The sequence below is a fragment of the Bradyrhizobium sp. Pha-3 genome (genome assembly GCF_042258615.1).
Classification (GTDB): Bacteria; Pseudomonadota; Alphaproteobacteria; order Rhizobiales; family Xanthobacteraceae; genus Bradyrhizobium.
Genome location: NZ_CP170152.1, coordinates 6,925,005 through 6,982,675 on the forward strand (window position 1 = coordinate 6,925,005; position 57,671 = coordinate 6,982,675).

52 protein-coding genes and 1 tRNA gene (1 of these 53 only partly in view) are annotated in these 57,671 nt (G+C 60.6%); 18 read left to right on the top strand and 35 right to left on the bottom strand.

Translation table 11 applies throughout. The features are described 5' to 3' along the window. The 18 genes from ACE10Z_RS32515 to ACE10Z_RS32600 form a co-directional block, all read right to left on the bottom strand. Positions 1-78, bottom strand: the beginning of a protein-coding gene (locus ACE10Z_RS32515) for a porin (RefSeq protein ID WP_375784428.1). 1,497 nt of this gene lie to the left of the window's left edge; the window shows 78 of its 1,575 coding nt (coding positions 1-78); its start codon is at positions 76-78; the stop codon falls past the left edge of the window. Between the two features lie 831 nt (positions 79-909). After that, on the bottom strand, positions 910-4,014 hold the full coding sequence (locus ACE10Z_RS32520) for a DEAD/DEAH box helicase (RefSeq protein WP_375789974.1): 3,105 nt from the start codon (positions 4,012-4,014) through the stop codon (positions 910-912). A gap of 335 nt (positions 4,015-4,349) precedes the next feature. Next, positions 4,350-4,523 carry a hypothetical protein gene (locus ACE10Z_RS32525; RefSeq protein ID WP_375784429.1) on the bottom strand — a complete coding sequence of 58 codons (174 nt, stop codon included), beginning with the start codon at positions 4,521-4,523 and terminating at the stop codon, positions 4,350-4,352. Positions 4,524-5,175: 652 nt separating this feature from the next. Next, positions 5,176-5,961, bottom strand: coding sequence for an enoyl-CoA hydratase/isomerase family protein (locus tag ACE10Z_RS32530; protein WP_375784430.1), 786 nt, complete (start codon positions 5,959-5,961; stop codon positions 5,176-5,178). 117 nt (positions 5,962-6,078) lie between these two features. Then, entirely contained in the window at positions 6,079-6,756 is a 678-nt protein-coding gene (locus ACE10Z_RS32535) for a dienelactone hydrolase family protein (RefSeq protein WP_375784431.1), read from the bottom strand. Between the two features lie 89 nt (positions 6,757-6,845). Further along, a complete protein-coding gene (locus ACE10Z_RS32540; protein WP_375784432.1) occupies positions 6,846-7,544 on the bottom strand; it encodes a dienelactone hydrolase family protein in 699 nt (232 codons plus the stop codon). Positions 7,545-7,605: 61 nt separating this feature from the next. Further along, a complete protein-coding gene (locus tag ACE10Z_RS32545; RefSeq protein WP_375784433.1) occupies positions 7,606-8,163 on the bottom strand; it encodes a nuclear transport factor 2 family protein in 558 nt (185 codons plus the stop codon). A gap of 16 nt (positions 8,164-8,179) precedes the next feature. Beyond that, a complete protein-coding gene (locus ACE10Z_RS32550) occupies positions 8,180-9,043 on the bottom strand; it encodes a fumarylacetoacetate hydrolase family protein (protein ID WP_375784434.1) in 864 nt (287 codons plus the stop codon). A 49-nt stretch (positions 9,044-9,092) separates the two neighbouring features. Continuing rightward, positions 9,093-9,947, bottom strand: a complete 855-nt coding sequence (locus ACE10Z_RS32555; RefSeq protein WP_375784435.1) for an SDR family oxidoreductase — start codon at positions 9,945-9,947, stop codon at positions 9,093-9,095. A gap of 32 nt (positions 9,948-9,979) precedes the next feature. Next, a complete protein-coding gene (locus ACE10Z_RS32560) occupies positions 9,980-10,891 on the bottom strand; it encodes an HpcH/HpaI aldolase/citrate lyase family protein (protein WP_375784437.1) in 912 nt (303 codons plus the stop codon). A 21-nt stretch (positions 10,892-10,912) separates the two neighbouring features. Further along, positions 10,913-12,139, bottom strand: coding sequence for a CaiB/BaiF CoA transferase family protein (locus tag ACE10Z_RS32565; RefSeq protein ID WP_375784438.1), 1,227 nt, complete (start codon positions 12,137-12,139; stop codon positions 10,913-10,915). Beyond that, positions 12,139-12,615: a MaoC family dehydratase gene (locus ACE10Z_RS32570; RefSeq protein ID WP_375784439.1), complete on the bottom strand. Its 477-nt coding sequence runs from the start codon at positions 12,613-12,615 to the stop codon at positions 12,139-12,141. Before ACE10Z_RS32570 ends, ACE10Z_RS32565 begins: the two co-directional genes overlap by 1 nt. After that, on the bottom strand, positions 12,612-13,772 hold the full coding sequence (locus ACE10Z_RS32575) for an acyl-CoA dehydrogenase family protein (RefSeq protein ID WP_375784440.1): 1,161 nt from the start codon (positions 13,770-13,772) through the stop codon (positions 12,612-12,614). The genes ACE10Z_RS32570 and ACE10Z_RS32575 overlap by 4 nt, the downstream gene beginning before the upstream one ends. Before the next feature lie 2 nt (positions 13,773-13,774). Continuing rightward, positions 13,775-14,269, bottom strand: a complete 495-nt coding sequence (locus ACE10Z_RS32580; RefSeq protein ID WP_375784441.1) for a MaoC family dehydratase — start codon at positions 14,267-14,269, stop codon at positions 13,775-13,777. A 12-nt stretch (positions 14,270-14,281) separates the two neighbouring features. Continuing rightward, entirely contained in the window at positions 14,282-15,661 is a 1,380-nt protein-coding gene (locus ACE10Z_RS32585; protein ID WP_375784442.1) for an MmgE/PrpD family protein, read from the bottom strand. Between the two features lie 16 nt (positions 15,662-15,677). After that, positions 15,678-16,748, bottom strand: a complete 1,071-nt coding sequence (locus ACE10Z_RS32590) for an NAD(P)H-dependent flavin oxidoreductase (protein ID WP_375784443.1) — start codon at positions 16,746-16,748, stop codon at positions 15,678-15,680. A gap of 23 nt (positions 16,749-16,771) precedes the next feature. After that, on the bottom strand, positions 16,772-17,941 hold the full coding sequence (locus ACE10Z_RS32595; RefSeq protein WP_375784444.1) for a CaiB/BaiF CoA transferase family protein: 1,170 nt from the start codon (positions 17,939-17,941) through the stop codon (positions 16,772-16,774). Beyond that, positions 17,938-19,074, bottom strand: a complete 1,137-nt coding sequence (locus tag ACE10Z_RS32600) for a CoA transferase (protein ID WP_375784445.1) — start codon at positions 19,072-19,074, stop codon at positions 17,938-17,940. Before ACE10Z_RS32600 ends, ACE10Z_RS32595 begins: the two co-directional genes overlap by 4 nt. Positions 19,075-19,311: 237 nt before the next feature. On the opposite strand from ACE10Z_RS32600, the gene ACE10Z_RS32605 reads away from it, so the two are divergent. Further along, positions 19,312-20,073: an IclR family transcriptional regulator gene (locus ACE10Z_RS32605; protein ID WP_375784446.1), complete on the top strand. Its 762-nt coding sequence runs from the start codon at positions 19,312-19,314 to the stop codon at positions 20,071-20,073. Between the two features lie 48 nt (positions 20,074-20,121). Here ACE10Z_RS32605 and ACE10Z_RS32610 read toward each other — a convergent pair whose 3' ends face one another. After that, complete coding sequence (locus ACE10Z_RS32610) at positions 20,122-21,096, bottom strand: D-2-hydroxyacid dehydrogenase family protein (RefSeq protein ID WP_375784447.1); 975 nt, start codon at positions 21,094-21,096, stop codon at positions 20,122-20,124. A gap of 195 nt (positions 21,097-21,291) precedes the next feature. Here ACE10Z_RS32610 and ACE10Z_RS32615 point away from each other — a divergent pair, with 195 nt between their 5' ends. The 12 genes from ACE10Z_RS32615 to ACE10Z_RS32670 all read left to right on the top strand — a co-directional run bounded on the left by ACE10Z_RS32615 (position 21,292) and on the right by ACE10Z_RS32670 (position 37,414). Further along, positions 21,292-22,527 (top strand): ABC transporter substrate-binding protein, encoded by a 1,236-nt coding sequence (locus ACE10Z_RS32615; protein WP_375784448.1) that lies wholly within the window; start codon positions 21,292-21,294, stop codon positions 22,525-22,527. 284 nt (positions 22,528-22,811) lie between these two features. Continuing rightward, positions 22,812-23,912 (top strand): alkene reductase, encoded by a 1,101-nt coding sequence (locus ACE10Z_RS32620; protein WP_375784449.1) that lies wholly within the window; start codon positions 22,812-22,814, stop codon positions 23,910-23,912. A gap of 888 nt (positions 23,913-24,800) precedes the next feature. Continuing rightward, positions 24,801-25,346 carry a hypothetical protein gene (locus ACE10Z_RS32625; protein WP_375784450.1) on the top strand — a complete coding sequence of 182 codons (546 nt, stop codon included), beginning with the start codon at positions 24,801-24,803 and terminating at the stop codon, positions 25,344-25,346. Positions 25,347-25,400: 54 nt separating this feature from the next. Next, positions 25,401-27,572 carry a hypothetical protein gene (locus tag ACE10Z_RS32630; RefSeq protein WP_375784451.1) on the top strand — a complete coding sequence of 724 codons (2,172 nt, stop codon included), beginning with the start codon at positions 25,401-25,403 and terminating at the stop codon, positions 27,570-27,572. 47 nt (positions 27,573-27,619) lie between these two features. Continuing rightward, complete coding sequence (locus tag ACE10Z_RS32635; protein WP_375784452.1) at positions 27,620-30,232, top strand: carboxypeptidase-like regulatory domain-containing protein; 2,613 nt, start codon at positions 27,620-27,622, stop codon at positions 30,230-30,232. A gap of 262 nt (positions 30,233-30,494) precedes the next feature. Then, positions 30,495-31,697, top strand: coding sequence for an MBOAT family O-acyltransferase (locus tag ACE10Z_RS32640; protein WP_375784453.1), 1,203 nt, complete (start codon positions 30,495-30,497; stop codon positions 31,695-31,697). Positions 31,698-31,824: 127 nt separating this feature from the next. Beyond that, a complete protein-coding gene (locus ACE10Z_RS32645; RefSeq protein ID WP_375784454.1) occupies positions 31,825-32,940 on the top strand; it encodes a hypothetical protein in 1,116 nt (371 codons plus the stop codon). After that, positions 32,940-33,953 (top strand): hypothetical protein, encoded by a 1,014-nt coding sequence (locus tag ACE10Z_RS32650; protein WP_375784455.1) that lies wholly within the window; start codon positions 32,940-32,942, stop codon positions 33,951-33,953. The genes ACE10Z_RS32645 and ACE10Z_RS32650 overlap by 1 nt, the downstream gene beginning before the upstream one ends. 103 nt (positions 33,954-34,056) lie before the next feature. Next, positions 34,057-34,302, top strand: coding sequence for an acyl carrier protein (locus ACE10Z_RS32655; protein WP_092124791.1), 246 nt, complete (start codon positions 34,057-34,059; stop codon positions 34,300-34,302). A 1-nt stretch (position 34,303) separates the two neighbouring features. Then, positions 34,304-34,735, top strand: coding sequence for a MaoC/PaaZ C-terminal domain-containing protein (locus ACE10Z_RS32660; protein WP_375784456.1), 432 nt, complete (start codon positions 34,304-34,306; stop codon positions 34,733-34,735). Positions 34,736-34,812: 77 nt separating this feature from the next. Further along, positions 34,813-35,511 carry an SDR family NAD(P)-dependent oxidoreductase gene (locus tag ACE10Z_RS32665; RefSeq protein ID WP_375784457.1) on the top strand — a complete coding sequence of 233 codons (699 nt, stop codon included), beginning with the start codon at positions 34,813-34,815 and terminating at the stop codon, positions 35,509-35,511. Between the two features lie 7 nt (positions 35,512-35,518). Beyond that, positions 35,519-37,414, top strand: coding sequence for an HAD-IIIC family phosphatase (locus ACE10Z_RS32670; protein WP_375784458.1), 1,896 nt, complete (start codon positions 35,519-35,521; stop codon positions 37,412-37,414). Positions 37,415-37,442: 28 nt separating this feature from the next. Here ACE10Z_RS32670 and ACE10Z_RS32675 read toward each other — a convergent pair whose 3' ends face one another. The 10 genes from ACE10Z_RS32675 to ACE10Z_RS32720 form a co-directional block, all read right to left on the bottom strand. Next, entirely contained in the window at positions 37,443-37,841 is a 399-nt protein-coding gene (locus tag ACE10Z_RS32675; RefSeq protein WP_375784459.1) for a hypothetical protein, read from the bottom strand. After that, positions 37,826-38,137: a hypothetical protein gene (locus ACE10Z_RS32680; RefSeq protein WP_375784460.1), complete on the bottom strand. Its 312-nt coding sequence runs from the start codon at positions 38,135-38,137 to the stop codon at positions 37,826-37,828. Before ACE10Z_RS32680 ends, ACE10Z_RS32675 begins: the two co-directional genes overlap by 16 nt. 423 nt (positions 38,138-38,560) lie before the next feature. After that, positions 38,561-39,808 (bottom strand): acyl-CoA dehydrogenase family protein, encoded by a 1,248-nt coding sequence (locus ACE10Z_RS32685; protein WP_375784461.1) that lies wholly within the window; start codon positions 39,806-39,808, stop codon positions 38,561-38,563. Between the two features lie 68 nt (positions 39,809-39,876). After that, a complete protein-coding gene (locus tag ACE10Z_RS32690) occupies positions 39,877-41,553 on the bottom strand; it encodes an AMP-binding protein (protein WP_375784462.1) in 1,677 nt (558 codons plus the stop codon). A gap of 120 nt (positions 41,554-41,673) precedes the next feature. Next, positions 41,674-42,465 (bottom strand): GntR family transcriptional regulator, encoded by a 792-nt coding sequence (locus ACE10Z_RS32695; RefSeq protein ID WP_375784463.1) that lies wholly within the window; start codon positions 42,463-42,465, stop codon positions 41,674-41,676. Between the two features lie 15 nt (positions 42,466-42,480). After that, a complete protein-coding gene (locus ACE10Z_RS32700) occupies positions 42,481-44,022 on the bottom strand; it encodes a sugar ABC transporter ATP-binding protein (RefSeq protein ID WP_375784464.1) in 1,542 nt (513 codons plus the stop codon). Next, a complete protein-coding gene (locus ACE10Z_RS32705) occupies positions 44,019-45,071 on the bottom strand; it encodes an SMP-30/gluconolactonase/LRE family protein (RefSeq protein WP_375784465.1) in 1,053 nt (350 codons plus the stop codon). The genes ACE10Z_RS32700 and ACE10Z_RS32705 overlap by 4 nt, the downstream gene beginning before the upstream one ends. 69 nt (positions 45,072-45,140) lie before the next feature. Continuing rightward, positions 45,141-47,252, bottom strand: a complete 2,112-nt coding sequence (locus ACE10Z_RS32710; RefSeq protein WP_375784466.1) for an ABC transporter permease — start codon at positions 47,250-47,252, stop codon at positions 45,141-45,143. A 114-nt stretch (positions 47,253-47,366) separates the two neighbouring features. After that, positions 47,367-48,389, bottom strand: a complete 1,023-nt coding sequence (locus tag ACE10Z_RS32715; RefSeq protein ID WP_375784468.1) for a sugar ABC transporter substrate-binding protein — start codon at positions 48,387-48,389, stop codon at positions 47,367-47,369. 59 nt (positions 48,390-48,448) lie between these two features. Further along, positions 48,449-49,435 (bottom strand): ABC transporter permease, encoded by a 987-nt coding sequence (locus ACE10Z_RS32720; RefSeq protein WP_375784469.1) that lies wholly within the window; start codon positions 49,433-49,435, stop codon positions 48,449-48,451. A 281-nt stretch (positions 49,436-49,716) separates the two neighbouring features. Here ACE10Z_RS32720 and ACE10Z_RS32725 point away from each other — a divergent pair, with 281 nt between their 5' ends. Continuing rightward, positions 49,717-50,292, top strand: coding sequence for a hypothetical protein (locus ACE10Z_RS32725; protein WP_375784470.1), 576 nt, complete (start codon positions 49,717-49,719; stop codon positions 50,290-50,292). An 18-nt stretch (positions 50,293-50,310) separates the two neighbouring features. On the opposite strand, the gene ACE10Z_RS32730 is transcribed toward ACE10Z_RS32725, so the two are convergent. After that, positions 50,311-50,385: transfer RNA gene (locus ACE10Z_RS32730), tRNA-Gln, on the bottom strand. A gap of 221 nt (positions 50,386-50,606) precedes the next feature. Here ACE10Z_RS32730 and ACE10Z_RS32735 point away from each other — a divergent pair. Next, on the top strand, positions 50,607-52,394 hold the full coding sequence (locus tag ACE10Z_RS32735; RefSeq protein ID WP_375784471.1) for an acyl-CoA dehydrogenase: 1,788 nt from the start codon (positions 50,607-50,609) through the stop codon (positions 52,392-52,394). Between the two features lie 259 nt (positions 52,395-52,653). Here ACE10Z_RS32735 and ACE10Z_RS32740 read toward each other — a convergent pair whose 3' ends face one another. Further along, positions 52,654-52,905 (bottom strand): hypothetical protein, encoded by a 252-nt coding sequence (locus tag ACE10Z_RS32740; RefSeq protein WP_375784472.1) that lies wholly within the window; start codon positions 52,903-52,905, stop codon positions 52,654-52,656. Between the two features lie 38 nt (positions 52,906-52,943). Continuing rightward, a complete protein-coding gene (gene rpsU, locus ACE10Z_RS32745) occupies positions 52,944-53,240 on the bottom strand; it encodes a 30S ribosomal protein S21 (protein ID WP_375784473.1) in 297 nt (98 codons plus the stop codon). A 477-nt stretch (positions 53,241-53,717) separates the two neighbouring features. On the opposite strand from rpsU, the gene ACE10Z_RS32750 reads away from it, so the two are divergent. Beyond that, positions 53,718-53,951 carry a DUF6894 family protein gene (locus ACE10Z_RS32750; RefSeq protein ID WP_375784474.1) on the top strand — a complete coding sequence of 78 codons (234 nt, stop codon included), beginning with the start codon at positions 53,718-53,720 and terminating at the stop codon, positions 53,949-53,951. 167 nt (positions 53,952-54,118) lie between these two features. On the opposite strand, the gene ACE10Z_RS32755 is transcribed toward ACE10Z_RS32750, so the two are convergent. Genes ACE10Z_RS32755 through ACE10Z_RS32765 form a run of 3 tightly spaced genes read right to left on the bottom strand, consistent with a single transcriptional unit; the run spans position 54,119 to position 55,950 of the window. After that, the gene (locus ACE10Z_RS32755; protein ID WP_375784475.1) at positions 54,119-54,811 is read right to left on the bottom strand and encodes a VOC family protein; all 693 of its coding nucleotides are present in this window, start codon (positions 54,809-54,811) and stop codon (positions 54,119-54,121) included. A gap of 41 nt (positions 54,812-54,852) precedes the next feature. Then, a complete protein-coding gene (locus ACE10Z_RS32760) occupies positions 54,853-55,254 on the bottom strand; it encodes a nuclear transport factor 2 family protein (protein ID WP_375784476.1) in 402 nt (133 codons plus the stop codon). A 27-nt stretch (positions 55,255-55,281) separates the two neighbouring features. Further along, positions 55,282-55,950, bottom strand: coding sequence for a hypothetical protein (locus ACE10Z_RS32765; RefSeq protein ID WP_375784477.1), 669 nt, complete (start codon positions 55,948-55,950; stop codon positions 55,282-55,284). Between the two features lie 186 nt (positions 55,951-56,136). Between ACE10Z_RS32765 and ACE10Z_RS32770 the strand changes: the two genes are divergently transcribed. Together ACE10Z_RS32770 and ACE10Z_RS32775 are read left to right on the top strand one after the other, a co-directional pair. Next, positions 56,137-57,027, top strand: coding sequence for a LysR substrate-binding domain-containing protein (locus tag ACE10Z_RS32770; protein ID WP_375784478.1), 891 nt, complete (start codon positions 56,137-56,139; stop codon positions 57,025-57,027). 24 nt (positions 57,028-57,051) lie between these two features. Continuing rightward, a complete protein-coding gene (locus ACE10Z_RS32775; RefSeq protein WP_375784479.1) occupies positions 57,052-57,615 on the top strand; it encodes a DinB family protein in 564 nt (187 codons plus the stop codon). Positions 57,616-57,671: the final 56 nt, after the last annotated feature.

Here is a 57,671-nt window from a genome sequence, read left to right on the forward strand (position 1 = left end):
AAGATCGGCCGCCTGAGCTCCGCCGACCGCGACGAGAGCCGCCGCCGAGCCGAGGATAAGGCTCTTAACCATCTTCATGTTAAACCTCCAAGTTGCTCTATCTCAGGGAAGGTTCCGGATCCGCCGGGTAAGACACCCTCAGGTTGGTTCCCTTTGTCCCTTAAATCCCCGCTCAGTCGCTTCGCGCCTTCGGACACACCCGCATGAACGCGAGGGACTTAAGCGAACCACCTAAAACGGGACGACCTTGGGATGCCCCCCTCCGTCGCAGTTCCATATGAGACAGAAGGCCCCCGATCACGCAACAAAAGACCGCTCGCATTGAGCCGAGTTGCGGCTGTTTTCGGGCAAATGTTGCACAAATATCACGGGCATTTGAACTGCGGCAGTTCGACAAGCCATTGAAACACAACAACAATATTTGATATACCGCTAGCGGGCACAAGTTTGGGCAACAGCGGGCGGAACGGTGTGCAAAACGCGTCGTCCTGCTGAGAAAGCGAAAATCGGTGCCCGTTTCGGCACCGCTGATTCCGGCTCCGTGCACAATATTTCGGCGCAAAAAGACCGATATCTGAACGACATAGCCCGCCCCAAATACCGTCGACTCGCACCTGGAAGGGGGCATTCCGATTGCTCGGAGCAGGCTGGAAGCCGGCGGACGGACCACCTCACATGTGCACTACCGGCGCTACATGTCACGGCGATGTCAGCGTACGGAATCAGTCGATTTGTTCTCCGCAGCCGGCGCGCGGTGAAATATCTCCACTGCTCGCGTGATACGCCTATATGACGCGACGCAGCCCGATGCAGTCAAAAGACTCGCATCCGAAGAGAGATAGCCGGCGGCACGATCGTTCGCATCAGAGAACGCCGACGACGAAGGCTTGGCCAGGAGTAACGTCGTACTCACTCGTCCAAGATATCGAGCAGATCATCGATCCGCTCGAACGGCGGCTCGTTTGTCTTGCCTGAATAAAAGACGCGATCGCCGTCGCGTTGGAGCGATCGTGCTCTTGATTTGGGCAACCGCCCCGGCAGAAACGTCGCTGCGACGGCCTCCGGCCCGACGTCGAGCCTCACGATACCTCGCCGCTTGCAATCGATCCTCAGCCTTGCCGCTGTGAAGAAATCCCGGCCGGCCGACGGCAGCTTGCCGAAGCGGCGCGAGGTCTCTTCCTCCAGATCTTCCAGATCGTCTTCGCTCCGGCACCTCGCGACGCGGCCGTAGATCTCAAGGCGCATGGATTCCGATTGCACATAACTCCTGGGCAGCAGATCCGCGAGTGGAAGGTTGAGATCGGGCACCCAAAGATCCGCGGCCCGGTCGTTGGTCTTCTCCGAAGCCTGTTTCAGAAGGTGGCTGTAGAGCACCGGCCCGAAAACCTGCACGTGGCCGGATTGCCGCTCGGAAAGCAGATCTCCGGCACCTCTGAGGTCCAGATCGCGCTCGCTGATCGCAAAACCCGCGCCCGGTCTGCTGAACTCCTCGAGAACGGCCAAACGCTTGCCGGATTGCTCCGAGTTCGATTCCGTCAGCATGTACGCGAAGGCACGCGTGCCACCGCGTCCGACCCGCCCTCTGAGTTGGTGGAGCTGAGCCAGACCAAACTTTTCCGGCCAACAGACCACGATGGTGTTCGCCCGGGGAATGTCGAGACCGCTTTCCACGATATTGGTCGCCAGCAACACGTCGGCCTCGCCTTCGACGAAGCTCATCATTCGGTCGTCAATCTCGTCGGCCGGTAGCTTGCCATGCAGGCAAACGATGCGCAGTTCCGGAGCCACCGCCTGCACGCGCGCCAACAGAGGATCCAGATCCTGGATGCGCGGACAGATCAGGAAGCTCTGCCCGTGACGTCGCTGCTCGCGCAGCAGCGCAGCCGCAATGGCGGCGTCCGAAAGTGGCGCGATCTTGGTCACGACCGGAAGCCGATGGACCGGCGGGGATGCGATCACGCTCAGGTCCCTGAATCCGGCGAGACCTGCCGCAAGCGTACGCGGGATCGGCGTGGCACTCATCCAAAGCGTATGGACGCTCTTCGCCAGGCCCGAAAGCTTCGCCTTCTCGGCCGCGCCGAAGTGCTGCTCTTCGTCGACAATGACCAGGCTCAGCTTGGCGAATTTCACGTCCTTCGATGCGATCGCCTGCGTGCCGACCACGACCTTCATCTTTCCGCTTCGCAGGGCTTCCTTGGTCTGCTTCATCTCCGCAGCCGACGTCGCGCGCGACAAGCTTCCGACTTCGACGCCGAGCGGAGCAAACCGTTTGCGGAATGTTGCGACGTGCTGCCTTGCCAGCACGGTCGTCGGAACGACGACGGCAACCTGCTTGCCCGACAGGGCAACGGCCGCCGCCGCGCGCAAGGCAACCTCGGTCTTGCCAAACCCGACGTCACCACAGACGACCCGGTCCATCGGATGACCCGACGCAAGGTCACCCAGCACGTCCCGAATAGCCTTCGCCTGGTCGACTGTCGTGAAATACGGAAAGCGCGCGACGAACCGCTCGTATGCGGGACCGGGAGCGACCAGCCTGGGCGCGCGCCGGCGGCGTCGCTGCGCGATGTGTTTGGCAAGCGCCTTGGCGGCAAGCTGAATTTCCTGCTCCGCCTTGGTCCGTCGCGCCCACCACGTGCTTCCGTCCGCCTTGTCCAAGGTCAGCTTGCCGCGCTCCGCCGCATACGGCCAGATCAGCGCAAGGTCGGCAGGCGGAACGAGCACGGCATCATCCCCGGCAAATGCCAGCCTGATCATCTCGCGCGATGATCCCTTCCCCATGTCGTAGGTCTGCAAGCCATCGAGCACGGCCAGCCCGCGCTGCAGATGAACGACGACCGCGCCGCGCTCCGGCACGTCGGGATGATCGAAAGCCGCACTCAAGGCTCTGGCCATGGGCTGCGGATGATGAGCCCGGCTGCCGAGCACGTCGGTCGCCGTGACCACGACAAGCGGCTTGCGGCCCGAACCGATGAAGCCGGTATCGAAGTCAGCCAGCAGCGCCGCTTCGCCACCCCGCCCCTTCGCCGCCTCGCTCCAGTCGGCGACACGCTCCGCCTTGATCCCGCTCATTCGCTCGATCGCCCGCAGGTCGTCCTCCACCGCCGCAACAAAGACCAGCCGCGATCCGGCGCGCTGCGTGTCGGCGACAAATGCGCGGAGCGCTTTTCGCGACGAGGCGACCTTCGAGAAATCAGGCGTCGGGGTGAACGCCGCCTTGCGAGGCAGCGCACTCATGCGCTTGGTCAGCCGCTTCCAGTCGACGGGGCCGAAGTACTCGCGGTCTGCCTCTCTGCGACCGGCTGCCTCCTTGATCGTACTCAGCCAGCTATCGGCGTGACCTGCAACTCCCGCGTCCGCGATCCAGCGGGCGCGCTGACAATAATCCGGCAGCGCCGCCCGCTGTGCCCGCTTGCCTCCCAGCGCGATCCGTTCCGACATCGGATCGATCAGCAGTTCCTGGGTATCGAAGACGACGTCGTGTTCGTTGGGATCTACTCCGGCGATCCTGCGGATCACGCCACCGGAATGCTCGATTCTGTACGGCCCAAGCGCGCCGGCAGGAAACACTTCGAACGTCATTCCGTGGAACAGGACGCTTCCGGGATAGTCCGCCTCTTCGTCGAGATCGTAACCCAGAGCTTCCAGACGATCCTTGAGGTCCTGCTCGGAATAGCGCGCACCGACCTTCAGGCTGATGCTGAGGCGGCCCCAGCTCGCGGGCAGCGGCAGCCGTTCCATGATTGCCTCCGCCGTCGACACCAGGAAGACAGGCTTCCTGCTCTTCGCGAGACGCCGCAACACCGAGCTCCGCCTGCCGGCGATCTCGCGCGACGGCTCCAGCCCGTCAAACGGCAAGGTATTCAGCCGCGGGAACACCAGCACCTCGAGCGAAGGATCGAGCGAATGCAGCACGCTGCCGAGGCGCTCCGCCCTGTTCTCGCTTTCCGCAAGGAAGACGATGCCGTCGCGCCCTGACTTCTTCCATTGCTCGAGAAGATGCAGCGCCAGCATGCCGAGTGGCGAGGAGGATGAGATCCCGGAACGCGTCAATCCCTTGCTTTTCTTCTTCGCGCCAGCAGCAGCGCGGGCCTTCTTGGTATTCGCCACGTCAAATCCATCGTTATTTCGTGAGTACGATCGCCCGGTGACAGGCACGTCAGGTCGATCGCGGCCCGCCAGCGCCCCCCGACGCACGCGGCCAGCGCTCTCATTACAGTCTCGCACTCGCGTTGGATAGCGGCGGGTTCGGGATCAATTGCGGCATCGGGGGATGTCTCGCTCCGCGCCACCATTCTGATTGTAGTCCAGCCATCACATCGGATCGCGCCACCCGGGCGTCCGAGAATTCACCGGCCCGAAAAATCACCGCAGGCCAGCTGCGCATCGCGCCAGCTCAAATTGTCCAAGGGGGTGTGAGCCACATCGGCGCCGATGCCGACGACGACGACGCGCAGGGCTGTTCGCTCTGCACGGCGAACAGCTTCGATTGTCTTGAGACGTTCCTGCAAGGTCTTCTTCATCGCCGTCCCATTCACAAGCCATCGAACAAGACGTTCTGGACATCACGAGGCCGTCAGGCGGTCGCACGGCGCTGCCGTGTCACGCAACAGAAACAGGGAAGGTTATCATGAAGACGAACTTCCAAATAAGGCGCAAGACTCAACACAGCGGAGGGCTCCTCGCCCAAACGCCATTGGGCAACTACCGCTCTTGCGCCAAAAGGTCCGGCATCGTTTCGCAAGCTTGTTCAGGATCGGCGACGGTATTGGCTGGAGACAGAGATGATCCGCTCGAGAATTGCAGGTTCCGCCCCAATTCAATGTCGAGCTCGGCCTCGTCCTTGCCGATCTCGATGCTGCGCCCCTGCCTTCGGTTTCATCTCGATTTCCATGGATTGCCGCTCAACAACGGCGGCGGCAGCTCGTCGAACCAGTCCACCCTCGACTACGTGGGCATGATACGCGAAGGTCTCGAGTGCGGCGCCGGTGTGCCGGTCATTTTCCAGACCGTTGCCTGCCCTCCGCAACCGCTGTTCGGAAGCATGGACGCGCAAGTATCCACGTCGATGCGCCGCCAGATTCAGGATTTCAACGATGGGCTTCGCGAGCTCGCCGCCAAGCGGGGTGACTACATCCTCGATATCGCCGCCTTGGCGGAATCGATCGGCGTGAGCTACGTCAATCGACCCTGTCCGGGATTTCGCTCGCCTGCCGAAAACCGCGAGAATCCCTCGTCTTGCGCCGCACTCAATGAGCGTATACGGGCATTGGTGGACAAGCCGTGCTCGAAAGACTCGCGCCAGCCGGAAATCAACGCCGGAACCGCGTCCAGTGCGCGCTTGCTTTCCCAAAGCGCGACGGCGTCGAATGCACTGACGATCTTCGCCAGGCGATCGGCCTCGTCCATCAGCCCGGCAAGCGGCACCGAGCGATTGACCATCCCCCAGCCCTCCGCGGTGCGCCCATCAATCCGTTGGGCCGTCAACACCAGCCAGGCCGCGCGTTTGGCGGTCAGCTGGATCTGGGCTCCAGGCCCAGAGAATTGCGGATAGGCCCCAAAGCCGATTTCCGGCATTCCGATTTCCGCCTCATCGGCGGCAACAGCCAGGTCGCAGACGCTGATGAGCGTCGCACCGCCGCCCAGGGCGAGTCCGTTGACGGCGGCGATAAAGACCGCGGGATGCTCCCGGATCGCGATCAGCACCTCAATCCAGTCCGAACGGGGATCGGGCGCGGTCCCCGCTTCGGCATCGTTGCGTGCTTCCTTCAGATCGACGCCCGAGCAAAAGGTGTCACCGCAGCCGGTCAATACGATCGTCCGGCAGTCGGCGCGCAAGGACGTCAGCGCGTCGAGAAGTTCCCGGCGCGCGGCGCGGTTCATGGCATTCTTCTTTTCCGGACGGTTGAAGCACACGACGGCATAGCCTTGACGTCGTTCGACGGTCACGAGGGACGTCATTTCACTCTCCTTCGTTGGTGGATGAAGACTTCGACGACCGCGCCAACTGGCCGTATGCGTCAGTACCGGGGCTTAATCAAAGATCAGGCCCCGCTGTTTCAACAAAAGGTCATCCGACTAGGCCTGCAAATGCTTCGCGAAGAAGCTCAAGCTGCGCGGCCAAGCGATATCGGAGCTTGTCTTGTCGTAGCTGGACCGCTCGTCGCAATGGAAGCCGTGCTCCGCACCGGGATAGGTGAAGACCTCGACCTCTGGCTGCTTGGCCTTGATTGTCTCGACGTCGGTTAGGGGAATGTGCGCGTCCTTCTCGCCGAAATGAAGTTGCGTTGGCACTTTCGGCCTCTCGTTTGCGAAGTGTATGAGGCCGCCCCCGTAGTATCCGACGGCAGCGGAAAGACCAGTCGATCGCGCTGCCGCCAGGTAGGCGATGACTCCTCCGGAGCAAAAGCCGACGATGCCGACCGGTCCGATAGACCTTGCCGCGTCGATCGCCGCCTGAGTATCGCGCGCAAACGCCGCCCAATCCGGATTGCCGGAGAACTTTTGCAATGCTTCCTGGACTTCATCGGGCGAATATCCGCTCTGGAAATTCGGCTCGGTGCGGTCGAAAATCGACGGTGCGAACGCCGCATAGCCTTGCTTCGCCAATCGATCGCAGATCGAGCGGATGTGGTGATTGACGCCAAAGATTTCCTGGGCCACGACGATCGCGCCCCTGGGCGCGCCGGCTGGATCGGCGCGATAGCAGCCCAATTGAAAACCATCTGACGCCGTCAGTTTGATGTCTTGTCCCATGACTGATCCATTTTGTTGAGCTTGCACTTGGTCGAGTTTGGACAGTGCGCCCGTTGCGGTCACACCGATGTTGAAACGGCGCCAATGGCCTATGCGAGGTGACGCGCGAAGAACGCCCGAATACGGCCTCGCGCGTCAGCCGCATCCCTGTTTTTGTAACCCGCCCGCAGGACGACACCGAGCACCCCGACCAAGCCCTTGAGATCGTCGAGGAAGGAATGTCCGGCGTCGGGATACTCTTTGACATCATGGTCGATTTGATGCCGCTCGAGTGCGCCGTTCAGCCGCGCCGCCGCGCCCTTTAGCGTCCAATCGCGACCGCCGAAGCTCGCGACCATCGGACAGGCGCCTTCCAGGATCGCATCGATATCATTCGGGACCTGGCCGTAGTTTGGGGCTACCGCGGAAAAGCCGTGGCCGGCTGCCAGCAGGATCGCGAAGCCGCCTGTTGCGCAGAAGCCAATGACCCCGGACTTGCCGGTGCAATCCTGACGGCTCTCGAGCCACTGCCTGATGGCGTCGACATCGTCGAACGCGGCGCCCTTGCGCGCCGACAGGTCCACCATCAAAGCGCGGATACAACGAAGCCGGCCACCCCAGGAGAACAGGTCCGGTGCCACCGCAAGATAGCCTTCCTTGGCGAGCCAATCAGCATGACCGCGCGTCACGTCGGTCAGGCCAAAGATGTCATGCAGCACGATGACGCCGGGCCACGGCCCCACGCCTTGCGGCGTTGCCAGATAGCCCTTGAGCCGGTGGTGCGGTGTCGCGATCGAAAACTCGGTCATATCGTCTCCTATGAACGGGTTCTGACGTCCCACCCTGAGTGACCTGGTGGGTGCCTCGTCCCTACCTGCTCACACTGACGGTGCCAGGAGCCGAGAAAACGATCTCCGGGGTGCCCGGCGGTATGAAGTCGACGGCATTCGGCGCCCCCTCCTCGCGCCACATCTCGTAGGCGATTTCGCGGACGATTTTCCCATCCTTGATCTCGAAAAGATGGGTCAGGCGCACAGCAAGCTCGGCGCCAACGGGATAGGGAATGTTGGGCATTTCGTCACCGACCACGGTGACGTGACCGATCTGATCGTCGAACACGAATTGCTCGGTGGCGAACCGGCGCAAGGGCACGACCCGACGATATGCGACGGTGCGAAAGATCGCTCGATAAGCTTCGAGAATCTCGTTCTTGTCATTCATGACGATACCGCGCGTGGGCGCCTCCCAGCTGATCGTGTCGCCGTAAAGGGCGATTGCCCTTTCGACATGCTCGGGCGTCTCGTTATGGAAATGCGCTTCGACCACTTTCAGATTGCGGGCAATAATCTGCTCGCGCGTCAGAGCGCTATCCGGAACCGTCGTGTCCACCGCGAGTGACCCTTCGATGCTTCGTTCTACCCCTGCCATTTGATCCTCCGCCTTTTTACCTGCGATGCGTGCTGTCGACGATCTTGTTGGTAATGCTGCCGATCCCTTCGACCCACGAGGTGAGCAGAGCACCCGGCTTCATGTAGACTCGCGGATTGCGGCCAATCCCGACACCATCGGGCGTGCCGGTCAGGATGACGTCGCCTGGCCGCAATGTGACATGGCGGGACGTGAAGGCGATGAGGTGCGGAACGCTGAACACCATGTCGGCCGTCGTGCCATGCTGCATGACATGTCCGTCCACGATGGTCTCGAGCTTCAAATCCGTGACCGAAATGGCGTCCGCCGTTACGATGAAGGAGCCAATGGGGCAACTCTTGTCTACGTTTTTGCCCAACGCCCACTGACCCGTACTTAGCGTTGCCGACTGAAGCTGCGCGGCGCGACCGCTGACATCGTTGGCGACGGTGTATCCGAACACGTTTTCCGCGGCGGTCTTCTCATCAGCGTCTATCGTCGTGGCGCCCACGATCGCGGCCAGTTCGACCTCCCAGTCAAGACCGTGCGGCTCGACGACCGGCACCGGTATCTGCGCTCCATCGACGACAAGCTCGGACGCCCATCGCGCGAACAGGTTTGGAAAGCTTGGAGTCGGAAGCTTCGATTCGACACCGTGCTTGGCGTAGTTGATTGCCGCGCAAATGATCTTCGCATCGCGCGGCACGGGCGGCGCCAGCGTCAGGTCGGTGAGCGGGATTTCGCCCTCGCTCATTCCCGCGGCGCGCTGCCTTAAGCCAGACAGATTCTCATAAAATGCGTCGATCGGTGCGAGCGGCGCGACCATATCGTCGAGCACTACTCCCATCATACGGTCGTGCGGATCGTGTCCGCCGACCCTGACATAGCTAACAAAACGCATGGTGCCGTACTCCGATGGCCTCACGTTGACGCAAGAAGGGCGAGATCGCTCATTTGCCGCGCCCGACGAGCTCTCGAATGCTCGGGACGAACAGGTCCGGCGTGACGTCGACGTCGTCAACGCCCGGCGGGTTGTAACGACTGAGATCGGTGACGCCGTGGGCGGCAAGCACTTCATCGTCGACGAAAAACTGACCGGTCACCGTCTTCGCATCGGATGTCAGGATCAGATGCGCGGCATCGGCCATGATTTCCGGGGAGCGCAATCGGCCGATGTCGATATGCGACTTGAACTCCGTCATCGCAGCGGTGTCGATAGCCGTTCGCGGCCAAAGCGCGTTGGCGGCAACGCGCCCACGAAACTCGCCGGCAACACCGAGCGTCACAAGACTCATGCCGAATTTGGCAATTGAATAGGCAACGTGTGGCGCGAACCAACGCTCCTCGATGTGGAGCGGCGGCGAAATCGTTAGAATATGCGGGTTCTCGGAGACCAGAAGATGCGGCAGACATTTTTGCGTGACCAGGAAGGTGCCGCGGGTGTTGACGCCATTGATCAGATCGTAGCGCTTCACCGGCGTATCGAGAATTCCCGTTAGCCGCACCGCGCTGGCGTTGTTGAGGCAGATGTCGATCCCTCCGAACCGGGCGACGGTCGCGGCCACGGCTGCCTCGACCTGCTCCTCGTCACGGATATCGCAGACGAGCGGCAGTGGGCGCCCGCCGACGTCCTCGATCTGTCGAGCCGCGGTGTAGATCGTCCCGGGCAACGACGGATGCGGCTCCACAGTCTTCGCCGCGATCGCCACGTTGGCTCCATCACGCGCTGCACGCATCGCGATGGCGAGCCCGATCCCGCGCGAGCCGCCGCTGATGAAGATCGTTCTTCCGGCCAATGTATTCATACTACGAAAGCGTATCCGTGCGTCATCATTCGTCACATCCCGATCAGATCGGCTTTGTCGATGATGTTCTTCACCAGTCGGATGGTCGCCGCGTCGATCATCTCACCGTTGTAGACCACGGCGCCAAGACCCTGCGCTTCGGCTTCGCGATACGCTTTCGTCATCGCGCGCGCCGCGTCGACATCGGCTTGCGAAGGCGAAAATACCGGTATCGCCTGATCTATCTGCGCTGGATGGATCGCCCACTTGCCAACCATGCCGATCATCTTCGCGCGCCGGCATTCCTCGCTATAGGTTGCGGCATCCTTGAAGTTGCCGAAGGGGCCGTCGACCGCATCGATGCCGGCCGCTCGGGCCGCGATCGTGATCTTGTGCCGCCCGTAGTGCCAGATGTCCCCGGGATAACCGTTGGGCCCATACACGGCGCCCAGGTCGATCCCCTGCGACGCCGAAAAATCGCCGACGCCGTAGATCAACGCTTCGAGCCGCGGCGAGGATCGGGCGATCTCTTCCACGTTGATCATCGCCTCGACCTCTTCGATCAGGACCTCGAGACCGATACGTCGATCTATCTTGAGCTTCTTCTCGAGCTGGCCGAGCAGCGTGTCCACGAAGAGAACGTCGCTTCCGCGCATCACCTTCGGTATCATGATCACGTCGAGGTGCTGGTGCGCGCCTTCGACCACTGTGATGATGTCTTCAAACGCCCACTCGGTGCCGAGATCGTTGATCCGCACGCAGCGTGTCTTTCCGCTCCAATCAAGGCTCTTGAGCGCCTCGACAGCCTTCCCTCGCGCCTCCACCTTGGCCTTCGGCGCAACGGCGTCCTCCAGATCGAGAAAGACGAAGTCAGCCTTGCTCCCGGCGGCCTTCGCCATCATTCGCTCGTTTGATGCTGGCACAGCCAGCTCCACTCGGCGCAGTCTCTTCTTTCGCTCTTGCATTGCGGCCTTCTCCTTCAACGATCACTTGACTACGCCGCGCGACCTCAAGTCGCGTAGTCGCTCATCGCCAACGCCAACACGCGCCAGAACCTCGGCCGCATGCTCCGATAATATCGGCGCGCGTCGTCGGATCGATCCCGGCGTTTCGGTCATCTTGATCGGCACCCCAGCCACCGCGAACTCGCCCTCACAACCCGGATGCTCCAGCGCGACAATCATGTCGCGCGCGACGAAATGCGGATCTTGCGCGATGTCGGCCGCGGTATAGACCGGTGCGAACGGTACCTGCCCGCCAAAGATCGAGAACAGCTCCTGCTTGGTACGCGACGCCGTAAACTCTGCGATCGTGTCGTAGACGAGATCCTGATGCCGCCGCCGCGCCTCCTCGGTGGCCAGGCGGGGATCCGATGCCATCTCGGGTTTGCACATCAATGCGCACAAACGCGCCCAGAAGGCGTCAGTGTGGCAGGCCAACGTCAAGTGGCCGTCCTTGCAAGGGATGATGCCGAACGGCGTCAGAAACGGGTGCCGGTGCCCCTCGGGCTGTGGCACTTTGTGTTCGTAGGAATGCTGATAGACGATCCGCTCACAGAGGGACAGCACACTGTCCACCATGGAGACATCGACAAATTGTCCCTGGCCGGTCTGTTTCGCGCGATAAACGGCGGCGAGCACACCGACCGCGCACATCATTGCCGGCACAATGTCACCGACGCCCGGACCGATCTTGATCGGTTGGCTGGCGCTCGCGCCGGTAATGCCCATGATGCCGCCCATCGCCTGCGAAATCACGTCGTAGGCCGGCCAATCGACGTAAGGGCTGCGGCCCGTGCGCGGGTCGCCGAAGCCGCGCACCGCTCCATAGACGAGCCGAGGATTGGCTTCCCGCAACACCTCGTAAGAGAGCCCAAGCCGGTCCATAACGCCCGCCCTGTAATTCTCGATGAGGACATCCGAGCCTTTGACCAGATCGATCAGTATGTCTCGCGCCTCCGGTTTCTTCAGGTCGAGACCAACAGAAAGCTTGTTGCGGTTGACGCTTTGAAAATAGCCGCCGAAAGCGTGCAGCTCGTCGTCGGGACGATAGGGCCCTACGGTACGGACGTAGTCGCCATCGAGCGGCTCGATCTTGATCACCTCGGCGCCCTGATCTGCGAGCAACATCGACGCATAAGGGCCGGCGAGCATCAGGGTCATGTCGATCACCCTGAGACCCGCAAGGGCTCCCTCGGAGGCTGTCGCGACCATCACTTGCTCCAGTGCGCCCGCTTCTTGACCAGCACCTGCCGGTCGCCCTCGAACACCACTTTGTCATCCTGATTGACACCCCAGTGATGGAAGACGACAACGCCGGCGTCAGTGCGTTCGCTCTCCCGCTTCTCGAGCACCTCGGTGAACGCGTAGAGCGTGTCACCGTGAAAGACCGGCTCCTTGAAGCGGACATTAGTCATGGCCAACTCGGCCAGCGCGTTCTCGGACGTGTCCTGACTGGACATGCCGATGATCAGCGAAGCGGTCACGCCACCGAACTGCAGCCGCTTCTTGAACATGGTGTCGCGCATGACGACTTCATCGAAATGACCCGAGGCCGTATTCATCACCATGTTCGTAATCAGAACGTTCTCGATCGGCTCGATCGTCTTGCCGCGCCGATGGCGAAGCACTTCACCAACGGTGAAATCCTCGAAATAGTTGTTGTTGCTCGTCAGCTCGGCGGTCTTCATCGTTTGCTCCGTCCAAGAAGGTTGTCCGAGATGATCCGCAGCTGAATTTCCGACGTACCCTCGAATATCTTCGTCAAGCGGGCGTCTCGCCAATAGCGCTCCACGGCATGCAGCTTGGTGTAGCCGGCTCCGCCGTGGATCTGCAGAGCCTCGCTCGTGACGCGCTCCGACATCTCGCTTGCGAACAGCTTGGCCATCGACGCCTCTTTGTCGCAGCGCCGGCCCCCGTCGATCTCGTCGCAGACGTAGTACATCAGCTGGCGAGCCGCCTCGATCTGGCTCGCCATCTCACCGATCTTGAAGCGGATCGCCTGGAAGTCCGATATCGGATTGCCGAACTGCACACGTTCCTTGGCATAGGCGATGGCGTCTTCGAGCCCCCCGCGCGCCAATCCGATCGACCGCGCAGCGGTATGTGCACGCGGCACTTCAAGTCCGCTCGTCGCGTAATAGAACGCCTTGCCTTCCTCGCCGATCAGATTCTCTTTCGGCACACGAAAATTGTCGAAAGCCAATTCCCACGTCTTGAAGCCAAAATATCCGATTTTGGGGATCGGCGCGCCACCCACGCCAGGCGGCAGCTCGCCCCGCTTCTTCGGGATCATGAACAGGCTGATGCCGAGATGGCGACGATTGGGATCCATTTCGGATGTCCGCGCCATCACCATCAGGTAGTCCGCACCGTCGGCAAACGTGCACCAGTACTTGTTTCCCGTCAGCCGATAGCAGTCGCCATCCTTCCGTGCGCGGCAGGTAAGGCTTGCAATGTCCGACCCGGTATTCGGCTCCGACATCGCGAAAGAGCCGAGCATCTCGCCGCCAGCGATCTTCGGCAGATACATCTGCTTCTGCTCGTCGGTCATGGCGGCCCAGCCGATCATGCCGTTGCCACGGGCAATGATGCTGGCCACGCTCATCCAGGCACGCGCCAGCTCTTCCGTGACCAGACAGTACTCGAAGCAACCTAGCCCCAGGCCGCCGTACTCCTCCGGCATGAGGATCCCGAAGTAGCCCATCTCCGCCATCTTGTCGCGCAGCGACATCGGTATGTCTTCCTGCAGCGGATCGAGCTTGTTGGCGATCGGCAGAACCTCGCGCATGGCGAACTCGCGCGCGGTATCCTGAATGAGACGCCGTTCCTCAGTCATATAGGACATGGTCAATCCTTGGCCGCCGGTCGCCTGTAGATGAGATTGGTGCGCTTGAAGTCGATCACGAGGCGGCCATGCTCATTGAAGCCTTTGGTGTGCCAGGTGCAGATCGCTTGCTGCGGATTCTTCGACGACAGCCGAGCGGCAAGCACCGTCGACCTGGCGGTCAGCGTGTCGCCCGGATAGACCGGCGAATGATAGGTCAGCTCGTCGACGCCTAGAAATCCCGCCCCGTTCTCGCTGAGGTCCTCGACCGAGAGGCCGAACACCGTGTTGAAGACAAGCATCGGATTCACCTGCTCGCGCGGGTGACCATGCGCGACCGCGAACTCGCGATTGAAATAGAGCGGATTGAAATGCAGCGTGAGCGTGGAGAACAGCGAGTTGTCGCTTTCGTTGATCGTACGGCCCCAGTGGTGGACGAATTCGCGACCGATCTCGAAATCCTCATACCAATGACCGCGCTGCCGCTCGACTGCCCGCTTTCGAAATTCGGGTTCCATCCTTCTTGTTCCCTACCGTTGCTCGTGAGCCAGTCGCGAGGTCAGATGTTTCAGGTCGGCTTGCCGCTCAAGCGACAAAATGTCGGCGGCAATGTCATCGGCGAGGCCGACACCGACGACCGGGCCGACCAGCAAGCGGAATTTGGCGAGGAGCTTTGTCTGCTGCTTGTCGAGGTCTCGCTCGGGTTGACCGGAATCATGACGACCGTTTAGAACCCGACCGTCAGCCAAATGCACGGCCACTTCGCTTCGCGTCAAAGGCCAGTCGCGCGCGAATGTCACCTCGACCTTGTCGCGCAACGCCTGCAGGCCAGGCTCTCTTGCCGTGCCTTCACTGAAATTGGTGACCACGGCCGTATCGACGCCCACCAACGTAAGCGCGGCCATCATGCGCAGCGAGAACTTGATCTCCAGGCCGGTGCTCGGGCGAGCGATATTGCAGATCGCTTCCGCACCGGCGTCATGACGCAGGGTGACTTTGACGACGTCGGAGCTGGAAAAGCCGTGCTCGTCCTGTAGAGCGCGCAGCGCCTCAATCGCCGCGTGGGTCTGGTGGCAAGACGCATGATACTTAAAGAGATTGTCGGCGATATGGTACTCGCTGCCGCCGCTCGAGAACTGATGCAGCGATCGCATGCCGTCGGCATGAGTGGCAGCGAACCCGTTTGCGCATTCAAGTACATCGCTTCGGCTGTTAAATCCCCGCGAGGCCAGTTCGGCGGCCAGCAGGCCGTTTTCGGCGGCTTTTCCGGCGTGCAACGACTTGCACATGGTGCCGAACATCGATTTCAAACCAGCCGCTTGCGTACCGGCGATGCCGAGCGCCGTGGCGACAGTGTTACTGTCGAGGCGGCTGAGATGTGCGCACGCTGCGGCGGCGCCGAATGTTCCGACGGTGCCGGTCGCATGGAAGCCGCGCCCATAGTGACTGGGCGACACCATCTCGCCGGCCTCGCATTCGGTCTCGTAGCCCGCGACGAATGCGACGATCAGGTCACGACCGCTGCCCCCCCGACTTTCGGCGAGCGCCAAGGCGGCAGGCAGCACCGGGGTCGTGGGATGGCCCATCATCCTGACATTCACGTCGTCGTAGTCGAGTGCGTGGGCTGCGGCACCGTTGACGAGAGCCGCCTGACGTGGAGAGACTCTTCGACTGCGCCCGATGAGGGTAGCGCAGCCATTGCCGCCCTCCGCTGCAACCTGTTCGGCAAGTATCGTGGCCAACGGCTCGCGTGCGCCCTGCAGGGCAACGGCTACCCAGTCCAGAACGCAGTGCTTGGCGATCGTAATGACGTCGGCAGGTAGATCCTCATACCTTAGAGTTGCGATGCGATGCGCCAGGGCTTGGGTTACGCCCTGCGCGACATCCGGACGACGAAGTTGCTCGTTCATCACACGTCACCCTCTCTCAAGCGCTGCCGGCGCGGGCAACATCAGGGCGTTCGCCATGGTCGATTGGCAGCGGGCGTTGAGGCGCAAGTGGTCCGTTCGCGCGCGCGGTCGCGTTTCTGCCGGCCCGGGTGCGGTTGGCGGCAACGGGCTCCGCAGTGGCCGCTCGATACTCTGCCTTGAGTTGCCGGCAGAGCTCTACGGTCGACGGAATATCCCTGATGTTTCCCACGCCGTGACCAGCGGTCCAGATATCCTTCCAGCGCTTCCGCGTCTCTGCAGCCGCCACGATCTTGCCGGGCAGCGTCGTCCGCAGCACGTCCAGGTCGACACCAGCCGCGAGCAGGCTCTTCGTCAGCCAGTTCGCGGGAGCACCGTCGACGGAGGCGCTGAAGAAGACATCCGTCGCATTCGACGTAACGATCATGCGTTTGTGATCTTCCGGCGCCGCGGATTCGGCCGTGGCGATGAAACGGGTCCCCACATAGGCGAAATCCGCTCCCATCATCCGTGCCGCAAGGACATCGCGTCCGGTCGTCATTCCGCCCGCCAAAGCAATCAGTCCGCCATGGACTTGGCGCAACTCGTTCATCAGGGCGAAGGGATTGATCGTTCCGGTGTGCCCGCCCGCGCCGCCCGCGACGGCGATAATGCCGTCGACTCCGGCTTCAAGCGCCTTCTCGGCATGACGCTTGCTCGCGACGTCGTGGAGTACAAGCCCACCATAGTCGTGAATGCGTGCAATGATGTCGGTTGGAGCCCCCTTCGACGTCAGCACGACCGGCACGCGATACTTGATGCATTTCTCCAGGTCGTCGGCCAACCGGGCGTTGGACGGATGGACCACCAGGTTGACGGCGAAGGGAGCCACTTTGCTATCGTTCGCTTCGCCGCGCAGGCGCTCCAGCCCCTCGATCGTCTCGATCAGCCAGTCCTCGAGGATCTCCGAGCTACGCGCGCTGTGCGCGGGAAAGCTGCCCATCAGCCCCTCCGAGCAGGCCGCAAGCGTCATCGCAGGCGTCGATACGAGAAACATCGGCGCCACAATGAGGGGTATTTCGAGCTGATTGAGCAATTCGTCTGCGTTCAAGTGTGTCTCCAATGGTGCTCGGTCTATTGCTCGAAGGGCTCGGAGCGAGTGACGCCCAGTTCGGCAAGGTGCTGTATTGCCGGCTCGTCAAGTCCAAGGACTTCGCTCAGGACTTCGCGCGTGTGTTGACCAAGATCGGGCGCGTCGCGGCTGATTTCCAACTGAACGCCGTCAACGCTGTACGGTCGTCCCTTCACGACCTCGCCGTTTCCGCGCCAGACGAGCGTCTGCCCCGCGAGCTGCCGCTCCCTGATCAGGGAGGCGCCGTCACGTACAACTGCAGCAGCGAGGCCCGCCGTCGAGAGCACTTGCGCTGCCTCGGCCGCTGGGCGGACGCAACACCACGATGCGACGCAATCGGCGAGACCTTCATCCCCGCCGACGATCGCGCGACAGAGCTCAGCGTCGATGCTGTCTTCTATCGTGAGCGCTATCCAGCGTCCGTCCGAAGCCAGAAAGCAATCCTGGAGGACCGCTGCCTCGTCGGCGTTGCCGCGTCGCGGTGACTCGCCTCGCTCAGCATCGACTGAAGCAGCAAGAATCTCTTCTCCGATCAGAAAGCTCGTCAGCTCCCGTTGCGAAAGATCGAGCAACGCGCCCTTGCCCGTACGCCGCGCCTCGCGAAGCGCGGTGATGATCATGCCTGTGGCAAAAAGCGAGGCCACCTGATCGGGATAGTTGACATGGGGTCCACTAATGACCGGCTTGTCTCCCTCGTACCCCGTCAGAGTTGCGATGCCACCCATCGCCTCCAGGGTTGACCCAAAAGACGAGTGGAGCCGGTATGGACCCGTCTCTCCCTGACTGGAGATCGACGCGAAGACAATCCGAGGATTCCGCGCCGCCATCGAGGCGTAGTCGAGCCCCAGGCGCTCGAGCACGCCACGACGGAAATTTTCGACGACAACGTCGGCAGTCGCAACCAGATCCTGGACGATCCGCCGGCCCTCCGGATGCTTCGCATCGACGGCCACACCACGCTTGTTGCGATTGGTAAAGCGAAATTGAGACGATCGATTCCACCACCCAGGGACTGCATTCCGATTGCTGCCCATCGAACGGAACAAGTCCATGAAGCCTGCAGACTCGACCTTGATGACCTCCGCCCCAAGATCCGCCAGCATGGCCGAGGTATTGGCACCGGCCGTCAACTGACCAAAATCGACTACACGAATGTTTGCGAGAGGCGTCACAGTACGGCCTCTTCTCGGGGTTTCGAGGTTGGCGTTCCGACGCAACGGCTCCACAGCACCGGCAATCGCGGCGCCCGCGCGTCGCTGACCGACACATCGGCTAACGGCACTATGAATCCACGGGCCACATTCTGAGGGTCGGCAATGAGCTCGGCCGAAGTGCAGACAGGCCCGAGGGGTACCCCGCGTGTTTGCGCCTCGTGATACACCTCGGCGCGGGTCCGCACGGCGAACCACGGCTCCAGGTACCGATACAGCTCGCCCATATGCTTCAGTCGTCCTTCCCGTGTGGCAAACTTCGCATGACGCAAGGCTTGGCTGTTCACGAGGTCGCGCAGGCCCTCGAACTGGGTGACGGAGAAAACCACCGCAATCCATCCATCCAGACAGCGCACGACCTGGAATTCAGACTGGTTGCCCTGACGGGTCGGGGACTTCCCCTTCTCGTCGATGCCGGCGATCGCCTTCCAGTTGACCCACATCGCGGTCTCTATCAGGGACACTCGGGCTGGGGCCGGATGTCGCCCGGCATCGCGTTCAGCCAGCAATGCCATCAGCGCTGTAAACACCGAGAGGCCGGCCGAATACGAAGCTTGATGCCCACCGAGGCGCAGCGGCTTGCGATCGGGCTCCCCTATCATGTCGAGCAAGCCGCCCGACGCCAGCGCGGTGAACTCAGACAACTTTCCAAGCGCCGGCGTGCCTGCCGGCCATCCGGCAATTTCGACCAGCGCAAGGGAACGCCTCGCGAGAACCGCCTTGAGCTCGCTGTCTTCCTCCAGCAGGACGCCATCGACCCCTGCACCCAACAGCGATTCAACCGCACTCCTCACAGCCACGGCATCACTCGGCATCGAAAGCGTCGTCTTCCCGGTATTTAGAAACTTGAACAGCGCACTGCGTTTACCGTCGGGACCGGTCGCGAGAAAAGGCGGGAAGTGCCGGACGGGATCGCCGCCGGATGGTTCAAGCTTGACGATCTTCGCGCCAAGTTCGGACATGATCTTTCCGGCAAAGGACGTAGCCACGCGAAGGCAAGCGGGCGACTTCGCGTTGCCGACCTCGAGTATGACCGTGCCGCTAAGCGGCTTGATGTCTTGCAGCACGGCGGTCGGAGCATTGTCTCTTGTCATGAGTGGTCTATGAGTCAGCCAGCGGTGGCGCGGGTCCAGAACAAGACCATCGTTTCCAACATCGGACGAAGTCGCCTTAGTCCGAGGGAGTCGATGCTTCTCAATCCAGTTCCGCGTTATGTGATCAATCGTCTCTTCGGCTTGACATTAGTGCGTGCGGATCAAATTCATACCCATTGACACCCTCGAGAGGCGAACATCACATATGTGATGTACGTGACGGCGCCGGAGACCAAATTGCCTAAGCTGCGCAAACCTGATGCTCAACCGGTCAAGTCCGCCATGCGGACGCTTGCTTTGCTGGAACACTTCCGGCGAACGAAGGCTTCCGCGTCAGTGACGGAGATATCCGACGCGCTCGGCATTCCCCAATCGAGCTCCTCAATGCTGCTGAAGAGCCTCGTCGCGCTCAACTATCTCGAATACGACGCAGAGACACGGCGCTTCCTGCCGAGCTATCGGGTTGCGCTGCTCGGCGACTGGATACAGCGCGCCCGCTTCGGCGACGAGCGCATTACCGACATCATGGATCGACTCCAGGCCGACATTGGAGAAACGGTCATGCTCGGGCAGCAGGTCGGCGCCGGGCTGCAATACCTTCATGTCGTGAACACAACCCATCGCATTCAATTTACGATCCCTATCGGCGAAGTTCGACCGATTTCCCGCACGGGGCTTGGACAGGTCCTTCTGAGCTGCAAATCGAACAGCCAGGTTCGCGCGATCGTGCGGCGAAACAATGCCGATGGGACAGATGTCCCCGCGCACTTTCGAGAGACGGCTATTCTCCAGGAAATGGAGGCGATCCGTCAGCGTGGCTTTTCCGAGACCAAGGGGCGTACCACCCCAGGTGCCAACACAATCGGGATGCTGATCCGATCCTCAGGTAAACAGAGCTTGCTGGCAATCGGCATTGGTGGCCCGACCGATCGCATGGATGCCAAGCGACAGCAGGTCATCGACGCCTTGCGGCACCGGCTCAGAATGATAGCCAGATAACCTGTTCGGTCGCGACCGTCTGGACTTCGCCAGATCGGATCTCCGTGTTCAGGCTCTCATACGTTCAAGCACATCCGGATTTACAACATTGATGGATTTCCCGCGGACGTGTGCGACGATCTGGTCGAACACGCTGGAGAACTGCATCTCGTACTCTTCGTGCGTCACGTAGCCGATATGTGGCGTCGCGAGCAGGTTGGGTGATAGCAGAAGCGGATCCGACGGATCGGTCAGAGGCTCCTGCTCGTAGACGTCCACGGCCGCGAGGCCCGGCCGGCCCGCGTGCAGCGCCACCGCGAGCGCTCCAGGCTCGATGAGCGATGCACGACTGGTATTGACCAACAGCGCCGTCGGCTTCATGCGCGCGAGGTCGGCTGCCGTGACGATATGGCGGGTGGCATCGACAAGTCGCAAATGGAGCGAGAGCACATCGCTCAGCTCGAAGAATGCTTCCTTGCTGTGGGCGACCGCAAACCCCTCCTCGCGCGCGCTCTCCCGGGAGTTCTCGCGCGCCCACACCAATACATTCATGCCAAAGGCACGACCGTAGCCTGCGACCTCGTGCGCGAGTTGGCCCCAGCCATAGAGGCCAAGTGTCTTGCCTCGCAGTGAGCTGCCGACCCCAACCTGCCATCGCCCTGCTTTGAGCGCTGCCGCCTGCTGGGGTATTTGGCGCATGGCGGCGAGAACCAGCGCCCACGTCAACTCTGCCGTAGAGTAGGAAGGTGCCCTGTCGGACGAGACCACAATTCCGAGCCGAGAGCAGGCGTCGATATCGATATGCGGCCACACGCTGCGCTGGCTGATGAGCTTTAGCTTTGGCAAGCGATCGAGCAAGGGAACACGTATCTTGGTGCGCTCGCGGATCAACACCAGGACTTCGGTCTCGGCGAGCCGCTCGGCGAGCACATCTTCATCTTGCACATGATCGTTCCAGATCGTGACTTTATGATCGGCAAGCTTGTTGAAGCAGGGCAGCGCACGTAGTGTGTCGTGATAGTCATCGAGGATCGTCACGTTCATGCAGAGATACTCCTGGCTGTCTGCGTGGGGTGAATTCTTCCTATCGAATAGTTGGCCGGTGTTTCACCCCAGAGCCCGGACATATCACATATGTGATGGTTGCCGCTGATCGGCACCTGCTCTCTTGTTCGCTCGTGTTCCTCTGCGCAATGTCAGTCATTGCCCATAAAGAGGTGTCGTGTGAGAGGAGGAACTATGTCGTCATGGTCGGGAATCGTCGTTCGCGCGCTGTTGATCGTTACTGCTGCATTTTGGACGGGGGAGTCCGTTGCGCAAAAGAAATATGATCCGGGCGCGAGCGACTCCGAGATCAAGATCGGCAATATCATGCCCTACAGCGGGCCTGTGTCTTCCTATTCCGTGATCGGCAAGACCGAAGCCGCGTACTTCAACAAGATCAACGCCGAGGGCGGAATCAACGGCCGCCAGATCAAATTCATCTCTTATGACGACAGCTATAGTCCGCCGAAGGCAATAGAGCAGGCGCGCAAGCTGATCGAGAGCGACGAGGTGCTCCTCATCTTCCAGCCGGTCGGCACACAGTCGAACTCGGCCATCCAGAAATACGTGAACGCCAAGAAAGTGCCGCAGCTCTTCGTCGGCAGTGGCGCCACCAAATTCGGCGACGCAAAGAGATTTCCATGGACCATGGGTTGGATGCCCAACTATCAGATTGAAGGGCACATCTACGCGAAATATATCCTGGACCACTTTCCAAACGCCAAGATCGCCGTGTTCTGGCAGAACGACGACTCCGGAAAGGATCAATTCAAGGGACTGCGCGATGGGCTCGGCGACAAAGCCAACATGATCGTCGCCGACAAGTCCTATGAAGTGACGGATCCGTCGATTGATTCGCAGATCGTGACGCTGCGCGATTCCGGTGCCGACACCTTCTTCTCGTTGGCAGCCCCAAAAGGATCTGCGCAGGCCATCAGGAAGGTCGGTGAGATCGGCTGGAAGCCGAGGTTCTTCCTGGCGAATGTATCGACCTCTGTGGCCAGTGTGCTGAAGCCGGCCGGCCTGGAAAATGCCAAAGGCATCATCTCGACAGCCTACCTGAAGGACCCGACCGATCCAGCCTGGAAGGACGATGCGGGCGCATATGCGTGGCGGTCTTTCATGGATAAATACTACCCTGAGGGTGACAAAGCGGACTGGAATACTCTCTACGGCTACGCGGCGGCGCAGACCATGGTCCAGGTGCTCAAGCAATGTGGCAATGACCTGACGCGGCAAAACATCATGAGGCAGGCGGCCAATCTGAAAGACTTCTCAAGCGATATGCTGCTGCCCGGCATCAGGATCAACACGAGTCCGGACGACTTCTTTCCAATCAAGCAGATGCAGCTAATGAAATTCGACGGCCAGGCTTGGCAGCGGTTCGGCGACGTCATCACCGGTGATATTGGCGAGCGCACCGGGCAATAGCGGGAAGAAGGTCAAGCACAATTCATGGTTTGACCGGGTTCTAATCAGGATAGCGCAACTGCGCGGGCGTCGCCGGGCAGTTCGCCCAAGCGCTATCGCTCGCGCGATTCGAACGAGGAGCGGACGTCGATCTGCTTTGCCAGGACGGAGACGATCCGCGACGCGTCGTTTGCGAAACGCCCAACTCGCGCCCAGCGGCAGAAAAGCTCCCGCTCCTCGCGACGCGAGCAAAGCGCTGCGACGAAAAGAAGGCCGCACACGAATGAGAGAACTGAGCACCAGCCATGCCCCAACCTGACGACGCGTCACTGTTCACGCCCTACGCGCTTGGTGGACTTCAACTCAGAAACCGGGTTGTGATGGCCTCCATGACGCGCGGCCGCGCGCGCAATGCCGAACTCGCGCCCACCGAGCTTCATGTTGAATACTATCGCCAGCGGGCGACCGCCGGCCTTGTCCTCACAGAGGGCACTTGGATCAGCCCGCGCGCGATCGGATTCGTGAACGCCCCCGGTCTCTTTACGGAACGCCAGATCGCGGGCTGGCGCGCCGTCACCTCTGCGGTGCACTCCGAGGGCGGCGCAATCTTCGCGCAGCTAGCCCATTCCGGAGCGGTCTCGCATCCCGACTTTTTCGATGGCGAGCTACCGCCCGCCCCGTCCGCGGTGAACCCTGGCCTGAGATCATTCACGCCAGGTGGTTTCAAGGACACGGTGACGCCGCGTGCCATGTCGGTTGAAGAGATCGCTTCGACCGTCGCGGACTATGGGGCAGCCGCGAAGAACGCTCGCGAGGCCGGCTTCGATGGCGTGGAGCTGCATGCCGCAACCACCTATCTCCTGCCGGAATTCCTCAACAGCGCGCTGAACATCCGCGAAGACGGCTATGGCGGCTCCGCGGCGAACCGAACTCGAATCGTCCTGGAAGTTCTCGACGCGCTCATCGCGGTCTGGGGACCAGGACGGGTTGGCATCAAGATCAGTCCGACGCTGGCCGTCGGCGGCTTTGAGCTGACCGACAAGACGATCGAGACCTACGACTACCTCATTGGCCGTCTCAATGAGCTTCCGCTCTCTCACGTTCAGATAGGCAGACCAATGAACGACCTGTCGGGCACAGCCGTCGCCGCCTTGCAGGACACGATCGGTTACTACCGTCCCCGCTTCAAGGGCACGTTGATCGCAAACTCAGGCTTCGACCGCGACTCAGCCAACACCGCGATCGGGAGCAAGCAGGCCGATCTGGTTTCCTTCGCCAAACCGTTCATCGGCAATCCCGATCTCGTGCGACGATTTCGCGAGGACCTGCCGTTGGCAACCTCATCCCCAGAGACCTACTACCAGGGCGGAGCGCAGGGATATGTCGACTACCCCACGGCTATCTGAGGCGAGGAGCGGCAACAGCAATGGAGGCAGTCTTGGAAATGAGAACACACACGGTCGAAAACGGTCAAGACGGCCGCGGCCGCCCCACCAATAACATCCGTTGAATGTCCTTCGTGGCAAGAATCCTATCGAAGTACTTGGACACCCTAGACAAAGCCGCAATAAAAATGGAGCTCTTGCGGTCTAGGCACCGTAGCGGCGCTTGGGCTGCTTGGACACTAATGAGGAATGCCGGTTGGGATGCGATAGTTCGGCCGCGGTATCGCGGTAAGTGAACGCCCTATCGAATAGCCGCAGCAATCGTATCGCGTCGCCGTGGCGCGGATCCCTCCCCGACCCGGCTGACCTACGGCGCAAGCGCACCCCCAAAATCCTCCAGCGGCAGACTTCAGATTCTGGGTTGACACGGTTGACGCCCGACCTTCGTCAAGTTGACAGGGTTGTCAGAAAATTCCGGCTGCGGCTGGCGAGTTTTCGGGGCGCGTTTGGGCCGTAGGGGTTGGGGCCTCGGGAGGACCCAAAGGGCCTCCTGGCAGATTTGCGCAATACATATAACAACATCGGCAGACAGAGCGGACCCGCTGTTTACGGCGCGACCCTTCGTGCAACTTGGTAGTACGTAATCCTGCAGGACAACCAGCCCGAACATCTGTCACTGAGGGCAATTCCGTTCACCTTGCCCCTGTCATGTAGGACAAAGCACTGGATCGCCCGGTGATCTTCGGCTATCGGATGCTATGGTTGAGTTATCGGACCCAGCAAAAAACATGAAGTTTGCCGAACGGCGCGCCCAAAGAAACACGACGTTCAAGAAGCCCAGTATTTGCGAGACGAATCACGGTACCCAGCCGCCCCAACTGAAACCGCCCAAGGCATAGACGCAGTAACTTGACCCATCGTGCCACCCCGGTCAGCTACAGATTTTTCGGCTTAAGGCCTTTGCTTTTTGCGCGGCTCATCTCGCCGGGAACTTACCAAAGGAGCTCTGGACAATTGAAATGCTCGGTTCGCCTGTTGTCCTTGCGGGATTGGATATCGGCGCTTGTAACAATCGTGCTTCTTGGCGCGACACCGGGTTGGGCTGCTGACTCCAAGCCCCTCATCGTTGCGGAGAAGAGCCGTGCTGTCGCAAAGAAGGACACCTATTTCATCCTTGTCCTCGACCTCAACCCAAGCATCGAGGAACTCAAGAAGGACGGAGCGGAAGCTCCGGCCGTCATGGCGGCGACGGCGACCGCATATGCGCGAGAATACCTGGCGAAGGCTGAATTCGCCGAGCTCCCAAAGGTCGTTGTCTATTTGATCGCCGTCGACAGCATGGACGAATACAATCGGGCGAACTTCAGCGGCATGAAGCGCTTCGGCACCATTACGTTCGAGCGTAAGAATGGCGACGTTGCCCGCACCGAAAACAAGATCTCCTTCAATCCGTAAGGGCGCTTCAAATTAACACCGCTGCTCCGGCGAAAGTTTTCTGCGACCATGAAAATGACCCAGGTAAAAAAGAATATTGTAACGACGATATTGATCGTCTTGGGTTGTGTCGTCGTTGCGAGCGGCTATGAGCTGACGCGAAAGTATATCAACACTCGCATTGATCGAATGTTGGCTCAGAAACTCCCGGCGATGGTGCCGCCCACGCCTCAGAAGACGGTTGTCGTTGAACAGCAGCCGGCTGGAAACGCGCAGCTTATCGCGAGCATCGGGGCTCTTGACGCGCGTATCAAGGCACTTGAATCGCTGTCATTAGCGACAAATTTCGGAAACAACTCCGATCGCCCCCCCCTTGTCAGCGATTACCGCGGCGTCGGCGCCCCGGTGTTTGCGTTGTTCGACCGGGTCGGTCCGTATCGCAAGAATGGTCTTTTCGAGATCTATGGAGCAAGCCTGCGCGAACGCCGCACCGGAGCAATTCGGGTCAGTGAGGCCGATCTCGAAATCACGCACGACGAAGCCTGGGTCATCTGGTCACCGGATTATAGTCCAGCCCGCGATGCGACGCATCTGGAGGTGGATTTCGCAGCGGTTCCCACCGCGGGAAAGCTCACCATTGGCTTTATTGGCAAGGACGGTCAGGCCAACGCCTATACGATCAATCTTGGACCGCCCACCCTCGCTCCAACAGGGCTTCTACCTCCGTTGCTTCCAGCCGACATCGTCGCAAAAGCGAATGCGGCGAACTCAATTGGAGAACCTCATCCGTCGGCAAACAACGTGATTGCTCCACTGCCGGCAAATCTTATGCTGCAGCTTCGCAATGGGCAGCCCGACCAGATCCAGCAGTGGTTTGTGAAAATAAATGGCGCGGCCGGGACAACGGTACGCTTCAAGCGTCTGGCGCTGATCCGGCCAATGCCTGCCGCCACCACCATTGGCGTCACGTTATCGGGGCGCGTGTCGGGAGCAGATATTCCCCCGGAAACGCCGATCGAACTGCTCGACGATTCTGGCCGGGTGACCAAACAAACGCTCGGGGCCGATGGCGGCTTTGCCTTTAAAGGCATCGATCCCGCGCAACCGGTCTCGCTACGCGTGCGGTATCCGCAGCTGGAGCACTTCGCGACTCTCGGAAGGTGGTTCGTGCCGGGTTACGGTCGGGACGATATTTCGATCGACATGAGACCACACTACTTCAATAGCGATGGACACGCTCCCGATCCAAAGACAGCGCGATTTGTGGGACCGCGCGTGCCTTCGCCAGACTCCGCTCTCTATGAACCCCATTCACGTCAATATTGGCCCGGCGGAAGCCAGGTGCAGGAATACGATTCAACGACGTTCACCAACAATCACGGCTATCAAGATCGCGACCGTTTTTTCGATAATCCTGATAAGTGCGTTCGTCTGGCGAGCACTGGCGGCAGCGATATGGTCGCGCTTCAGGTTCGGGCCTTCGAGAAATTCAATATCATCCTTGAGGAAACGCTCGGCGTTGCGCTCGGCAGATGCGTCGAGGTGATTTCAGCCGCCACCGACAATGGCGACATCGGCACAAATTATCCTCGTATTCGTGACTATACGTCTAAGTTCAATGTCGATCACACTCTGGTGTCGATGGCTTCCGGTCTGGTCTATCAGGTCAACCCGCAAATGCTGCACGATGGCCTCGGCTTCGATCCGGAAAATAGCGCCTTGCCGAACTTCTACTATGACAAGAGCGGATCCTTCACTTTCCGTGCGGCATCAGCCGTCTATCCGGTGTTTATGAGCAAGCCAACCCATCCGGAGTACGTCAAGGGCATTCCGTTCGGCTACACGTTGAGTGTGCCTTTTGACGTGATGCCCGAACCCGGCAAGGAGGCTTTTCGGTACTGGACAGAGATAGTCAAGTACATCGAGCAGCATCATCCTGGTCAGAAATTCATCTTCCACACCGGCATCGACCAGGCCCAATGCCGCAAAGGCTGTGAGACGACATTGACGCTTGCGGATGGCAGGACTGTTCCCGCCGGCGCAAAAATCTATGCGAAAGACGTGACCGAATACTGCCAGAAAAACGACTATCAGTGCGTCAATCCGACCTTCTCGGATGCCTATGGCGAGATGCCAAACCTGCTGACATTCGAATTCGACGGACACTATTCGCCGCTCGGTCATCAATGGCTGGCCCAGCAGTTGACCGCGCCGTTGGCGGATATCTTGCGTGCGCCTTCAAGATGAGAACATGGCGACCAACCCAAGCCGCCGCTCGGGTAAGCACCCGGCTCTTGTTCTGCATTGCGCTGCTTCCGATCGCGGCGCAGGCAGCAGAGCCCGATCCTGTCGTTCGTTCGCTTCCGTATCCATTTTCCCACGTCGTGAGCTTCATCAGCGATGTCGATGAGCAGCGTCCGTGGCACGGGGCAGCGATCCATCGGGTCTTTAACGAAGATCTCGGCTTGACGATATCGGACTCGCTGTGGCCGCAGGGCGGCACTCCCCTGACGTCAGCACTTTTCTTGGGACCAGGGCGGCTAAATCGACGCAATTCAGGCGCCGGCAGCGAACCCACCTTCGCGTTGTTACTCCGCCAATGGCACCGTGGTAACATCGATCATTTCCACGGTTGGAGCGAGGACGGAGTTTTACAACTACAAAATCAGATTGATCCTCCCCTTGCGCTGTCTGCCGTCCGAACCAGCCAAGAACTACCCAAGGTTCCCGTCGCTATCTCCGGTCAAGAGGCCCAAAGTGTTCGATTCTATTTTTCCGCAGAGCCGCCAGCCGATTTGACGATCGCCCTGCACGATACCCAGGGCAAAAGCATATCTTTCAATTCGGGCTCTATCGGCCGAGGAAAAAAGGTCCTGGTCAGAGTCGGCAAACTCGGATGGATCGTCGAAGCCATCGTTCCGTCCGCCGATTCCGGATCGACGCCACTGGCAATCAATCCAATGCTTATTGATCGGGTAGACTTCATCGCTCCCTCTTGCGCGGGGGGCTGTCCCGTAAGCCTCACCCGGGTGGAGCGTGATCATTTCAGCCGGCAGATCGTGCTGGACGAAATCCCATGGCTGAAGCGCTGGAATATTCGGCCCCAAATAACGACATCGCACGGCGGAAACACCCTGATTTCAGGGTTTGGAATTGAAGGCGCAGCACTCGATCTCCCACGAACGCCTGGCACCTTCCTTACCGACCCCGCAACAGTGGTTCACCGTGAAGCGATGGCCGATCGCATAGACACGTATGCGTATTACTCCGACTTGCTCCGTGAACTCTCTGTCCGAGCCGTCTGGTCTTACTTCCCTGCCCACGGAACGGACCAGTATAGCTTCGTGCTTTCCGATAGCACAGCTTCCGACCTTACGAATTTGACCACGACTTACAACGGCCTCTACGATGTTAGACGAACATCAATATCTAACTTCGACCCTTCGAGTGTCCAAGCTTTTGCGGACGGTATGCGATTGACCGCGCCGGAAATGTCAGAAGAAGATCGCCGTTCGCTGTATTGCGCACCCACTTGCGATATCTCTCAAGGCGATGCGCTGCCGGTACTGTTGAGCGACAGCCTTTATCTGATCAACAAGGGGCAGAAAGTAAGGCATTTCTGGTATACGCACTTCGGGTCAGGCGGCTCGGGTTTTAAGGCCTCGCAGGAAGAACCGCTCACACCTAAAACACTGAAGTGGATCAGGAAGCTCGCCAACCAGGTCTATAATTTTGACGGAAGCGTGAGCCTCGATCGGCGCCCGTGGTCGCCGCCTGCGAATACCTGGTTTGGCTACCAGATCATGCAGGCGGGAATTAAGCCCAACCTCAAGGTCGGCGCGGGCGGGTCTTCAGTCGAAATCACGCCTTGGAAAGATCCCGTCACGCACGTCACTGTCCCGAATTTGAAGGCAGGAACGCGCGACCTGCATGGGCTTACACTTTATGTTAGAGATCCAGAGCAGGCTTCGGTCGACGTCGGGGGCAAATCCGTCGATACCTTTACCCGCAACCCACCCGATGAGACCGGCAAGCCATCGATTACGATTGTCGGCGATAACGCCCCAACGCCGATTATCGGAAAAGTTGCGTTGCATGACCGTGGCGACGTCGAAATCCGCTCCGGCAAGTTTGTCGACGCGACGCCGGCCAACGACTTCGTCAGCCTCGAGGCGGATGCTGCGGGGCAAGCCGAGATCGTTTTCGAGCCCTGGAGCCTCGATCTCTGGAACACCAGTCATTTGCATTTTGCAATCCGGAAACGTTTATCGACGGCCGGTAGTTCAGCCGCATCTTCCGATGCCGCGTTGAAAATCGAAATGCTGATGGAAGACGGCGGCGTTGTAACGGCTCTGGAATCGGCACAGCCGCCAGCAGACCACGAAGGCTCGAGCGTCTGGGTGGTCCCCCCATTGACGGTCCCGGACCAGTGGCGAACGCACACGCTTGACGTCGCGCGTCTCGCCTGGCCAAAGCCACTGGCAAACCAGCAAGACTGGCGGCGGCCGCCATTGCCGCTCGGACGGGTTCGGGAGGTGCGGATCTCGCTGGCTAATGCGGCTCCCGGCGAAGCCATCGACATTCGTGACCTCAAGGCGCTACATCCCTCAGGTAACGGCGAGGCTCCGGACGGCGGAAAGCTCATTGCCGGCCGCGTCACGCGCGACGGAAGCGCTCCGCTGGCCCTGGTGCCGGTACAACTCACCTCCTCGTCCGGCGAAGTCGTCGACACCACCACAGACGTGGATGGATACTATTTCTTCTACCACCGAAGGCGGGAAGAGCAGCTTACGATCCGCGCGCTCGGTTCCAGCGGATTATCGTGCTTCCCGCAGCAAGGCCGTAAAATCGAGGTTGTCAAAAACGAAGCGGAACTCGACATCGCGATAAACGAGTGCAGGCATTAGACCATAGTAGCCAATTTCACTCCATTTGCCTGTTTGGTCCGGTGGGTTGAGCCGCCCGCAGGCTCAAGGACGACCGGTATACGGGGCCGCCGACAGGATAGGCCCTGTATTCAGTCTCAGTTGACCGCCAATAAAATAGGGGATATCGGCCTCATTCCAGATCCCGACCGGAAAGCACGGAATTGAGGCCGGTTTCCCGCATTCGGCTTTTCGCTAGGGTCGCCGGGGCGAGACCGCTCGCAAACGTCTTTTCAGTAGAAAAATGGCTCTAAACTCGTTCAGCTTCATCCTCATCACGTTTGCGGCGATTCTGGCCTGCCGCTTATGTGCGCCGCGGCTGATGCGCGAGCTCGTGGTCCTGCTACTGAGCCTCTATTTCCTCGCAACCTTCATCACGGAATGGGACCAGCTGGCGCTGCTGGCCGCATTTCTGGCCATCGTTTATCTGTTGGGCGTGAGCAAGGCTGCAAATGCAAGCTTCTGGTCGATTGCCACGTCGTTTCTTATTGTCGCGCTGTTTTGGTCCGCCCTGTTTCTATTGAAGGATCCCAACCTTCTCGGCGCCGTCAATCCATTTCATGCCCATCCGGTAAAGATTATCGGCATTTCCTATATCGTATTTCGGGCGATCACGTTTGTGCTCGAAGTCGCTCCCGGCGACCGGCTGAGTCCGCTGACGTTCCTCAACTACATGATCTTTTTTCCGACACTTCTGGCGGGCCCGATTGAGCGATTTCATCGGTTCAATGAAACAACCGACCGGCCCGTGCCGCTTGAGCCAGCAAGCTTCGATGCCCTGAACCGGGTGCTCAACGGTTTTATCAAAAAGTTTGTCATTGCCGACAACCTCATGGATCTCGGCATCTTTTCAATGATGCCGCACGCAAATGATCTCTCAACTCCTGTTCTCTGGATTGGCGCGATTTCCACGCTGGCACTGCTGTATCTCGATTTCGTCGGCTATTGCGATATCGTCATCGGAGTATCTGCGCTGATGGGTTTCCGGATCGTAGAGAACTTTAACGCACCATTCGCCTCACGTAATTTGCAGGAATTCTGGGGCCGCTGGCACATGTCGCTCGGCTCCGTTATCCAGGATTACGTTTTCTCGCCGCTCAGCAAAGCCGTCTTTGTCAACTTACCACGCGAGAAGCAGATGTACGCGATCGCGTCGATCTATGTCGTGACCATGGTACTCGTGGCGATGTGGCACGGGACGACCATCGGGTTCCTGATTTTCGGAATACTCCAGGGCGCCGTGTTGTTTGCAATCCAGATCCGACGTGAATTTGCCCGCGCCAGGGCAAAAGCAAGCGGCGTACGGTATGCGGCGTCGCAGACAGCACTCAGTCTGTGGACGGGGCGAATTTCGACCTACGCCTTCGTGTCGCTAACAATGATCTGGTGGCAGGGGTCGCTACCTGACGCGATCACAACCTATCAACGGCTGGTCGGGTGGCACTGATGCGATCATTGCAACCAACGATCCTGCAAGTCGCCGTTATCGTCGTGAAGATCGTCATCATCCTGTATTTCATGAACTCGAAACTGGCGATCTTTGCCTACCAGAATTTCTGATGCCGGCGGATCCAATGAAGAAAGCTTCTCCGCCAAGTCTGCAACGGCTGCTGCTCGCTGTACTGATTGCCTTTGTAGCGATTGACGCGGCGATCGGGTACGCCGCCAAGACGACTACTTTTCTGGCAGATGCCGTCGACATTCAGACACCCGCCACGCTTTACGCGAAGCTGGATTATTTCCGGGAACTAAAGGGACGTCGCATCGCATTCGTGGGCGACTCCGTGGTCTACGGTCGCCGCATGGAGGAAGCCGGCGACGCGAACTGGCGGCAGCACACCATTCCCGCGCACGTCGGACAGATCCTGCACGAGAGGTTTCCTCAACAGCCACTCTCGATCATGAACCTTGCCATGAATGGCGGCTTGCCGACCGATGTTGAACAGGTCGTGCGGCTACTCTCGCCGCTCAAACCTGATTGTATCGTCGCGGATATTAGTCTTCGCGCCTTTTCAACCGACTTTTCACAGGAAAGCAATCGATACAGTCGGCCGTGGCTCTCGACCATGGTTATCGACAGCTCCTTTAATTTGCATGACGACGATGCGCACCGGGCGTGGACGTCGCGGATCGAAACCACGCTGCAGGACTTCGCGCTCAGTCATTGGCGGCTTTACCGGATGCGCGATTTTGTTCAGTGGCGCGTTTTCGACGGAGAGCCTTCCGGCGTGATAAGGCGCTTGCGCGATCGGCTGGATCGCCGACTAGGAAGACCAGCGGCGGAAGCCGATCCGCTCGATGATATCTTGCTGACGATAAAGGCAAAGAACAGATATGGCGCGGTCACCCTTACAGATGACAACCCTCAGATCGCCGCATTGAAGCGAACGCTTGATGGCCTGGCGTCGAATGCGCAATGCGCTGTATTTTTCTATGCGACAGAAGAAAAAGGCCAGCTCGCCGAACTGATGGATGCGCAGCATTATGAGAAGTTGCAGGACGCGCTTACGGCGATTTTCCTGCCCTACCAGAATCGCGGAATTATGTTCCTGCCGCCCCTCCCCGCCATCGGCAAGGAGTACTATCTCGACTACGGTCATCTAAATGATGCGGGGAACGCAATCGTCGCCAGAAATATCGTTGAGAACGGCCTAAGCCAATCCATCCCGCAGCTGCGGAGGGAGCCCTGATGGCAAGCATGAATGTACGGGCCGACAATCGACCGCGAATCCGTATCCGAGGGTTTGGGTTTCACTTTCCGGGCGAGCCGGTGGAGATCTTGACGCTGCCTCTGACGGCTGATGAGGCCAAGCGACTTCCGCGCCTCGGGCAACAAATTACGCATATTTCTACCGAGGACTCAACGGCGCTTATGGTGCACGCGGGCCGTGATGCGCTGAGGCAATGCCAGATTGCACCGGACGATATCCGCATGGTGATCTCGGCGCCCTCACTGATTACATCTTACGGTTTGGAAATTCCGGCCGTTGCCGTCCGGGCTGCGCTTGGATCGAGCAAGGCGGAATGCCTTAATCTGGCTCAGGGCTGTGTCGGCGTTCTCCGAGGAATTGATCTGGCGGTGCGGCTGCTCGCAACAGATCCTGACCGAGGCGACATTATGGTCGTTACCAGTTGTCGCGCGTCGTCTCACACCAGAAATATGAATCACGGTGCGTTTTTTTGGGGGGACGCCGCGGCGGCGATTGTCCTGACGGCAAGCCAAGGTCCCGGCCTCGAAGTCGCCGGCTATTCTGAGTCGTCGAGTAATGAAGACTGGGGAGCGATGCGCATCGATTTCGGCGACGCGCCCGGCGGCGAACCAAGTGCTGACGACCACCTGATCAAGGTTCATTTCGAGAATGCCGAGGCACAGATCAACTATGTTCGCGGCGAACAGCTGCATTTCGCTGCGGTTACGGACGCGCTTCTTGCGCAGCAAGGTTTGACGCAGCAAGATATCGAGGCGATATTCTTGCCTTCGACCGGGAAAAACCGCGTTCCCATTCTTTTTAGCGAACATCGCGAACTGCTGACGCGTCTTCAAACAGACTTCCGATTTGCCCATTTCGGCGGCGTAGATCCGATTTTTGCGATTCGACAATACCTCGAACGTCGGCAGCCGCCCGCCGGCGCATGGTTGATGGTCGCCTCTCCTGCTTTTGCCGCACAATGGGGCGGCCTGCTGTTTCGAACACCGGCGTGATCTCGCGAAACTTGCGAAAGACGTCTCGGCTGATAACATGCCCGAATGGTTCTGGTGTTTAGCCGTGTTGCCCGGGCGACATGAAAAATGAGCTGGAGTTTCGATGACAGAGGCGGAAATCTATGAACGCATGAAGCCGGTTTTCGCCGACGTCTTCGATGATGATGGCATTGTCATTAAGCCAACGACGGTCGCGGCTGATGTCGATGGCTGGGACAGCCTGGCCCACATTCGTCTCGTCGTAGCGCTCGAGCAGGCATTTCACGTCCGCTTCACGGCCGCCGAGGTATCATCGTTCGAAAACGTCGGCCAGGTGGTCGAAAGCATCATAAAAAAGGACGGCCGATAAGTTGAAGACGGATTCACCGATCAGTCTCGTTGACATAGCCGAGCTTAGCTCCGCGACGGCCGAATTTGATTTCGTTGTCGGCGAAACGGAGCAACAGGCGTTCGCGAGCATTTCAGGTGACTTCAATCCCCTGCATCTTGATCCGGAATTTGCGCGTGGCCGCGGCCTTAAGGGGGCTGTCGTTTATGGCGCTATGATTGTCGCCCAGATTTCCAGGATTATCGGTATGCGACTGCCAGGAAGCGCCGGCATCTGGAGTTCGCTGAAGATCGACTTTCGCGAACCGCTATATGTCGGAGAGGCCGCGCACATTTTTGCTGAGGTCACGCACTATTCAGAAGCCGCACGTAGCCTGTCGCTTAAGATAAAGGTAGCGTCCGGTGAGCGCACCATCGCGACGGCCAGCGCTTTGGCAACGCTGCATCTCTCATAGTTGACTTGCATGCACCGGGCCGCTCGCTGCACGTTCCACGTCGATTAGAGCCGCCCCGAACCACCTCCGGAGGAAGTGTGAGCGGTCTTGTTGTCATTACGGGCGCTACAGGCGGGATTGGTCGATGTGTCGCACGACAACTCGGCAACCAGGGACTGGTGCCGGTCGTTGGACATCGTCGGCATAAAAGCGACGAGGCGCGCGCGATCGCGGAAGCGTGCGGGGGACTGTCAATTGCCTTTGACATGGCCGACCCGTCATCGATCGATCGTGGCATCGCGCTGCTGGCCAAGGACGGCCGCCCCGTTGTCGGCGCGGTTCTCGCAGCTTCTCCGCCCCCCGTGGTTGCTCCGTTCGGCAAGATTTCTGCTGCGGATCATTCCCTGTTCTGGACGGCAAATGTAGTCGGCCCGCAATACCTGTTGGCTGGGCTGGTCCGGCAGTTTTTCAGGCCCCGAAAGGCCGGATCCGTCGCCGCCGTGTTGACCGGGGCAATCAGGGTCCCGGAGGCCGCATCAGCTCTTCCGAAGGTAATGAGCAGCATGGGCGCCTACAGCATCTCGAAATTCGGCCTTCTCGGTGTTATGGCGCAGCTAAGTTCAGAATTTCCCTGGCTCCGCGTGTCCTCGGTTATGCCAGGATTTACCGAGACCGATATGCTGAAAGTCTTCGACGAGCGCTTTCTCGACCAACTGCGCCTGCAAGGTGCATTTGCGAAGCCCGAAGATGTCGCCGTTGAAATCGTTGACCGTCTCGCGCTGAGCGCAATCAAGTGAGCCTGCCATGAATTTCGACCTATCCTTACTGCCCTGGCTCCCGCCCGCGCCGGAGAGCTTCAGGCGATTGTGCCGTGAGATCGATGGCGCCCCGGCAAATGGGGCCAACGCGTTGCGGGCGTTGTCGCAGCACTCGCTCAATGAGAGCCAGTTGAACGTTTTGGCACGGACGTTGGGTGAGGTACGCGAAAAGCAGGGCGGGCAGATTGCCGGCTTGCAGCCATTCAAGCTGGGCCTGGTCAGCAATGCCACGACTAAACTGATCGCACCGTCGCTATGCGCAAGCGCATTGCGATATGGCGTGGACCTTCGCATCGTCGAAGCAGAGTTCAACCAGGTGATGCAGGCTGCGACGGAATCCGACTCCGAGGTCATTAAGTCGGAGCCAAATGCGATTCTGTTGGCGCTGGATCATCGGGCTTACGAAGACCTGCAGTTTGGAATAACAGGCAGCGTCGAAAATGCCGTAGCTTATTTCAACACGCTGCGCGATGCTTTCAGGCAACGGTACAAGGGAACGCTCATTTTCCAAACCGTCGCCTGCCCGCCGGAACAACTGTTCGGAAGCCTGGACGCGAAACTTGAGCTAACCCAACGCGGACGGATCCAGCGCTTCAATCAGGATATTGGTGAGACGCTTCGTCAAAGTCCCGACGTGATATTTGACGTCTCTGGCCTTGCGCAGAATCTCGGCATTCAGAATTGGTTCAATGCCGTTCAATGGCATATGGCGAAGCTTCCATTCGCGCAGCAATATGTACCGATCTACGCGGACTATTGTGCACGGATTATCGGCGCGCTCATGGGCAAGTCGCGCAAATGTCTTGTGCTCGATCTCGACAACACCCTGTGGGGAGGCGTGATCGGCGATGACGGCCTGGACGGTATCGTGCTTGGACAGGGTTCGGCCGAGGGCGAGGCGTTTCTTGCCGTTCAGCAAATGGCGCTCGACCTTCGCGATCGTGGAATTATGCTCGCGATCAGTTCCAAGAACGACGAGCGCGTCGCTCGCTCCGCCTTTGCCGAACATCCAGAAATGCTGTTGCGGGAGGAACATATTTCCGTCTTTCAGGCCAACTGGACCGACAAGGCGAGCAATCTTGAAGCGGTAGCAAAAGCACTGAATATAGGCCTCGATGCTCTGGTCTTTGTCGACGACAACCCGGTGGAACGCGGCCAGGTTCGACAAGCCCTTCCCCAGGTTGCCGTACCTGAGCTGGGCGAAGACCCAGCGCTGTATCCGCATTACGTGATGGGCGCAGGTTATTTTGAAGCCGTAGCGTTTTTGGACGAAGATCGTCAGCGCGTGGCGCAATATCAGGCCAATGCGCAACGGGCATCGTTGCTGAGCGAGGCCCGTGACCTGAATTCATATTTGAAGTCGCTGAACATGGTGATGACGATCGGCCCCTTCGACAACGCCGGTCGTAGCCGGATCACGCAGCTCATCAACAAATCCAATCAATTTAATCTCACGACGCGGCGCTATACCGAGGCCGATATCGAGCAACTGGGCGGCAATTCAGACGTACTGACCTATCAAGTACGCTTGGCCGATTCTTACGGCGACAACGGCATGATTAGCGTCGTTATTGCACGAGCGGATGGCGCTGGCTGGACGGTGGACACATGGCTGATGAGCTGCAGGGTGTTGGGGCGCGGGGTCGAACAGGCCGTCCTGAACGAACTTGTCGCGCGGGTCCAGCGATCGGGCGGCAAAGAGCTTATCGGTATCTACCGCCCGAGTGGCCGAAACGATATGGTGGCCGACCACTACCGAAAACTTGGCTTTGCCCAGGTGGAGACGAAGCCGGATGGCAGCTCCGTGTGGTCGCTTGAACTCATCAACTACCAACCCAAAGATGTGCCGATGGCTATCAAGCGTGCGGGCACCGTCGATTGATGATACTAAAGAAGAAGGTCGGCCCGACCTAATGAAGCATCAATTTATTGTCGCTGATCAATACGCCAGAGTCGGTTCGTTCAAACGTAATTGTGCCGAGCCGTTTCATTCCGGCAAAATTTGCGTTTCTGTACTCATCCATGCTCTGTATGAAAACAGGATAAACCGTCGTCTGCTTGATTTGTTTGTATTCGGGCTTGGCTAGGTAAGCTTTTGCATATTGGGCTGAAGTCGCGACGACGACCGCGGTACTATCGGGACTACGCTCAAGTCCGTCGCGCACGTTTTGAAAATTAAGCAGAATTATGAGTTTATCGTCACGAACCGCGGCGGCCTGATCTTTTTCATCTAGCGTAAGCCCGGAAGTGGCCCCTTGCGCCTCCGCAGCAGTTGCACTGGCAACGATCCATCTCAACAGATGCCGCATCCCATGAGCCCCAAACCTTCCTCCGTCGCGTGGACGGATATCAAGATCGGCTTGAATTCCTTATAGAAGCGGTCACCCAGCGGTGATGCACTGGAAGGCGAGTAAAGATCAGGGAATAGCGGCTTGTAGCCGAGCACCTTAATCGCCTCGACGTAGGCGGCTAAATTCAACCGGAGCACCTCCGCATGCAAGGGGACGTTCCGCTGCGACTGAGGGTTCTTGATTCGCCTCCGTTCGTTCTTCTCAATATGGAGATAGGGAATTTCGCCATTGTCGAGGATGACGTCATCCACCATCAACCCGCACAATTCTTCGCGGCGACAGCGGGTGTAGTAGATGAGGATCGGTACGAAGTAGAGAGCGGCAGCTCAAAGGAGTGCCACATGTACGAAAAATCGGGTCGTGTCGCAGAGTGCCTCCGCTTCCATTTGGCATAGAGGAACCGCATTGGCAGTGGAGACCGGCGCGCCTCCCAGAGGTCGGCTATTTTCGGCCTGTTCTCGTGCTTTCTCAGGTACTTGGCATATCGCGAACTTCTGGTCCACGACACTAGGTTCTCGTTGCCTGCGGCGCGACGACCGCGCCAGAAACCGCACCAGATACGTGCACTCGGGAAGATTGCGGGGTTTCCAGCACCGCGATGTTGGCTTGCGGCAAGCGTGGGCGGACCGGGCAGTTTCTATACGTGGTCGGCAAGGCCTTCACCTTCCGGACCCCATCTAGGGTAGACTCTTTGGACGTGGCCACAGGCCTCCTTCGGACCATGATTCGGATTCTTCTGGAGACATCGGATCGGCATCGCCGCCGGTCCGCGCGGGATCGGAATTGAGCCAGCGGTGCAACTCGAGCTTGCCTATCTGGTTGCGGTGGACCTCGTCGGGGCCATCGGCCAGTCGCAGCAAGCGGGTCGTCGCGAGCGCTGCAGAAAGGAAATGGTCGTTGTTGGTTCCACCTCCACCGAAAACCTGTATTGCCCAGTCAACAATCGTCTGCGCCATGTTTGGCGCGACGACTTTGATCATCGCGATTTCCTGTCGCGCGGCCTTGTTACCAACCGTATCCATCATATAGGCCGCCCTGAGAGTCAGCAGCCGCGCCTGCTCGATCTTCATGCGCGCTTCGGCGAGCCGCTCGAGCGTCACCGTTTGCTCGGCGAGAGGCTTGCCGAAAGCGACACGTTTGAGCGCTCGCCGGCACATACGCTCAAGCACCCGCTCGGAGAGGCCGATCAACCGCATGCAATGGTGAATGCGTCCAGGTCCGAGCCGTCCCTGTGCGATCTCGAATCCACGCCCCTCGCCAAGCAACATGTTGGCGGCCGGCACGCGTACATTGGTGAACATCACCTCGGATGCGCGATCCGGCACGCCGTAGAATCCGAGCACCGGCAGCGAACGGACGACGTGCACGCCCGGCGTATCTTTCGGCACAAGGATCATCGATTGGCGCTTGTGACGGTCCGGGTGCGCCGGGTCGGTCTGCCCCATAAAGATGATGATCTTGCACCGCGGATCGGTCGCGCCGGTCGTGTACCACTTCCGGCCGTTGATCACGTAGTCGTCGCCGTCACGCACGATCAGGCTCGCGACATTGGTCGCGTCCGATGAGGCAACGTCAGGCTCGGTCATCGCAAAGGACGAACGCATCTCGCCTGCGAGCAACGGCTTCAACCAACGCTCCTTCTGCGCCTCCGTACCGTAGCGCAGGATCGTCTCCATGTTGCCGGTGTCCGGCGCACTGCAATTGAAGACCTCGGGAGCAAGATGCGAACGTCCCATGATCTCGCACAGCGGCGCATATTCGAGGTTCGTCAGCCCGTCCTCGCCAGCGGGCAGAAACAGGTTCCACAGGCCGGCCTGTTGTGCGAGCGGCTTCAGTTCCTCGACAACCGGATGCACGGCCCAAGGCCCGAGCCGCTCCGCCTCCTGATAGTATCGGCGCTCATTCGGATAGATGTGCTCGATCATGAAGCGCTGGATACGCTCGGCCAGTTCCCGGCTGCGTTCGCTTTGCGTGATATCCACCTGAGCTCTCCTTACTCGCCGCGTAGGCCGTCCCTGAGCGTGCTTCGGGTAATCTTCCCGGACTCTGTCTTAGGCAGATCGTCCAGAATGCGAATGTCGACGGGGCATTTGTACGCCGCCAATCGCTCGCGGCAAAAGCGTGAGAGCGCGGCGACATCGATGGCGGCGCCGGGTCGGGCGGACACGAACGCCACCACCGTCTCGCCCCGATAGGGATCGGCGGCGCCGACGACGGCTGCCTCGCGCACACCCGGAAAGCCGTAGATCACGTCTTCCACCTCGCGCGGCCAGACCTTGAAGCCGGAGGCGGAGATCATGTCCTTCTTGCGGTCCACCAGATAGAACCAGCCGTTCTCGTCAAAGAAGCCGACGTCGCCGCTGTGCAGCCAACCATTGGTCAGCACCTCGCCGGTTTCCGCGGGCTTTCTCCAGTAGCCCGCCATCACGCCCGAACCGCGCACAACCACTTCGCCATGCTCGCCGGGCCCGAGCGGGCGACGCTCGTCGTCAACCACGATCGCATCGACGGCGGGCGTCGGCTTGCCGATGGACAGCGCGCCGGATGCGGGATCGACGGGAATCGGACCTTGATTGGGTGCAAGGTGACTTGCAGAGGTCAGTTCAGTCATTCCGTAGGAACTGCGGATCGCCCGCCCAAACCGTTTCGCGAACGCATCGATGACCGACGGAGCAATCGGCGCGCCGCCGGAATAGAGATGTACAAAGCTCTCGAAATGGCGGCTGGTCGCGTCGGCCTGGTTCATGAGCGCGATGAACGCGGTGATGGCGCCGACGATGAATGTCGGCCGCCATTCAAGAAAGGCATCGAGCGCGACCTGCGGCTGGAAGCGATAGGTCAGCACCATCGCCGCATGCGCAGCGAAAGCTGCGACCATCTGAATCTCGAAGCCGGTGATGTGGAACAGCGGCGCGACACCGAAAATCCGCGACATGCCGTTCAGCTCGAAATGATCGCGGCAGATCAGCGCCGTTGCCACCAGATTGCGATGCGTCAGCATTGCGCCCTTGGGAACGCCCGTGGTTCCGGACGTGTAGAGCAGCAGACCGATGTCATCGGAGGCCAGAACCGGCGCCGGCGGGCCCGGTTGGTCTTCGGCGAGGATCATGTCCAGCGCATGAGCCTGCGGCGCTCGGCCCGGCTCCGGCAGCACGCGGACATCGTTTCGCATCTGGAATTCACGAGCGGCGGTCCAGAGCACCAGTTCGGGATCGACCGAAGCGGCCGCGGGGATTACGTTGTCCCATTGATCATCGTGGCAGATCACCGCCTTGGGTTCGCAGTCCTTGAACAGCTTCCGAAGCTCCGGCGTGCGGTACATCGGGTTGAGGCTGACGACAATGGCCCCGACCTTCCAGGCCGCTACGCTTGCGATGACGAATTGCGGCACATTCTGAAGAATGACGGCGACCCGGTCCCCCCGCCCAACCCCTTTGCGCGCGAACACACCGGCGAGCCGGTCGCTGTACCGGTCAATGTCGCCATAGGTCTGCGTCGCATCGAAATAGAACAGTGCCGGTGCCTCGCGCGGCGCGGCACGAAACAGATCGAGCGCCGTTAGCGTTCTGTGATCGGGAACAGCGACAGGCGTATCCCCGAGACGCGCCCGCAGCCGGCCTGCGGCTTCCTCATAGGCGCGCAGCCGCGATGCGGAATCGAAGTCGGCCATCATCCTTGTTGCCCGTTACCGCTGTGGTCGCGACAATGACGGCCGCCGCGTCCGGCCCTGCGGCTCTGATAGCCGGCCGTCATCATCATCGTGTCGCGGACAACGCCGGTGCTCCAGAGACTAGTCACTGGACCTTTTTCCTCGATAGACCGAGCCGAGACGGGCGTGCGGCGACGCGGCGCGGTTCGCAAGGGGCGGTTGGGCCATCCCGCTCTCCTTTGCCTGAATGACAACGCGCGTGCGCCGGATGTGGAGGCGTACCAGCACCTGCGCGGCGTCGACGTCGCGCGCCCGGATCGCATCCATGATCAGGACGTGCTGGGGATCGGAGAAAGGGAAGCCGTCCTTGGCATAGGTTTCGCTGACGAATTGTCGCCGGAAATGCTGCGTGCTGTTCCAGAAGCGTTCAACCATCGCCAGCAGTTGCGGCATCCGTGCGCGCGAATAGGTGCGCAGATGAAACTCCCGATCAAGCTGGATGTATTCCTCAAGCGTCGTGACCTGCTCGAGTTCGCGTACGATGCGGTCAAGCGCCTCGATGTCCTCGTCCGTCAGGTTCGGTACGCTTTCGCCGATGGCCAGCGGTTCGACCGCTTCGCGGATCTTGTAGATCTCGATCGACTCCTCTGAATTGACGTCGGCAATCCAGGCACCACGGTTCGGCGCCATCACGACCAGCCCCTCGTTCTCGAGCTGCTTCAGTGCTTCGCGCACGGGAATGCGACTCGCTCCGAAATGCGCTGCGAGAAGCTCCTGCCGGATCCGCGTACCCGGCCGCATCTCCCCGCTCAACACCGCGCTGCGGATCTCGCTTGCGATCCGCTCGCTCATCAGCCGACCACCATCCGGATCATCTTCATTGGCGTCGCGCGCCGTGTCGTCCCAATGGGGAGGCCGCTGATAGGCACTCATGAAAGGCCCTCCTTATCAGTGAATGGCCGCGTACATGATCTTGTCTTCGGTCGCATCGGCCCGCGTCATTTCCTCGACGATACGCCCGCCACGCGCGACCAGTATCCGATCAGAGATCGCCAGGATCTCCGGCAAATAGGAGGAGATCACGACGACCGCCTTGTTCTCGCCCGCCAGCCTGCGAATTGCCTGGTGGATCTGCGGAATGGCGCTGACGTCGACCCCTCGCGTCGGCTCGTCGAAGATGACCACTGTCGGTTCCTGCGCCAGAGACTTCCCCACCACGACCTTCTGCTGATTGCCGCCGGAATATTCCACAATCTTCAACGTTCGCTTCAGCGCCGAGATAGAAAGTGCCGAGATCCATCGATCGGCAATCCGCTTCATCTCGCGCGCGGAGTAGAAGAATCGCCTGATGCGCGGCGACGACAGATAGCCAAGATAGATATTCTGATCCACCGTCATTGTCTCGAAGAAGCCGTCAACCTTCCGATCCTCGGTAATATAGGCGATTCCGTCGCGCACCGCCTGCCGCGGCACCCGGTAGCGGACGGGCTTGTCCCGGAGATAGATCATCCCGCCGCGCAGGAAGTTGCGCTTGCGCGCGCCGCTGACGATCTGCGCGATCTCGGAACGTCCCGCGCCGACCAGTCCGAAAATGCCGACGACTTCCCCGTTGAAGACCGAGAAGGACATATTCTTGACGATGCTGCCCATCGTCACATTCTCGACCGAAAGCACCTTTTCTCCGCGCGCCGATTGCGGCTTTGGCGCGTCTGGATCAGCGCCGTGGGTCGCGTACTGAGCTGCCGTTTCCTCGCGGCCAACCATCATCCGCACGAGCGAGTCGCGGGTGACGTCCTTTGCGGGCACCGTGGCGACGAGCTTGCCGTCCCGGAGTACGGTGATGCGATCGGCGATATTGAGCGCCTCTTCCAGCGCATGCGAGATGAAGATGATCCCGGCGCCTTTCTCTTTCAGGGTATTGAGAAGATGGAACAGATGCTGCGTTTCTTCGGGCGTAAGCGACGCAGTCGGTTCATCGAAGATGAAGACCTGTGCATTGTGGCGCACGGCACGCACGATCTCGACCATCTGCCGCTTGGCAGTTCCAAGATTCTCGACCAGCACCAGCGGATCGACATTGAAGTTCATCGATTGCAACGACTGCGTCGCCGCAATATTGATCTTGCTGTAGACAGTAACCCACTTCTCCATGCCGAGTTCGAGATTCTGCGCGACCGTCATTGACGGCACCAGACTGGACTCCTGGTAGACCATCGCGACGCCGCCCTCGAGCGCCTTCCTTGGCGAGGAAAACGAGACCTTGCGTCCGCGGATCATATAGTCCCCGGAGGTCAGGACGATTGCGCCGGCGATCGCCTTGCACAGCGTCGACTTTCCCGCACCGTTTTCGCCCAGCAGCGCGTGGATTTCGCCCGGCCGCAGATCGAAATTGACGCCGTCGATCGCGTGCAGGCCGCCATAGACCTTGCTGCCATTGACGATCTGCAGCAGCGGGGGGCCTGCCTGTTGTTCCGCCGGCATGGCGCTCATCCTTTCTGCGCGCCGCGACCACGCGGCAGTTCAACCAGGCAATCGCGTCCCTTAGACACCGCCAGCACACGAGAGCCAATCGGGCGGACGGCGGTTATTCCATGGACCCGACCATCGACGCGACTGTGCAACGTCTCCGTCGCCATACCCTTGGCGTCCAGCCGCGCAACGAGGCCATACGAGCGCGGCGGCGCCCACGGCTTTTGAATGCCGAGCTTCTTGATGCGGCCGATCTGGGTCGGCTCGCGCGGATTGAGGCGGCCATCCAGTACCGGTCCGATCCAAAGCTCTGACGGTACCGTCCGCATCATTTCTTCGCAGAATGCCCGTTCGCGCAGGACGAATTCGGTCAGCTGCGTGCGAAGCGCAAGGAATGCCATCCAGACCTCACCGTCCGCGCCGCGGCCAAGACGCGCCGGATAGCCGGTATAGTTCTTGACGATCACGCGCTTGTCGCCGCCCGCGCGTGGAAAAGCGGTCAGACGATGAGCCCAGGATTCGGCGACCCACACCTCATTGCCGTCGCTGGAAGCAACCACGCCAAGCGGCCATGCAAGCTTGTCCGCACGCACGCTCGCGCCACCGAGCGAGGCATCGCAAGCGATGAGCCGGCCCGACGGGGCGCGATTCTGCATCAGGTCGGCAAGCCAGAGGTCAGCCTGGTTGGTGCGCGAACCGTCGGTCAGATAGATCGCCCCATCGGGGGCTACCGTCACCGACAATGCACAGGCAATCCTCTCACCGCCGACGCTTTCGAGCTTCGCGACGATCTTGCCGACTGGCGAAAGCGCCACCAACCCGACGCCAGAGACGCAAGCCAGCAGCCTGCCATCCAGCGCGGAGGCAAGTCCGCCGACAGGACCGTCAAGCGTCGCGAACACGTCCCGCGCCTCGAAATCATCCCCAGTACAACGCAGGATGTTGTTGCCGGTCGAGACGTAGAGCGCACCGTCCTGCCCGAGCGCGATGTCATCCGGCCGTTCGATCTCCGCGCCGAGCCGGCGAGCGCCATCGAGCCGCTGGTTCGGGGAAAACGCGCCGTCGAGCACAGGAATGCCATGAAGCTCCCGGTTCGGGAACAACACGCGATCGACGATATCGCCAAGCAGAGACATGGCTCAGGCCCCTCCCCAATAGGACTTGTGCGCTTCCCAGGTCGGATCAGCGTCCTGCAGGCGGATACGGCCAATGCGGTTGTTCTCGAGACCGCCGATATAGAGATAGCCCTTGTGTTCGCGAACCGACGTGATCGTCGGATGTGAAAGCCCGCCCGGATCCCAGAGCGATTCGGTCACGACGCCGTTGTCGTCGAACTTGGCCACGCAGCCGTAATTGATCCCCGGGCACAGCCACTCGTCCGGCGGGATCTGCTTGACCATGCGGGTGCGGAAAACGGGATTGCGCATGGCAAGGTCATAGACGGGCGTGCGCAGGCCGACGAAGGCGAGCCAATATTTGCCATCCGAGGCGCGGTTGATGTTGTCGCAATAGCCTGGAAGGTTGTCGATCAGGATCTCGCTGGTGCCTGCCTTCGGGCCGGCAATCCAGTAGCGGTTGACCTGGCACAGCCAGGTGCTCGCCCACAGCACCGACTGGCCGTCATGCGAAATGCAGATGCCGTTGGGAAACGTCAGGTTCTTCAGGACAGTCCTGGTGATGCCGGCTTTCGGATCGTGGCAGATCAGCCGGCCGTTGCCACGGCCCTCAAAGCCGTCGAGCGCCCAGTCGGTCAGTTCGTAGCGCGTCGAGGCCTCGCTGAAGTAGATCTTACCGTCGGGCGCGACGTCGAGATCGTCGGCGAGATAGAGCCGCGAATCGTCCTTGAGGCGCGTACGCGTGCGCGTGGTGCGGTCGGTGACCTTGAAAACTGAACGATCGGGCTTGACACCATACACGCCCATGCCGGCGATGCAGACAAGGAGGTTCTGATCCCGATCGAATGCCAACCCGAGCGGCCGGCCGCCGATGCGCGCGAACTCTTCACGAACGGTATAGTCAGGCGCGAGAAAGCGGATGATCGAGCCGTTGCGGTTGACGGTATAGAGGTTGTCCTTGCGGTCGAGGATGACGTCCTCCGGGCCCTCGATCATGTTGAGCGCGATCGCTTCCGCGTTCTTCAGGCGGTCGTTCTCCGCGAACGGCGTGCCGCTGCCGCGCTCCACCGACGGCGGCGGCTCGAAATCAACCCAGCTTGGGGTGACGTAGACCTTCTGCAGCACCTTGCCCTTGTTCTTGACCCACTTCACGTTGAAACCAACCGCGAGCAGCAGGATGATGCCGATGATGGCTGTCGTCAGGTTGCCGGAGATGCCCAGCCGCACCATGCCGCTGGTGAGCATGAAGATGATCGCTGCGCCCATGACGGCGCGCGCGATGGTGCCGCGGCCGCCGGCAAGGCTGATGCCGCCAAGGACCACCGCGGCCAGCGCATTGATCTCCCAGCCGACGCCGGTGTCGGTGCCCGAACTGCTTTGCCGCGCTGCATAAAGGATTCCCGCCAGTGCCGCGATAGCCCCCGACATCACATACGCGGAGAACAGCACGCGCTTGACGTTGACGCCGGCATGCCGGGCCGCCTTGCGGCTCGACCCGACCGCCATGATGTGGACGCCGGGCTTGATGCGGGTGAGAAAAAAGTGCGTTCCGACGGCAAGCAGGATCAACACCAGCATGTTGAAGGGAATACCGATGACTCTGCCCGATCCTATGAAATCCCACGTACTGGAGCCGCTATCGATGCTTGCGAGTTCATCCGTAAACGCAACTGTCACCTTGTTGTAAGCCGCGCGGACGATGATGAGGACTACCAGCGTCGTCAGGAACGGCCGGGTCTTGCCGTAGGCGATCAGGCCGCCATTGATCGCACCCATTGCGGTGCCGAACAGGATGACAACGACGATCATCAGCGGCAGCGGCAGCCCGACAATGAGATATAGATAGAGCGCGAGGAAGTTCGACATCGCGAACACCGCACCGACCGACAGATCGATGCCACCTGACAGCACCGAGAAGGCCATCGCGACCGCAACCATCCCCTGCTCCGCGAAATTCCGCATCAGTTCCTGAAGGCTGCCCGCCGTCAGGTAACGCGGGATCATCACCGCGAATGCCAGGAACACCACGATCGTGAGCGTGAATGGAATGATCGGCTCCATCCACCGCTTCTCAAGCAGCTCGCCCAGGAACAATTGGGGCGAATGGCGGTGCCAGGCTCGTTGCAGGCTTTTCATCAGCAGACTCCGGCGGGTTCGGCGCAGGCGCGGCCGAACGGCGGGACGACGCAGGGAATGGGGATCGGCAACTCCGGGATGCCCGCGCCGCAGGGGGCGCGGGCGCCGGAACGTTTACTTCGCGCCCTTCGGGATGCTGAAGCAGTACATCCGATCGTCCTTCGACTTCACCCAGGCGGGGGTCGTGTAATAGGCGACGTTCTTCGAACCCGGTTTGTCGCCGCTCTGCAAGAGCGCGATCACCGCGTCGGCAATGGTCTGTCCCTGCACGTCGGCGCGATACGACAGGTTCGCGGAGAACGCGCCCTGTTCCAGCAGATCGCAATCTGCGGGCTGTCCGTCGCTTGCAACGAACACCTTCACCTTGTCGCCCATGTTGGCCGCCTTGATCGCCTGCGCTGCGCCGGCAGTTTGCGGTCCCCAGACGCTGAGGATCCCGCACAGCTTGGGATGCTGCTGCAACACGGTCGTCGTGATATCACCGGCCTTGTTGGCGTCCCAGCTTGTCGGCTGCGACGACACGACCTTGATCGACGGATCGGTCTTGAACACTTCCATGGCGCCGTTCTTCATGTCGAGCGAATAGGCTGCGGTCGCCTCGCCTTCGAGGATTGCGATCTCCCCCGAGCCCTTGCCGCCGCCGCACTGGTTGATCACCTCGCGAGCGATTTTGGTGCCGAGATCCTTGGCATCGACGCCGACATAGGCGTCGCTGAGGGTGTTCGACGCCATGTTGACCTGCACGACATAAATGCCTGCGTCCATCGCTCGCTTGAGCTCCTTGGCGAGCAGCGTAACGTTCGGATTCTGGACCACGAGCACATCAGGCTTTTCGTTGATATAGTCGCTGACGGTCTGCAGCTGGATGTCGGATTTCATGTTGGCGTCGCGCGTGACGAGCTTGATGCCGTAATCGTCGAAACGATCTTTCATCACACGCGTCCATTCGGATTCCAGAACGCCCATCCAGACTGGCGACCAGGCCACCGTCTTGCCTTTGAGCGCCTTGTCGAATTTGTCGCGCAACTGGTCGCGCGGCCCGGCCGCCTGCGATGGCGCCGCCACCAGCGCGGCGGTTACCACCATCGCCGCCAGCCCGATGCCAGCGACAGCCTTCCTGTGCACTGCTTTCGTCATGTTTCTTCCTCCCCTTCTATGTCGGCCCATTGTTGCGGCCCGTTGATGGATGCAGAGTTTCAATCGCCCTGCTTCGACGTCTCCTCGTCACGCGGATGCAGCCGGGAATCGAGCAGGATCGCGATCAGCAGCACGACTCCCTTGACGATGTTCTGGGTCTGCACGTCCATGTCCATGATGGTCATGCCGTTCAGCAGCACGCCGATCAGCAGCGTTCCGGCGATGACACTCATCACATTGCCGCGGCCGCCGACGAGGCTGACGCCGCCGAGCACCACGACCATGATGACATCGAAAATGATCGTCGATTCCGCGACCTGGAGATGCATCAGTGCCGTCTGCGCGACCATCACGACGCCGCCGACGTAACCGATCGCCGCGCACAGCGCGTATTCGATCATAGTCAGTGGACGGGTCGGCAGACCGGTTTGGCGCGCCGCGTCGGGGTTGTCGCCATGCGCATAGACGAAGCGGCCGATGACGGTGCGCGACAGGAAGAGATGCACGACGACCGCAGTGGCTGCGAAGATCAGGATCGAGATCGGGACACCACCCCAGATGTTTCCGCCCAGCCGCAGGAACTCGTCGTGCCCCTTGGAAAGATAGACGACATAGTGCTGCACAGACGTGGTGCGTACGATTCCCAACACTGCAAGACTCGACGCCAAGGTCGTCAGCAGCGGTGGCATCTCGATTACCGAGATGAGGAACCCGTTAAGCGTTCCAATGGCGATCGCCATCACGAAACCGACCAGCAGCGCCACAGGCGTCGTATAGCCTGAGTTCATCAGAATGATCGCGATCGCGGTGGAGGCCGCGAAGGAGGCGACTTGCGACAGATCGAGTCCACGCCCGATCACAACAACCGCCATGCCGAGCGCGAGAATGCCGAGTATCGAAATGTTGCGCGCCAGCGCGAACAGATTGCCGAGCGTCAGGAAGCCCTTCAGAAAGATCGAGAAAACGACGATCAAGACCGCGCACATCGCCAGCACGGCCGTTGTCTGCGTCAATTTCGGCCCGCGCGCTCCCGAACTGCCGGTCACCGGGTCCTCCCAAGGTTGATTTTTATTCTAGCAGGAAACTGGACAAAATGTATCCAAAAGTCAACTTCGGTATCCAAATGACCACGTGACGTGATATCTCGCGCAAAGAATTGCGGCCACCTAGATCGACAATATAGTAATTACTATCAGCTAGTTATGGAGAGTAAATCGTAACGTTTGCAATGCCCCAGGGCGACTTTATTTTGAAGGTACGGAGCCGAAACAGATAGATTGGATACATTCGGCGATACATATCGCGAGGTCCGTCCGCGGCAAGTGAGATGGATGCCGAGCCGTATATTCGACGGGGGTGGTGCCGCGAGATAGCCCGATGGGCCGGTTACCGGACCGGGCAAAAGCCAACGATTCGAATCGACCACCGCAAGACCGGAGCCGTCATCGACCATCCGTTGGAGGAGCGACTGCCAACCGGCGAGATTGTCAGATTCTACGAGGAAGCCGAGGTGGTGCTCGCGACGTCGCCGCGCACCCATGATTCTGCGGGAAGTCGAGGAAGGCGTTTCCAAGCCTTACTCCTTCTCTGGCATGCAAAAGATTGTCCAGCGCATCAGAAGGCAATCGGCCTGCCGAAGGAGTTCACCCTGGACGCCTGTCGGCACGGGGGTATGACCGAGCTTGAGGAGGCAGAACTGACCGAGGGCCAAGGACGTGCCCTGTCTGCACACCGCACACGGGAGAGCTATGCGGGATACGCCAAGCGCACCGAGGCCCGGATGCTATCGGCGACCCGGAAGCGCCACGCGCACATACTGGTGAACCAACTGGCAACAGACGTTCAGAATGCCCTAATGGACGCCATTCAGAATGCAGAATCGGACAACAGTGAAATCTCTTGATAAATCAATGCGATAGACTGGCTGGGGCGGGAGGGATCGAACCTCCGAATGGCGGAATCAAAATCCGCTGCCTTACCGCTTGGCTACGCCCCAACGCGCCGATCGAAGGCCACGCCGGTCTATAGGGTGAGTCAGGCCTTTTCAACAGGGCGGCGCGCGAAAAGGCACGAAAGCCGCAGGTTGAGGCCGGCCCCCTCATTTTTAGGACGACGCTGCGGTGGCCGAAACAGACCGGGCGATGTCCGCTCGGACAGTTGAGAGGCCGCGGGTTTCATGGGAAGACAATTTCCAAACGTCTCGTCGGGAGTAACGCCATGACCTACCGTGCGCCGATCAACGATATCCTGCTGTCCCTCAATCATGGTGCGGGGCTCGCCGCTGCCGTGGCGGCCGGCCACTACGGCGATTTCGACGGCGACATCACCGCTGCGGTGCTGGAGGAAGCCGGCAAGTTCGCCTCCGACGTGCTGGCGCCGCTGAACAAGGTCGGCGACGAGCACGGCATCAAGCTCGACGACGGCAAGGTGACAACCGCGCCCGGCTGGCCCGACGCCTATCAGCGCTGGACCGCCGCGGGATGGAACGCGGTGTCGGGGCCGGAAGCGTTCGGCGGCCAGGGCCTGCCGCTCGCGATCAACGCCGCCTGCACCGAGATATGGAGTGCATCGAACGTCGCCTTCGGCCTCTGCCCGCTGCTGACGCTGTCGGCGATCGAGGCGCTCGACGCCCATGGCAGCGCTGAGCTGAAGAAGACCTACCTCGAGAAGCTCGTCACCGGCGAATGGACCGGCACCATGCAGCTCACCGAGCCCAACGCCGGCTCCGACGTCGGCGCGCTGCGCACCCGCGCCGAACGCGCACCCGACGGCACCTACCGCATCAAGGGCACCAAGATCTTCATCACCTATGGCGAGCACGACATGACCGACAACATCGTGCACTTCGTGCTCGCACGATTGCCCGATGCGCCCGCGGGCACCAAGGGAATCTCGCTGTTCCTGGTTCCGAAATTCATGGTCAATGCCGACGGCTCGCTCGGCGAACGCAACGACATCCATGCCTCCGGCGTCGAGCATAAGCTCGGCATGCACGCCTCGCCGACCTGCACCATGAGCATGGGCGACAAGGGCGGCGCGATCGGCTTTCTGATCGGCGAGGAAAACGCGGGCATGCGCTGCATGTTCACGATGATGAACCAGGCCCGGCTCGGCGTCGGCCTCGAAGGCGTCGGCATTGCCGACCGCGCCTATCAGCAGGCGCTGGCTTATGCGCAGGAACGCCGCCAGGGAAAAGCTATCGGCAAGGCGATCGGCCACAAGGGCGATGGGATGGATCCGATCATCGTGCATCCCGACGTCAAGCGCATGCTGATGCAGATGCGCAGCATGACGGCGGCGGCGCGCACGATCTGCTACGCCACCGCGGTCGCGCTCGACGTCTCGGTGCGCGCCAAGGACGCCAAGGTGCGCGCCGACGCGGCAGCACGCGGCGCATTGCTGACCCCGATCGCCAAGGCGTTCTCCACCGACATCGGCAACGAGGTCGCCTATCTCGGCGTGCAGGTCCACGGCGGCATGGGCTTCATCGAGGAGACCGGCGCCGCGCAGCATTACCGCGACGCCCGCATCACCTCGATCTATGAAGGTACCAACGGCATCCAGTCGATCGACCTCGTCACCCGCAAGCTCGGCGCCAATGGCGGCGCCTCGGTGTGGGCGCTGCTCGACGAGCTCGCCGCCACCATCAAGCAGGTCGAGACCTCCAACGATCCGGCGTTCGGCACGACAGGCACGAAGCTCCGCGACGCCCATGCCGCGCTCGAACGCACCAGCAAATGGCTGCTCGAGCGACTGGCCTCCGCGCCGAACGAGGCGCTGGCCGGCGCGACGCCCTATTTGCGGCTGTTCGGCGCCACGCTCGGCGGCTGCATGCTTGCCGGCGAGGCGCTGGCCGCGAAAGCGAACGGCGAAGCCGATCCGCAGCGCTACGTCGCATTGGCGCGCTTCTTCGCCGAGAACGTCTCCGTGCAGGCGCCGTCGCTGGAGAAGACGGTGACGGAGAGCGCCGAGGCGGTGACCGGCGCGGATGCGGTGCTGGCCTAGCGTCAGCACGTTCGCGGTGTCATCACCCGCGCATGCGGGTGATCCAGTATTCCAGAGACGCCTGTGCTTGAGCCGAGAGGCCGCGGCGTACTGGATCGCCCGGTCAAGCCGGGCGATGACAGCTGAAGATGAGGACGGGGGCTTGCGCCGTCGGGCAAATCAGTGATTGGGCTTCCACCATCCTGTCAGCAACGACGAGGACTCCTGCCGCGTGCCAACCGGTTTCGCGGTCACAGCAAAAAGCCGCACGACTGTTTTGTCAACGATCCCTGCGAAAGGAGCGAAACTCCCTGGGACCGTCCAGCAGATCATGCTTGCGGGCAGACTGATCGATCCGGCTGGCCGAATGATCTGCCATTGCGTTGATGGCCGTGCCGGCGAGGTTCTGCGCACGCTGCCGGCGCATCTCGTCCTTCGATCGAACATCCCGGTCTTCGGCTCGCCGACGACAGAGTTCGTCAGAGATGCGTTCCTGGAGACATCCATCGCCTCGATAAGGTCGCTGCTTCATCTTGCACGCTCCCTCCAACAGGATTGCGGTACGGAGGACTAACTCTCTCGTGGGCCGTTGGTTCGCGGCGGCGTTTGACTGAGTGCCGGGAATTTCGGCGTCAACACTTTGGGCTTCCTCGGCGGAGCCGCAATCAATCCGTCCCGTATCGCTTGCTTGCGGGCAAGCTTGCGGGCTCGCCGCGCGGCCTCGGCTTTCTCCCGAATCTTTCTTTCCGAAGGCTTTTCGAACGAGCGGCGGCGCTTCATCTCTCTGAAGACGCCTTCGCGCTGCATTTTCTTCTTTAGAACGCGCAGTGCCTGGTCGATATTGTTGTCCCTGACAAGAACCTGCAACAGATCACCTCTCGCGGTAGAAGACACGTCAAGCGCAGAAATACGAATGCCCGCTCTATCGGTGACAGAGCGGGCCGCACTGCCATCCCAGTACATCCGTGAAACGGCAGCCGATCAACAAGGTGACAAAAGCTTTAGCTGCAATGCTGATAGCACCGCGCCTTCCCTTTCATCCGACGATGTCTTTGGAAAAGGGTCCTCTGGGACCGATCTACAAGGCTCAAGGCCAGTCGATAGAATACAAGTATACACTTATCTCAGCTATGCAAGGTGCAATTGCCAGTTCCGGGATTTATCTCTCGCGGTTCAAGCGTTCGAGAACGTGGCCGGGAGACGATAGCGGGTCATCCGAGCGCGTGCGTAAGTGTTGTGTAGCAAATTCGGACCTTCTGACGCAGAGTGCGGCGCTGCCGGGTGAATTCAGCGCGCCGGCACTCGAGAGCCTGGGCAGCTCCCATCGCAAAGAGGGAGCCGCAATTGGCAACCCGCTATTATTTCGACATCCGCAACGGCGAGGAACTCTATGCCGACAGGCAGGGTATCGAGCTGCGCGACGAGGAGACTGCCGCCCACGAAGCGATGCAGTCATTGCTCAGTATGGCGAAAGACAACCCGCCGCCCGACAAACACAGTCTGTTGGCGTTCGAGGTCCGCACCGACGAAGGGCCGCTGTTTCAGGTCAGCCTCAACCGGGGCATAACGCGGCGTTAGGTGCGGCGGCGCGCAACCGAACGTCAATTATTTGGTCGGCAAAGGCGCGCCGGTTCGATCACGTCTCGAGCATTTTCGGTTCTGGTTGAATCAGAACCGAAGCTCTGGATTCCTGTTTTGACGCGTTCTCTTCTCGCGAACCGGTATCCACTTCGCTCGAAAACGCTCTAGTGATCTGACAGGCTGCCGACGATCGATGCGCGGCGCGACAGTTCGATCCAGTTGCCGTCCGGATCGAGGATCATGGAAATCCGCGCGATCTCGCCGAGCGTCACCGGTGCGAGGCCTTCGCGCACGCCCTTGGCGCGCAGCCCGGCATGCACCGCGTCGATATCGGCGACTTGCAGCGTGATGTAGCGCCAGCCGCGCGCGCCTCGGACCGGATCGACGGTCGCGGCACGATCTTCGCTGAGCAGGATCAGGCTGTCACCGAGGCGAAACGCCGGACCGCCCGACCAGGACTGCTCGGCGAAGCCGAGAATGTCGCCGTAGAATCTGCGATGCGCGGCGAGGTCGCGCACGGCCACGGAAACGGCAATTTGGGTGATGCCGTCGTGTCCGGGCGCCACCAGGCAAACGCTGTTGCCGTCGGGATCGGCCATGCGCTGCGGCGCTCCAACGCCATCGCGCGCAACGATCAGCTCGCGATAGCCACTCGGCGCCGCATCCGGCAGCGGCTCGACATGATGGTTGAGCTTGATGACCGACCCATGCGCGTCGTGCCGGTATTGCTTCTGCCCGCGCCGGATCGGCAACACGTGGTCGAAGCGAACGCCGGCGTCCTGCTGCCAGAACCGCAGCATCGGCTCCAGATTGTTGGTGGAAAGGCCGACGTCGATCACGTTCTTTGCGAGTTGCATGTCCGGTCTCCCCAGCCGCCGTGCGCGCTCGCTGGACCGGCTCAGCCGGGAAAGCGATCGCCAAACATCGGCAGGCCGCTACGCGACTGTTCGCGCGTCGCCTCATCCTGGATGACGTCCCAGTGCTCGGCGAGCACGTCACCCTCCATGCGCACGATGTCGGCGACGACCCACGCCGTCGGCAGACCATGACCGCTGAACCGGCCGTGCAGAATGACGAAATCGCCGCTCGCCGCGCCGACATGGTTCTCATAGCGCAGCGTCGCGGGCAAGCCCTTGACGAGATCGAACAGCCCGTCCCGGCCGGGCGCAATGTGCGCACTGTGCTGGATGTAGCGCGGTGACCAGAGCCGCTCGGCGGCGGCGTAATCGCGCTTGTTGAACAGGGTATCGAACGCGTCCAGCACGAACTGGACGCGGCGGTCTTGGTTCGACGCGTTCATGGCTTCGTTCCCTTGACGATATCAGGGTTACTTGCGGACCAGCGGGATCTGCAGATTGGTCGGCCTGTTCTGCTCGGTATCGAAGCCGCGGCCGTCGACATTGCGCGCGCCCCAGAACAGCAGGTCGCTCCTGAGATAGACCAGGTCGTATTCCATGAAGTTGGTGCCTTCCTTCAGTGCGAACGGCGCGAAGGATTTGCCGAAGATGCTCTGCGGCGCATCGACCGCCCACGGCGCGTAGCCGGCAGCAGCGACCTTGTTGAGCACATCGGCAAAGCCCTGCGCCAGCGGCGTGACCTCGTAGGCCTCGTCGGCGACGAAATCGACCTTCTGCGCGCCCGGTGCGATCGGATGCGCGCCCTGCCACTGCATGTGCCCGACGATCCTGATCCGCGCCAGCGGCACCTTGCCGTACGGATCGGCCGAGTTGACCACCACGAGCTCGAACCGGTCGGAGGACTGATAGGTAAAAGCGCGCTTGAGATAGAACGGCTTGATCGAGCCGTCCGGATTCTTGCTCGGCCGGATCTCGGGCGCGATGCTTTCCCAGTTTCCGGCGAGTGCCTGCTTGATCGTTGCGACGTCCGTATCCATGGCGCTCGTCCTTGGTTGATTGCCGGGAGATTGCGCGGCGGCGCTGCCGGGCCCTGTCAGCACCAGCAGCGGCAACAGCAATGCTCCGAGGCTCATCCGCATGCGCAAGCTCCGGCCTGGCTTCGCGCGGGTCCTCTGCCTGCGAGGCAGAGCCTGCACTGGGAATACGCTTCGCTATAGAGGGCGCTGGCCGGCTTGAAAAAGACTTTGTAAGCTGGCCCCATGCCTGCGAGAGATGCCTGCGAGAGATGGCAACGCGATCTGGCAGGCCGCGATCGGGAGACTGCGATGGAGCTTCGGCATCTGCGCTATTTCGTTGCCGTGGCCGATGCAGGCAGCCTGACGGTTGCCGCCGAGCAGAAGCTCCACACCTCACAGCCTTCGCTCAGCCGGCAGATCCGCGATCTCGAGGAGGAGGTCGGCGTACAACTCCTGAATCGCGGCGCGCAGGGCATCGAGCTGACCGCCGCCGGCAAGGCGTTTCTCGACCATGCCCGCATGGCGCTGTTGCAAGCCGAGGCCGCCAAGGAAGCGGCGCTGCGCGCAGCCCAGCCGCCGAAGCCTGTCTTCTCGCTCGGCTTTCTGTCGGGCGCCGAAATCGATCTGCTGCCCGAGGTGACCCGCCTGTTGCGCGAGGAATTTCCCGGCATCGACATCCGCCTTTCGAGCGACTACTCGCCCTTGCTCGCCAAGGCCCTGATGCGGCGCAAGCTCGATGCGGCCTTCATGCGCGCCGACGAGAACATGGAGGATCTGGCGTACAAGCGCGTGCGCACCGATTCGCTGGTGTTCGTGTTTCCGAGCAGCCATCGGCTGGCGGCGCAGTCAGCCGTCGCACCGGAAGACATCGCAGGCGAGACCTTCTATCTGCCGTCCAAATCCGCGCCGGCGGTGCGCCGGGTCGTACTGGACTATTTCAGCCGCGCCGGCATCGATCCGAGGCCGGAGCACGAGGTGCACAATGTCGTGCACGCGATATCGATGATCACCTCGACGAATGGGGTGATGCTGCTGCCGGCCTACACGGCGCGCTATCTGCCCGACAGCATCACGACCCGGCCGGTGCACGGAGAGGCGCCGACGCTGGATCTCGTGATCGCCTATCACAAGGCCAACAAGTCCCCGATCCTGAAACTCCTGCTGTCGCGGGTCGGCCGGCTGGCCGCGGCGCCCGCCTGATCCCTTCAATCCAGTGAGGACCGTATGCCCGCAGGCCTCGTTCAGACCTTTCGCGCATTTGCTTACAATAACGCCTGGTCCAATCATCGCCTGCTCACGGCATGCGGCAGTCTCAGCCAGGCGGAGTTCGCCGCCGCGCGGACGGGATTCTTCCCGAGCCTGCAGGCGACGCTGAACCACATCCATGTCATCGATCTGTTCTACGTCGACGCGCTCGAAGGTGGCTGGCTCGGGCCGAAGGCGTGGGCGAACGAGGTGCCCTACCCGGCGGTCGCAGCGCTGCAAGTAGCGCAACGCGCGATCGACCAGCGCCTGATCGTTCACTGCGATGCGCTGACGCCTGAACGACTCGATGAGGTCGTCATGATCAATCGCGACACCTCGGTGCAGACCGAACGGCGCGACCGCCTGCTGATGCATCTGCTCCAGCACCAGATCCATCATCGCGGCCAGGCCCACGCGATGCTTTCCGAAACCACCGTCAAGCCGCCGCAGCTCGACGAATTCTTCGCCGCCGGCGAGGCGCCGCTCCGGGCGGCCGAGTTCAAGGACCTCAGCTGGAGCGAAGCCACGGTCTGGGGCGGCTGAACGCTCGGGTCCGCACGCGATCGGGCGGCGGTGCGGATCGGTTCCCGATCCGGAAC

What these genes read in the sequence shown, in the direction of transcription:
- ACE10Z_RS32520 (WP_375789974.1), bottom strand. Translation starts at nt 4,014, where the DNA reads ATGCTGGCGCTGCATCTTCTCGAGCAATGGAAGAAGTCAGGGCGCGAC.
- ACE10Z_RS32525 (WP_375784429.1), bottom strand. Translation starts at nt 4,523, where the DNA reads ATGAAGAAGACCTTGCAGGAACGTCTCAAGACAATCGAAGCTGTTCGC.
- ACE10Z_RS32530 (WP_375784430.1), bottom strand. Translation starts at nt 5,961, where the DNA reads ATGACGTCCCTCGTGACCGTCGAACGACGTCAAGGCTATGCCGTCGTG.
- ACE10Z_RS32535 (WP_375784431.1), bottom strand. Translation starts at nt 6,756, where the DNA reads ATGGGACAAGACATCAAACTGACGGCGTCAGATGGTTTTCAATTGGGC.
- ACE10Z_RS32540 (WP_375784432.1), bottom strand. Translation starts at nt 7,544, where the DNA reads ATGACCGAGTTTTCGATCGCGACACCGCACCACCGGCTCAAGGGCTAT.
- ACE10Z_RS32545 (WP_375784433.1), bottom strand. Translation starts at nt 8,163, where the DNA reads ATGGCAGGGGTAGAACGAAGCATCGAAGGGTCACTCGCGGTGGACACG.
- ACE10Z_RS32550 (WP_375784434.1), bottom strand. Translation starts at nt 9,043, where the DNA reads ATGCGTTTTGTTAGCTATGTCAGGGTCGGCGGACACGATCCGCACGAC.
- ACE10Z_RS32555 (WP_375784435.1), bottom strand. Translation starts at nt 9,947, where the DNA reads ATGAATACATTGGCCGGAAGAACGATCTTCATCAGCGGCGGCTCGCGC.
- ACE10Z_RS32560 (WP_375784437.1), bottom strand. Translation starts at nt 10,891, where the DNA reads ATGCAAGAGCGAAAGAAGAGACTGCGCCGAGTGGAGCTGGCTGTGCCA.
- ACE10Z_RS32565 (WP_375784438.1), bottom strand. Translation starts at nt 12,139, where the DNA reads ATGGTCGCGACAGCCTCCGAGGGAGCCCTTGCGGGTCTCAGGGTGATC.
- ACE10Z_RS32570 (WP_375784439.1), bottom strand. Translation starts at nt 12,615, where the DNA reads ATGAAGACCGCCGAGCTGACGAGCAACAACAACTATTTCGAGGATTTC.
- ACE10Z_RS32575 (WP_375784440.1), bottom strand. Translation starts at nt 13,772, where the DNA reads ATGTCCTATATGACTGAGGAACGGCGTCTCATTCAGGATACCGCGCGC.
- ACE10Z_RS32580 (WP_375784441.1), bottom strand. Translation starts at nt 14,269, where the DNA reads ATGGAACCCGAATTTCGAAAGCGGGCAGTCGAGCGGCAGCGCGGTCAT.
- ACE10Z_RS32585 (WP_375784442.1), bottom strand. Translation starts at nt 15,661, where the DNA reads ATGAACGAGCAACTTCGTCGTCCGGATGTCGCGCAGGGCGTAACCCAA.
- ACE10Z_RS32600 (WP_375784445.1), bottom strand. Translation starts at nt 19,074, where the DNA reads ATGACAAGAGACAATGCTCCGACCGCCGTGCTGCAAGACATCAAGCCG.
- ACE10Z_RS32610 (WP_375784447.1), bottom strand. Translation starts at nt 21,096, where the DNA reads ATGAACGTGACGATCCTCGATGACTATCACGACACACTACGTGCGCTG.
- ACE10Z_RS32615 (WP_375784448.1), top strand. Translation starts at nt 21,292, where the DNA reads ATGTCGTCATGGTCGGGAATCGTCGTTCGCGCGCTGTTGATCGTTACT.
- ACE10Z_RS32620 (WP_375784449.1), top strand. Translation starts at nt 22,812, where the DNA reads ATGCCCCAACCTGACGACGCGTCACTGTTCACGCCCTACGCGCTTGGT.
- ACE10Z_RS32630 (WP_375784451.1), top strand. Translation starts at nt 25,401, where the DNA reads ATGACCCAGGTAAAAAAGAATATTGTAACGACGATATTGATCGTCTTG.
- ACE10Z_RS32640 (WP_375784453.1), top strand. Translation starts at nt 30,495, where the DNA reads ATGGCTCTAAACTCGTTCAGCTTCATCCTCATCACGTTTGCGGCGATT.
- ACE10Z_RS32645 (WP_375784454.1), top strand. Translation starts at nt 31,825, where the DNA reads ATGAAGAAAGCTTCTCCGCCAAGTCTGCAACGGCTGCTGCTCGCTGTA.
- ACE10Z_RS32650 (WP_375784455.1), top strand. Translation starts at nt 32,940, where the DNA reads ATGGCAAGCATGAATGTACGGGCCGACAATCGACCGCGAATCCGTATC.
- ACE10Z_RS32655 (WP_092124791.1), top strand. Translation starts at nt 34,057, where the DNA reads ATGACAGAGGCGGAAATCTATGAACGCATGAAGCCGGTTTTCGCCGAC.
- ACE10Z_RS32670 (WP_375784458.1), top strand. Translation starts at nt 35,519, where the DNA reads ATGAATTTCGACCTATCCTTACTGCCCTGGCTCCCGCCCGCGCCGGAG.
- ACE10Z_RS32675 (WP_375784459.1), bottom strand. Translation starts at nt 37,841, where the DNA reads ATGCGGCATCTGTTGAGATGGATCGTTGCCAGTGCAACTGCTGCGGAG.
- ACE10Z_RS32680 (WP_375784460.1), bottom strand. Translation starts at nt 38,137, where the DNA reads ATGGTGGATGACGTCATCCTCGACAATGGCGAAATTCCCTATCTCCAT.
- ACE10Z_RS32685 (WP_375784461.1), bottom strand. Translation starts at nt 39,808, where the DNA reads ATGATCGAGCACATCTATCCGAATGAGCGCCGATACTATCAGGAGGCG.
- ACE10Z_RS32690 (WP_375784462.1), bottom strand. Translation starts at nt 41,553, where the DNA reads ATGGCCGACTTCGATTCCGCATCGCGGCTGCGCGCCTATGAGGAAGCC.
- ACE10Z_RS32695 (WP_375784463.1), bottom strand. Translation starts at nt 42,465, where the DNA reads ATGAGTGCCTATCAGCGGCCTCCCCATTGGGACGACACGGCGCGCGAC.
- ACE10Z_RS32700 (WP_375784464.1), bottom strand. Translation starts at nt 44,022, where the DNA reads ATGAGCGCCATGCCGGCGGAACAACAGGCAGGCCCCCCGCTGCTGCAG.
- ACE10Z_RS32710 (WP_375784466.1), bottom strand. Translation starts at nt 47,252, where the DNA reads ATGAAAAGCCTGCAACGAGCCTGGCACCGCCATTCGCCCCAATTGTTC.
- ACE10Z_RS32715 (WP_375784468.1), bottom strand. Translation starts at nt 48,389, where the DNA reads ATGACGAAAGCAGTGCACAGGAAGGCTGTCGCTGGCATCGGGCTGGCG.
- ACE10Z_RS32725 (WP_375784470.1), top strand. Translation starts at nt 49,717, where the DNA reads ATGGATGCCGAGCCGTATATTCGACGGGGGTGGTGCCGCGAGATAGCC.
- ACE10Z_RS32735 (WP_375784471.1), top strand. Translation starts at nt 50,607, where the DNA reads ATGACCTACCGTGCGCCGATCAACGATATCCTGCTGTCCCTCAATCAT.
- ACE10Z_RS32740 (WP_375784472.1), bottom strand. Translation starts at nt 52,905, where the DNA reads ATGAAGCAGCGACCTTATCGAGGCGATGGATGTCTCCAGGAACGCATC.
- ACE10Z_RS32755 (WP_375784475.1), bottom strand. Translation starts at nt 54,811, where the DNA reads ATGCAACTCGCAAAGAACGTGATCGACGTCGGCCTTTCCACCAACAAT.
- ACE10Z_RS32760 (WP_375784476.1), bottom strand. Translation starts at nt 55,254, where the DNA reads ATGAACGCGTCGAACCAAGACCGCCGCGTCCAGTTCGTGCTGGACGCG.
- ACE10Z_RS32765 (WP_375784477.1), bottom strand. Translation starts at nt 55,950, where the DNA reads ATGCGGATGAGCCTCGGAGCATTGCTGTTGCCGCTGCTGGTGCTGACA.
- ACE10Z_RS32770 (WP_375784478.1), top strand. Translation starts at nt 56,137, where the DNA reads ATGGAGCTTCGGCATCTGCGCTATTTCGTTGCCGTGGCCGATGCAGGC.
- ACE10Z_RS32775 (WP_375784479.1), top strand. Translation starts at nt 57,052, where the DNA reads ATGCCCGCAGGCCTCGTTCAGACCTTTCGCGCATTTGCTTACAATAAC.